The following is a 57,671-nucleotide window of genomic DNA, read 5'->3' as shown; positions in this document are numbered from 1 at the left end:
TCCTGCGCCGCAACCGATACCGCCTCAAAGCCGATATAGGCGAAGAACACCATTGCCGCACCACGCAGCACGCCCTCGAAGCCGTACTTGCCCGGGCCTTCGTTGGCGGGGATGAACGGGGTCCAGTTACTGGTGTCCACGTATTTCCAGCCGGCAATGATCACCAGGATGATCAGGCCGGTCTTGAGCACGACCATGGCCATGTTCATCGCCGAGGACTTGCTGATGCCCACGTAACACAGCCAGGTCAGCAGCAGCACCAGGATCGCGGCCGGCAGGTTGGCAATCGCCCCGGTGGGCTTGAGCTGTGCGTCCAGCGGCGCGTTGACCAGTGCGGCGGGCAGATGGATGTCGAAGTGGTTCAGGAAACTCAGAAAGTAGCCGGTCCAGCTGACCGCCACCGCAGACGCCGAGACGCCATATTCCAGCACCAGCATCCAGCCGATGAACCAGGCCGAGAGCTCACCGAAGGTGGCGTAGGTATAGGTGTAGGCGCTGCCGGAGACCGGCACCATCGAGGCGAATTCGGCATAGGCCAGTGCACAGAAGGCGCAGCAGATGGCTGCCAGCACGAAGGACAGCATGATCGCCGGGCCTGCGTGGTTGGCTGCGGCCTGGCCGGTGATGACGAAGATGCCGCCGCCGATGACCGCACCAATACCCAGTGCGGTCAGCCCCCACGGGCCGAGGGTGCGCCGCAGGCTCAAACCATTGGCCTCCTGGTGCGCGGCGTGCGGGTGTTTGGTGGCCCAGAGTTGCTTGAACATGTTTCGGGTCTTCGCTCGTCGGTGCGCGGCGGGCGCGCAAAAGAAAACCGGCGCGCGGGGCGCCGGTCGAGGTGTTGCTCAGGCGCTCTTGTTGAGCTTGCTGTTGCGGATGCCGTAGCCGAAATAGATGAACAGGCCCAGCACGGTCCAGCCGACGAACAGGTGCCAATGCACGACGAAGGCCTGCATGAACAGCGCCAGGCAGGCCAGCGCGCCCAGCGGACAGATCAGCCACGCGGCCGGCACCTTGAACGGGCGCACGATGTCCGGCTTGGTCCGGCGCAGCACCAGCACGCCGATGCAGACGGTGGCAAAGGCCAGCAGGGTGCCCATCGACACCAGCTCACCGAGCACGTTCAGCGGCACCAGACCGGCCAGGGCGGCGGCCAATACGCCGACTACGATGGTGCTGACATAAGGGGTGCGGAAGCGCGGGTGCACCTTGCCGAAGATCTTCGGCAGCAGGCCATCGCGCGAGATCGTATAGGCGATGCGCGACTGGCCCATCATCATCACCAGCACCACCGAGGACAGGCCGGCAATGGCGCCGATCTCGACCGCGGTCTTGAGCCAGGACAGGCTGGGATAGGCTTCCAGCGCGGTGGCCACCGGCTTGTCGGTACCCAGCAGGTTGTACGGCAGCATGCCGGTCAACACCGCACAGACGATGATGTAAACGAGGGTACAGACAGCCAGCGAACCGAGCAGGCCGATCGGCATGTTCTTCTGCGGGTCCTTGGTCTCGCCGGCGGCGGTGGAGACCGCATCGAAGCCGATATAGGCGAAGAACACGATGGTGGCAGCGCGGAACACGCCGCTCCAGCCGAACTCGCCGAACGTGCCGGTGTTCTGCGGGATGAACGGGTGCCAGTTGGCCGGGTCGATGTACTGGATGCCGAAGCCGACGAACAGGCAGATCACGGTGATCTTGATCGCCACGATCACGGCGTTGACCATGGTGGACTGGGTCACGCCGACATACAGCAGGCCGGTGATGGCGGCCACGATCAGCACCGCTGGCAGGTTGAACAGCTTGCCGGAATTGACGAACTCGCTGCCTGTCCAGGCCAGCGGTGCCGCCGACAAGGCGTCCGGGAAGGGCATGTGCAGCGTGGTGGTGATGAAGCTGATCAGGTAGGCCGACCAGCCAACCGCGACCGAAGCCGAGGCGAACAGGTATTCCAGTACCAGGCACCAGCCGATGAACCAGGCCATGCCTTCGCCCAGGGTGGCGTAGGAATAGGAGTAGGCGCTGCCGGAGACCGGCATCATTGCCGCGAACTCGGCGTAACACAGGCCGGCCAGGGCGCAGGCGATGCCGGCAAGGACGAAGGACAGCATCACTGCAGGACCGGCATGGTTGGCTGCGGCCTGTCCGGTCAGGACGAAGATGCCGGCGCCGATGACTGCGCCGATGCCCAGCAGGATCAGGTGCTTGGCGGTGAGGGTGCGTTTGAGTGTGGCTTCACCTTGCAGGCTGCCTTCGACAGGCTCACCTGCATCGACATGTGCGGCCGGTTCGACCGGCTTGACCCTCAACAGTGCTTTAAGCATTCCGCAAATTCCCGAGCTGTGTGTTGGCCCGAACGCGCTGGCGCGACGGGGCCGGTTGTATGGCGACGCAAGCTGAACGGTCGGCAACCACTCTACCTTGCCAAAGGTAGCGAAACTCGACAAGCGCAACTGCAACATCGACAGCGATAATGGCCGCCAGCTAGAAAGAATGGGATGTGCTTACAGTCATGCTTGCAGAAGATCTACAGTTGCGTCGGGCTTTTGAGGACTATTCCCAGCGGCACCCGGAACATGGAGAGGTGGCGCAGGCCTTCCTGGCCCTGCTTGACGAGGATGGGGTGGATCCGTTCACCCGGCAGCGCCTGACCGGCCATTTCACCGGCAGCGCCTGGCTGGTCAGTTGTGACGGTCAGCGCGCGCTGCTCACCCACCATCGCAAGCTGCAGCGTTGGCTGCAGCTGGGCGGGCATGCAGATGGCGACCACGACCTGGCGGCGGTGGCGCTGCGCGAGGCCGAGGAGGAATCGGGATTGCCGGGGCTGAGGCTGGCGTCGGCAGACATCTTCGACCTGGACCGTCACTGGATCCCCGAGCGCAAGGAGGTGCCAGGCCATTGGCACTATGACGTGCGTTATGTGGTCGTGGCTGGCGACAACGAAGCGTTTGTGGTCAGCGAGGAATCACTGGAGTTGGCCTGGCGGCCGGTAGCTGAGATCGCCGCCGACCAGGATGAGTCCATGCGGCGCATGGCAAACCGCTGGCTGCAGAGATAGATGCGACGCGCAGCGATATTGCTGGCAAGACACATTAGATTGCCGGGAAAGCAGATGGGTAGAGCCGAGCCGTGCTCGGCTGAGGCGTTACCGGGAAAGCTCCAGCCGAGCATGGCTCGGCACTACAGCTCCCTCCCTTTTGCGTAGCGAAGGGGAGGGTTGGGGAGGGGTTGCCTTTGCCGCTGTGACGTCGCTGGGAAAGCCTCTGCCGAGCATGGCTCGGCACTACGGAGGCGGGTCAGTACAGGATGCGGGTGCGCAGGGTGCCCTGGATGGCGGCCAGTTCTTCGCGGATGGCTGCGGCCTGTTCCTCGGTGGCACTGATGTCGATCACCACGTAGCCGACCTTGGGGTCGGTGCGTAGGAACTGGCCATCGATGTTGAGGTTGTGGCGCGAGAAGATCTCGTTGATCTTGGACAGCACGCCCGGCACGTTGCGGTGGATGTGCAGCAAGCGCAGGCTCTGCTCATGCTCGGGCAGGGTCACTTCGGGGAAGTTGACTGCCGACAGGGTCGAGCCGTTGTCGCTGTAGCGCACAAGCTTGGCCGCCACTTCCACGCCGATGTTCTCCTGCGCTTCCAGCGTGGAACCGCCGACATGCGGGGTCAGGATCACGTTGTCATGCGCGGTCAATGGCGATTCGAACAGGTCGCCATTTCCCTTCGGCTCGACCGGGAACACGTCCACCGCAGCGCCGCCAAGATGGCCAGAGCCCAGTGCTGCATCCAGCGCGGCGATATCGACCACGGTGCCGCGCGCTGCATTGATCAGGTGCGCGCCCTTTTTCATCTTGCCCAGCTGCTCGGCGCCGATCATCCACTGGGTGGAGCCGTTTTCCGGTACGTGCAGGGTGACCACGTCCGAGCGTGCCAGCAGGTCATCCAGGCTGATTGCCGGGTGTGCGTTGCCCAGCGATAGCTTGGTTTCGATGTCATGGAAGATCACGTGCATGCCCAGCGCCTCGGCAAGCACGCCGACCTGGGTGCCGATATGGCCATAGCCGATGATGCCCAGGGTCTTGCCGCGCACTTCGTGGCTGCCGGCAGCCGACTTGGACCAGCCGCCGCGGTGGCATTCGGCGTTCTTCTGCGGAATGCCGCGGGTCAGCATGATCGCCTCGGCAATCACCAGCTCGGCGACCGAGCGGGTGTTGGAGTAGGGCGCGTTGAATACCGGAATACCGGCCAGCTCGGCCGCTTCCAGGTCCACCTGGTTGGTGCCGATGCAGAAGCAGCCGACCGCGATCAGCCGCTTGGCGTGGGCCAGTACTTCGGCGCTGAGATGGGTGCGCGAGCGGATGCCGACGATGTGGGCTTCGGCGATGCGCGCCTTCAGTTCGTCCTCGGGCAGCGACTTGCTGTACAGCTCGATCTGCGAGTAACCGGCCGCCTTGAAGACGTCCACGGCGGTCTGGCTGACCCCCTCAAGCAACAAAACGCGGATGTCCTGCTTCGGGAACGAGGTCTTCTTGGGCGACATGTCGTGAACGGCGGCGAAGGTGGGTAGGCCGCCAACTATGCCAGAAGCAGCACGGCTTTTGTGCGCTGCGCAACGCGGCAAAGCCTTGATGACAAAAGGTTTCAGATGAAATCCAGATTGGCGGCGAGGTGCTGGCTGGGTGACTGGACGGCACGCGATGGGGCTGTCACGCTTGGCGGCTTTCACGTCGCCGAAACACCGTCATGACCGATCCGCGCCTGGAATCCCTGCTGCAGTCCTGCCCCGACCTGCGTTTGAAGACCGACGCCGGTGACCTGGAACACTACGGGCGCGATTGGACCCGGCGTTGGGCGCCGGCACCCTTGGCCATTGCCTTGCCGGGCAGCGTCGAAGAGGTGCAGGCGGTGGTTCGCTGGGCCAATGCGCACAAGGTGGCGGTAGTGCCGTCCGGTGGCCGTACCGGCCTTTCCGGTGGCGCGGTCGCCGCCAACGGCGAACTGGTGCTCAGCCTGGAGCGCATGAACAAGCCGCTGGGGTTTGATGCGGTCGACCGCACCCTGGTGGTGCAGGCCGGCATGCCATTGGAAGCGGTGCACAACACCGCCAAGGAGCATGGGCTGATCTATCCGGTGGACTTCGCCGCGCGGGGTTCCTGTTCGATCGGCGGCAACATCGCCACCAATGCTGGCGGCATCCGGGTGATCCGTTACGGCAATACCCGCGAATGGATTGCCGGGCTCAAGGTCGTTGCCGGCAATGGCGAGCTGTTGGAGCTCAACAAGGGCTTGATCAAGAACTCCAGCGGCTACGATTTCCGCCAGCTGATGATCGGCTCGGAAGGCACCCTGGGCATCGTGGTCGAGGCTACGTTGAAGCTCACCGATCCACCGCCGAGCACCAATGTGATGGTGCTCGCGCTGCCGTCCTTCGAAGTGCTGATGCAGGTGTTCTCGGCGTTCCGCGAGCGCCTGCAGCTGGAAGCCTTTGAATTTTTCACCGATCTGGCGGTCAAGCACGTCACCGCGCATGGCGCGCAGTATCCGTTCGAGCAGATCCACCCCTACTACGTGGTAACCGAATACGCCTCGGCCGATGAAGCTGGCGAAGCGGCCGCGCTGGCGGCGTTCGAATACTGCATGGAGCAGGGCTGGGTGCTGGATGGCGTGATCAGCACCAGCGAAGCCCAGGCCCAGCAACTATGGCGCCTGCGCGAGGGCATCACCGAATCGGTGGCGCGCTACAAGCCGTACAAGAACGACGTGTCGGTGCGCATTTCGGCAATGCCGGCCTTCCTGGCCGAAACCCAGGCGCTGATCAGCGGTGCCTATCCGCACTTCGAGGTGGTCTGGTTTGGCCATATCGGCGACGGCAATCTGCATATCAATGTGCTCAAGCCCGACGACACCAGCGATGCGGAGTTCCTCGGTCAATGCGAGCATGTGACCAAGCTGCTGGCGCAGGTGCTGCAGCGGTTTGACGGCAGTATTTCGGCTGAGCACGGCATCGGTCTGGTCAAGAAAGCCTATCTGGCCAGCACCCGCAGTGACGCCGAAGTGGCGTTGATGCGCGGGGTCAAGCGCGTGTTCGATCCCAATGGCCTGATGAACCCGGGCAAGGTGTTCGACCTGTAAGCCGAACACCGCTACTCTTTGCATCCTTAATTGTCCCGATGTTGACCTGCCGATGATCCGTTCGATCCTGTTCTGCGCATTGATTGCCCTGCCGATGTCGGCACTCGCCTCCAGTTTCGCAGGCACCTCGGCCGGCTCCGCCTCGGGCGCATCGTCCAATTCCTCGGGCAGCTCCTCGGGCGACGACAAGGTATTGCTGGATGCACGTGAAGACGCCGCCGGCTTTGTCGCCAGCAATGGCGCCATCCGTGGTGCCTGGCTGGAAGCGGCCTTGATCCAGCTGCGTGAGCGTGACGTCGCTGCGCGTGATGCCAGCGACATGGCCCTGGCCCGGAAGATCCTGGCGCTGTGATGCGTCGGCGCCGGCTGCCGCCTGCGCGGTGGCTGGCGCTGCTGGTACTGCTGGGCGTCATCGCTCCGCTGCAGGCGGCCTTGCGCGTCCAGGTGCAGGCACATACGCCGGCGCTGGATGTGGCGCAGCTGCAGGCCAGCCAGCAGTTGATTGAAGACGTGCTGGCGCGCATGCCTGCGGCCATCGTGGGTAGCTCCGCACAGACGCTGCAGCTGCGCTGGCGCGACGACCTGCCCGAGCATGTGCAGGGCAGGGCGCGGGGTAGCGAGCTTGGCCTGGACCGGCGCCTGCTTACACCTTTGCTTGCTGCCGACCCGGCCGAGCCGGCATGGCAGGCGGCCCGCGCGGCGCTGATCCATGAGCTGGCGCACGCATTGGACCGCTCGTCCGTGGGTGGTTGGTCAGCGCAGGCGCGATTCCTGGATCTGGCCGGTTGGCAGCGGCGGCCGCTATGGCCCGGTCGCGGGCACAACAACTTCAGCCTGCGCAGTCCTGATCGCTATGAACTGGACAGCCCGGCGGAGTTCTTCGCGGTGAACCTCGAGCACTATCTGCTGGATCCGGACTACGCGTGCCGGCGGCCGCTGCTGCACGCGTGGTTCGCACAGAATCTGGGCGCGCCCGCGCTGTTGGGTGCCGCGCAATGCCCACCAGCCCTGCCTTTCATGCAGGCCGGTGAGCAGGAGGGTCTGGCCGAACTGCTGGCGCTGGATCCGGCGCGGGTCTACCAGGTCGATTACCTGCTGGCCGAAGGCAACGAGAAGCTGATGAGCCGTTGGGGCCACAGCATGCTGCGGCTGGTGATCTGCGCCCCCGGCCGTGCGCCCGGGCCGGCCTGCCGGATGGACCTGCGCCATCACCTGGTGCTGTCGTTCCGGGCCTTTGTCGGTGATGTGCAGATATCCAGCTGGCGCGGGCTGACCGGCGCCTATCCCTCGCGCCTGTTCGTATTGCCGCTGAGCCAGGTGGTCGAGGAATACACCAAGGTCGAGTTGCGCGGGGTCTCTTCCACGCCGCTGCGGCTGCAGCGCGAGGAAATGGCAGGCCTGCTGCAGCAGGCGGCACGCCTGCACTGGGACTATGACGGGCGCTATTACTTCATCAGCAACAACTGTGCGGTGGAAACCGGCAAGCTGATCGGCGATGGCGCACCGCGGCTGGGTGCGGCGCAGCTGTTGTCGATCACCCCGACCGGCTTGCTGCAGACGCTGCGTGCCAAGGCGCTGGCCGAGCCGCCGCGCGAGCGCGCCGCCGCCGTGCGCGGCGGCTATTACTTCGAATCGGCTGCCGAGCACTACCGGCTGGTATTCGAGGTCGCGCGCACCGCCTTGCCGTTGCCGGCCGACAGCGTAAGCCAATGGTTTGCCCTGCCACCTACACAGCGCAGGGTCTGGATGCAGCAGGCCGACGAGCAGGTGCTGGCGGCGATGTTGCTGCTGGAACAGGCCGCGCGGCGGCAGGCCGAGGTGGCGGCCGGCGATGTGCTCAAGCGCAAGCTGCTGGCAGCGGGCAAGGCCTTGCCTGAACTGGACGATTTCCACGCGCTGATGGAGCGCGCAGCGGGCTTGCTGGCCCCCGGCAGTCTGTTGGCCGGCAGCCCGGGCTATGGCATCCCCAATGCGGATGAGCAGGCCCGGCTGCGGGCCGATACCGCTGCCGGCGCCGGCCCGGCGCAGCAGCAATGGCAGGCCTTGCGCGCTGCGGCGTTGGCGGCCCTGCCGCCGACCCAGCGCGACAACCTGACCGCCATTGAAGCCAACCTGCTGTACCTGCGGGAACGTCTGCGTTTAGGCTACGGTACGCAGCCAGGGGAGGCGGTAACGCTGGAACACCGGCGGTTGGTTCAGTTTTCGGGAGAGCAGGGTTGAGCAGTACAGAACAGGAACAGACGGCCGACGTGGCGGCATTGGCCGAAGATGTATTGAAGCTGCACTGCTGCGCCATCCTCCAGCTTGACTCCGACGGTCGCGTGCTCGGCGGCAATGCGGGCGTTGCAGCGGTGCTCGGCTATACGATTGAAGAGATCCGCGGGCAACCGTTCTCGCTGTTGTTCAGCGCCGCCGATGCCCAGCGCGGGGTTGCCGAGCAGGCAGTGGCGCGGACCCTGGAGCAGGGCATCGAGCAGCTCAGCCTGGCGATGGTACGCAGCGATGGTGTCCGCTTCCGCGCCTCGGCGATGCTGGAGCGGGTGTTCGACCCGGCGGGTTCACGCGTGCTGGTTCTCATCCGTGACATCACCGAGATATTCCAGACCCAGAAGCGTGTCCGCGAGGCGCAGGAAATCGCCCTGCGTGCGCAGCGTCTTGATGCGGTTGGCAAGCTCACCCTGGGCTTGTCGCATGACTTCAACAATCTGCTGTCGGTGATCGGCAACAGCCTGGACATGCTGTCGTTGCGGCGTTCGGGCGACGAAAGCGTGCGTCGAATCCTGGATATCGCCCACCGTGCGGTGGAGCGTGGCACCCAGTTGACGCGGCAGATGCTGGCCTTCGGGCGCGGGCAGACGCTGGTCCCGCAGCTGAGCCGGGTCGACGACCTGCTCACCGCCTCGCTGGAGCTGTATCGGCGCGTCTGCGGCGAGACCATCGAGCTGGAGATTGAGTTGGCGGCGGACCTGCCGCCGATTTCGGTGGATGTGGGTCAGCTGGAGGCAGCGCTGTTGAACCTGCTGAGCAATAGCCGCGATGCCATGCACGGTGTCGGCAAGGTGCTGGTGTGCGCGCGGCTGGAAACCATCATCGTGCCCTCGGGCGGCGGCGAGCGCGGCCCCTTCGTCAGCATCTGTGTGGGCGATAGCGGGCCGGGCATCCAGGCGGAGATCCAGGAAAGCGTGTTCGAGCCGTTCTTCACTACCAAGAGCGTGGGCGATGGCAGCGGCCTGGGTTTGAGCCAGGTCTATGGGTTCGCGGCACAGTCCGGTGGCACCGCGATGATCGGCACCTCACCGCTGGGTGGGGCCGCGGTATCGCTGTATTTCCCGGTAGCGGCCTGAAAGCAGGTCTGCTGGCCTGCAGCTTGTAGGAGCGGCGTAAGCCGCGAAGCAGGCGATGTTTCAGGCCATCTGGCGGCTGAAATCGGTAGGTGACAGGTCGGGGGCGAACAGCCGGCCAAGGTAGCCCTGGTAAGCGCAGCGCACCCGGGGGACGAGGGTAGTGGAGGACTTGACGTTGTATGCCGAGAGCCCCGGGTGGGCTTCGCTTGCCCGGGCTACACGGCAGGCAATGTTTCAGGTTCTGAAAGTCTTCAGCCGTTTCAGTTGGCCAGCTTCGCGGCTTACGCCGCTCCTACAGGGGCTGAAACATTTTCAGCTTCGCGGCTTATGCCGCTCCCACAACTTCAATTCCCACAACTTCAACAGCCCCCTCCCGCTTGCGTGGGAGGGGGTGATTGATCAGTCGGCGCGGCCGCCGAACTCACCAGTGGTGGTGTTCACCAGGATGCGTTCGCCGTTGACGATGTACTCCGGCACCATGATTTCCAGGCCGGTGCTGAGCTTGGCCGGCTTCGGTCGCTTGGTGGCGGTGCCGCCCTTCAGTTCCGGCGGGGTCTCCACCACTTCCAGGGTGACGTGCTGTGGCAGCTGGATGGCGACCGGCTGGTCGTCGATCACCTGCACGAAGATGCCGCTCAGGCCTTCGGTGATATAGCCGGCGTCATCGCCGATCACGTCCGCGTCCAGCGTATACGGGGTGTAGTCCTCGTCATCCATGAACACGAAGGCGTCGCCATCCATGTAGGAGAAGGTGGACTGCCGGCGCAGCAGCTCGACTTCGGGCAGGTTGTCATCGGCATCGAAGCTGGCATCGAGCTTGTTGCCGCCCGGCACGCTGTACATGATGAAGCGGAAGCGGACGTTGCCGCCGCGGCCCTGCGGTGAGCTGCGCTCAATGTCGCGGATCTGATACACGCCGTTGTTGTACTCGACGACGTTGCCTTTCTTGATGTCGTTGGCTTTCATGCTTGGAAAGTCTATTGGGGTAAACGGAGGCGGGCGCCGTGTGGGCGCCCGCGGATGGGTCACTTCGGTGCCAGACGCACGGCACCGTCGAGGCGAATAGTCTCACCGTTGAGGTAGGTATTGCCAATGATGTGACCGACCAGGCTGGCGAAATCGGCCGGCTGGCCCAGGCGCGACGGGAACGGGATGGACGCGGCCAGCGATTCCTGCACGTTCTGCGGCATGCCATCGACCATCGGCGTCCAGAACACGCCCGGGGCGATGGTCAGCACGCGGATGCCGAAGCGCGACAGCTCGCGCGCCATCGGCAGGGTCATGCCGACCACGCCGCCCTTGGAGGCGGAGTAGGCGGCCTGGCCGATCTGGCCTTCATAGGCAGCCACCGAGGCGGTGTTGATGATCACGCCGCGTTCGCCGTCGGCATTGGCCTCGTTGTGCTGCATCAGCTCGGCGCCGGCCTTGGCGACGTTGAAGCTGCCGACCAGGTTGACCATCACCGTGCTCTGGAAGTTGGCCAGCGGCATGGCCGCCTCACGGCCGAGCACGCGACCGGCGCCGAGGATGCCGGCGCAGTTCATCACCACGTTCAGGCCACCCAGGAATTCCTTGGCGGCGGCCAGGTTGGCGGCAACGCCGGCTTCATCGGTGACATTGGTGGTGAAGTAGCGGGCATTGTCGGCGCCCAGCTCGGCGACCGCTGCGGCGCCCTTTTCATCGTTGAGGTCGAACAGGGCGACCTTGCCACCATTGGCGACCAGGAACTGAGCGACGCCAAGGCCAAGGCCGGAGACGCCGCCGGTGATGACGGCACGAACGGAAGACAGCTGCATTGGAACAATCCTGCTGAGTGAGCCACCGATTCTAGCCGATGCCGATCGGCGCCAAGTTGGCGTGATCAGACCTGTGAGGCGGCAGGCCGGGACAGGGTGTCCGGTGCGCCAAGGCAGCCCGGGTAAGCGCAGCGCACCCGGGGAATTCGGGTATTCGAGGAATTGGCGTTTCTTGCCGAGAGCCCCGGGTGCGCTGCGCTTACCCGGGCTACACGGCACGTGGCCCGTCAGGCCCGCTCAGGTCATCTGCCGGCTGAAATCGGTAGGTGACAGGCCGGGGGCGAACAGGAAGCCTTGGCCAACCGGCACACCCAGCCCGAGCAGGAACTGCCGTTGCGCCTCCGACTCGATGCCCTCGGCAACCAGGCCCAGCCCAAGGCTGCGGGCGATGCCGCAGACCGCTTCGCAGACCGCCACATCGGAGGGGTTGTCGGGCACCCCGCTGATGAACAGCTGGCTGAGTTTGAGGCCGTGGATGGGCAGGGTGCGCAGGTAGTTGAGGGCGCTGTAACCCTCGCCGAAGTCGTCGATGGTCAGCACCACGCCCATGGCGCGCAGCTCGGCAAAGGTGCGCAGGGTGGCGGGGGCGTCCTCGATCAGGACCCGCTCGGTGAACTCCAGCTCCAGCGCGCTGCCCGGCAGCCCGTAATGGTCCAGCACCTCGCGTACCTGCCGGGCCAGACGGTCGCCGCTGAACTGGCGGTAGGAGACGTTGATCGCCACCCGCATCATGCCCAGGCCTTCGTTGTGCCATTGGCGGATCTGCCGGCAGGCCTGGTGCAGTACCCATTCGCCGATCCGCACGATGTCGCCGGTGTTCTCGGCATGACTGATGAAGATGTCCGGGCGCAGCTCGCCGAGCTGGCGATTGCGCCAGCGGATCAGGGCCTCGCAGGCGATGATCTGGCCGCTGCGCAGGTCCACCTGCGGCTGGTAGACCAGGCGGAACTCGTCGCGGTCCAGCGCCTTGCGCAGGCGCCGTTCAATCTGCAGGCGGTCACGCTGGCGCCGGGCCAGCTCCGGTGAGAACAGCTGCCAGCCATTGCGGTCGCGGCGCTTGCATTCGTACATGGCCAGATCGGCGTTCTGGATCAGCTGCTGCGGGCGCAGGCCATCCTGCGGCGCGCGGGCAATACCAATACTGGTGGTGACCGGGAACTCGTCCTTGCCGAACTGGAACGGCGGGATGAAGGCGCGGGTGATGGCTTCGGCCAGTTGTTCCGGGCGCCCGGGCAGGTCGCGCGCATCGCAGGTAACCACGAACTCATCGCCACCAAAACGCGCCAGCAGGCCTTCGGTGCCAATGGCATCGGCGATGCGGCGGGTGGCTTCGATCAGCAGCAGGTCGCCGGCGTTGTGGCCCAGTACGTCATTGACGGTCTTGAACCGGTCCAGGTCGATGTACAGCACTGCCACCCCGGCGTGGGAGGGATTGCTGAGCCGGGCTTCCAGGTCGGTGAGCGCAGCATCGCGGTTCATGATGCCGGTCAGTGGATCGGTACGGGCCTGGTTCTTGAGGGTCTGCTCGGCATGCTTGGGCTCAGTGATGTCCTGCAGGGTGCCGGCGATGCGGGTGGAGGCCAGGTCGCCAAGCTCGACCTCGCCGATCATCCGTATCCAGAAGCTGTGGCCGCTGGCGCGCTGGCCCTGCAGTTCCAGTTCGAAGCCGGTGCGCTGTTCGACCACGTGTTCCATGGCCTCGCGCAGTTGCTGCCGGGACAGGCTGTTCAAGCAGGCCAGCAGCTGCTCCAGGTCGATGGGCGGCAACTGCTGACCAAGGATGCGTTGGGCTTCACCGGTGAGGTACAGGTGCTGCTGGCCACGGTCCCATTCCCAGCCGCCGATATGCGCCAGCGACTGCGCGCGGTCGAACAGGGCGTGGTCGCGCTTGAGTTCGGTGATGTCACTGAACAATGAAAATACGTGGTCGGGCAGGTCGCAGCCGGCCGAGAACACCGGCACGGTGGTGATCGAGATCCAGATCATGCGGCCGTTTGGCCGGTGATACAGGCCGATGATGGTGCTGGGGATGGACTTGCCTTCGGCAAATGCGCGGGTCACCGGCCATTGCTCGGGCCGCAGCCGGCGCCCATGTTCGTCGACGCTGATCCATTCGTCGCCATGCAGCGGCACCCTGGCCGGCGCGGCACTGCCCAGATTGAAGATGCGGTGCGCTGCCGGATTGGCAGAGATGATGCCGAGGTGGCGGTCGAACAGCATCACCCCCTTGTCGATGGATTCCAGCAGCAGGCGGTAGCGGGTTTCGGCCTGCCAGCGCCGGCTCAGGTCGCGGGCGACCGCAACGATGCAATGCTCGCCATCATGTTCGAACGCGGCCGAGTGCACTTCCACCGGGAAGCGATTGCCGTTGCCGCGCATGTTGGTGACTTCCACCACATAGGTCTCGCCGCGGTTGAGGGTTTCCCATACTGGTTCGAGGTGATCGGCAGGCAGGTCGGGGTTGAGCAGCTCGATCGGCTGGCCAACGATCTCTTCGCGGGTGCGGCCATAGGCGCGTACGCCAGCGCTGTTTACGTCCAGCACCACCCCGGTTGCACTGAGGATGCTGACCGGGTCGGGCACCGCATCGAACAGCGCGGCATAGCGCCGTTGTGCTGCCCGCCGCTCGGCCATGGCCTCGGCCAGGGCGTCGCGGGCGGCCAGCAGGGCTTGTTGCAGGTTAAGAGGTAACGGTTGCTGCAGGGCCTGTTCCAAACCAGCCAGCGCGTCGACATGCGCGGCGCGGTGAGCGCCGTCGTCAGGGACTACATGCTGGCCGGATACGGTCATGACACTGTCAACGCCTTTCCTGTCTTGCTGCCTGTCTGCCGGCCCAGTCGTTCTGCGAGCCAGTTCCCTGTAGCGGCCAGCGCCGGCAGGTCCACGCCGGTGCTCATCCCCATGCCGTGCAACATGTACACCACGTCTTCGCTGGCGACATTACCACTTGCACCGCGCGCATAGGGGCAGCCGCCGGTACCGGCCACCGCGGCGTCGACCACCCGCACCCCTTCATCCAGGCAGGTGGCGATATTGGCCAGCGCCTGGCCATAGGTATCGTGGAAATGCACCGCCAATGCGGCCATCGGGACCTCGGCGGCCACCGCCTGCAGCATCGCCCGGGCCTTGTGCGGGGTGCCCACGCCAATGGTGTCGCCCAGTGATATCTCGTAACAGCCCATGGCATGCAGGCGGGTCGCCACGCGTACAACGTCGGCCAGCGGCACCTCGCCCTGGTAGGGGCAGCCCAACACGGTGGACACGTAACCCCGCACCCGCACGCCGTCCCGGTTTGCGCGGGCCAGGATGGGTTCGAAGCGCTGCAGCGATTCGTCGATGCCAGCATTGGTATTGGTGCGGTTGAACTGCTCGGAGGCGGCAGTGAATACCGCCACCTCGGTGGCGCCCACGGCCAAGGCGCGTTCATAGCCCTGCTCGTTGGGTACCAGTACCGGGTAGCTCACCCCCGGCTTCTTGTGGATGCCGGCAAATACCTCGGCGGCGTCAGCCAGCTGTGGCACCCACTTGGGGCTGACGAAGCTGGTGGCCTCGATGCTGCGCAGGCCGGTGGCCGACAGCCGGTCGATCAGCTCGATCTTGTCGGCGGTGGCGATCAGCTGTTTTTCATTCTGCAGGCCATCACGCGGGCCTACTTCGACGATGCGGACGAAATCGTTCATTGGAGCGGTCTTTGGCGGGGGAGGGGGTGGATCAGTGCGCGGCCCAGCGGGGGGCGCGCTTCTCAAGGAAGGCGGACAGGCCTTCGCGGCCTTCATCGGAGGCGCGCAGGGCGGCAATCAAGCCGGCATTGGCGCGGTCCAGGCCGTCGCGGTCACCGATGGCGGCATGTACTTCGCGTACCAGCACCTTGGCCGATGCGCTGGCTACCGGGCCGGCCTTGCCCAGCAGTTTGAGTTGGGCCTGCACGGCGGCATCCAGTGCGTCGGCAGCCACCACCTGATGGACCAGCCCGATCTGCTGGGCGGTGGCGGCATCGAAATGTTCGCCGGTAGCGAACCAGCGGCGTGCCTGGCGTGGGCCGATCGCGGCAATCACATAGGGGGAGATCACCGCCGGCAGCAGGCCCAGCCGGCTTTCGGTCAGGCCGAAGCGGGCCTCCTCGGCGGCAATGGCGATATCACAACAGGCCACCAGGCCGACGCCACCGCCAAAGCTGGCGCCGTGGACGCGGGCGATGGTCGGTTTGGGCAGTTCGTCCAGGGTGCGCATCAGTCGCGCCAAGGCCAGCGAGTCGATACGGTTCTCTTCCTGGCTGGCGCTGGCCATGGCGCGCATCCACTGCAGGTCGGCGCCGGCCGAGAACGAGGGGCCGGTACCGGCCAGTACCACCGCCCGTACCGCCGGGTCTGCGCCGAGGGAAGCAAGGGTTTCAGTCAACGCGCCGATCAAGGCGGCGTCGAAAGCGTTGTGCAGGTCCGGCCGGTTCATCGAAAGGGTCGCTACCGCGCCCTGGTGCTGCACGAGCAGTGCATCGCTCATAGGTAATGCCTGTTTTAACGGAAATCCGACGAATCATAGCGGTGCACGGGTGGGACGCCATGACGCAGCGCGGCGATGCTACAATCGATAATCATTCTTATCCACTCTACATAGGCGCCCATTCAGTGACGTTGTCAGATTTGCCCCTGCACGCTTCAGCGCGGGTGGAGAGCGTTCAGGACCTGCATGCAAATGACGCCATTGCACGGCGTCTGCGCGAGTTGGGTTTCGTCAATGGAGAAGAGGTGCGTCTGGTAGCGCGCGGCCCGGTGGGCGGTGAGCCGCTGCTGTACCAGGTGGGCTTTACCCGCTTCGCCCTGCGTCGCAGTGAAGCTGCGCGGGTCCAGGTGAGCGCAGAAGGAGCGCAGTCATGAGTACGGCAGTTGCACGGTTGGCCCTGGTAGGCAACCCGAACAGCGGCAAGACCGCGCTGTTCAACCAGTTGACCGGCAGCCGCCAGAAGGTGGCCAACTACAGCGGTGTCACCGTGGAACGCAAGGAAGGCCGCATGCGCGGACCCTCCGGGCAGGAATACGCGGTGTTGGACCTGCCCGGCGCTTACAGCCTGCAGCCGGCCAGCCTGGACGAGGCGATCACCCGTGACCTGTGCCGGGGCTTCTACCCCGGCGAAGCGGCACCCGATGCGCTGATCTGCGTCATCGACGCGACCAACCTGCGCCTGCATCTGCGTTTCGCGCTGGAAGTGCGTGAGCTGGGCAAGCCGATGGTGGTGGCCTTGAACATGGTCGATGCGGCGCGCAAACGCGGCATCGAAATCGACGTGCCGGCTCTGGAAAAGGCCTTGGGCGTGCCGGTGGTGGAAACCGTGGCGGTGCGTCACAACGGCGCACGCGCGCTGGTCGAGCGCATCGACGCACTGATGCCGCGTCTGGACGCCATGCCGGTGCACCCGGTTGAACCTGGCGCTGACTACCACGTGCAGGTGCGCGACATCCTGGCCTCGGCCGTGCGTATGCCGGCGCCGACCGCCAAGGTCGACGACGCGCTGGACCGTTGGCTGCTGCACCCGGTCTACGGCTTGCTGACCCTGGCCGTGGTCATGTTCCTGATCTTCCAGGCGGTGTATGCCTGGGCCACGCCACTGATGGATGGTATCGAGGCTGGTTTCGCCTGGCTGGGCCAGCTGGCCGCAGCCAAGCTGCCGGAAGGGCCGCTGAGCAGCCTGCTGGTGGACGGCATCATTGCCGGCGTCGGTGGTGTGCTGGTGTTCCTGCCGCAGATCCTGATCCTGTTCGCCTTCATTCTGGCCTTGGAAGAGTCCGGCTATCTGCCGCGCGCTGCTTTCCTGCTCGATCGGATGATGGCGGCGGCGGGTTTGTCGGGGCGCTCGTTCATCCCGCTGCTGTCCAGTTTCGCTTGTGCGGTACCGGGCATCATGTCGACCCGCTCGATTCAGGACCCGCGTGATCGCCTGGCCACTATCCTGGTGGCACCGCTGATGACCTGCTCGGCACGCCTGCCGGTCTATGCGCTGCTGATCGGCGCCTTCATCCCGGCCAAGACCGTGTGGGGCATGTTCAATCAGCAGGGCCTGGTGCTGTTCGCCCTGTACCTGGCCGGTATCATCAGTGCGCTGGTGATGTCGTGGACGATGAAGAAGTTCCGTCGCGACAAGAGCGAGCATCCCTTGATGCTGGAGCTGCCGTCCTATCGGCTGCCCAACCCGCGCGACCTGCTGGTAGGCCTGTACGAGCGCGCGATGATCTTCCTCAAGCGCGTCGGCGGCATCATCCTGTCGTTGACCATCCTGCTGTGGTTCCTGCTTTCGTATCCGGGTGCGCCGGAGAACGCGACCATGCCGGCCATTGATTACAGCTTTGCCGGCCAGATTGGTCATGCAATGGCGGTGATCTTCGCGCCGCTGGGCTTCAACTGGCAGATCTGCATTGCCTTGATTCCCGGCATGGGTGCGCGTGAGGTGGCGGTGTCCTCGCTGGCCACGATCTATGCGCTGTCCGCTGCCGATGACGATGCCGCCATCCAGGCGCTGACCCCGGTGATCAGTGATGGCTGGACGCTGGCGACCGGCCTGTCGCTGATGGTGTGGTTCATCTACGCGCCGATGTGCATTTCCACCCTGGCCACCATCAAGCGCGAGACCAACTCGTGGAAGCAGATGGCCTTTGCCACGGTGTACCTGTTTGGCGCGGCCTATCTGGCGGCGTTCGTCACCTACCAGGTGGCGGTGGCATTGGGAGCCGGCTGAGATGGACAGGAGCCTGTTGCTGCAATACCTGATCATCGCCGTGGCGGTGCTGGTCAGTGCCTGGGTGGTGCTGAAGAAACAGTTCCCGGGCGTATTGCGCAAGCTGCGTGGCGTGCTGGCCTTGTGGCTGGTGCGGCCGCAGCGCTCGCCGCGCCTGCAGGCCTGGGGGCGTCGCCTGGCGCCGCCGGCGGCCAGTAGCGGCGGTGCCTGTGGCGGTTGCAGCAGTTGCGGGCCCAGCGAGCCGAAACAACATTGAGTGATACGACGGCGCCGGGTTATCCCGGCGTTGTCGTATCTGCGGCATGCGCCAGTTGATCCGCCGTTGGTCGAGCCGGGATGGCAGTGCAGGGCAGGGGCGGGACGCCGGGTTTTTGGGTTGTGCCTGTCGATAGGCGCCGGCTGTACACTTCGACGATTGCAGGAAGCAACCAGGGGGTGTTGGCATGAAGTCGTTTATCGGAATTGTGGTGCTGGTCGTGGTGCTGGCGGTGTGTGCGTCGGTGTATCTGCGTGGTGGCAACAAGATCAATCGGGACCAGGTGCGCGCGCTGTACCAGCGTACTGACCTCGCCATTGCGGCAAGCGATGACAAGCCCTTGTGCGAGATGTTGTCAGAAGACTATGTGCAGACCACGGTGACCAAGACCGAAACCGCACAGGCCGAGGAGAGCCATGACCGCGCGCAGTCCTGCGCAGCGTTGGCGCAGAGCATGCAGCAGCTGCGTCAGCTGCGCGAAATGTTCGGCGGGCGCATGCCGCTGCGTTACGAACAGACGGTCGGTGATATCAGCATTGCCAGTGACGGCCGTTCGGCTGAGGTCGAGGTGTCGGCCATTGTTGAAATGGCGGGCATGCGCATGGTCAGCCGTGGTCGCGATACCGTCGAACGCAGGCGCTGGCGTACCTACCTGACCAGCAGCCGAGCGGTTACCCATGTCGGCCGCATGTAATGACGCGCGGCGCGCTTGTGCGCAGGGCGCTTGAGGCGTTAGCGTTCGGCCCATGAATACGACTCCCACCCGTTTGTTGATCCACGGTGCCTCCGGGCGCATGGGTCAGGCCCTGCTGCGTCTTGCGGCAGAAGATTCCTCGTTGCAGGTGGTTGCTGCCGTGGTGCGCAAACCGCCGATCCAGCGCGTGATCGACGGCATTCCGCATTTTGCCGCCAGTGAGCTGGCCGGCGCGCCGGCCTTTGACGTGGCGATCGATTTCAGTCTGCCAGAGGGGTTTGACCCGATTCTGGCGCTGTGTGCGGAGCGGGGTGTGGGCCTGGTCTCGGGCACTACCGGCATCAGTGACCAACAGCAGGCGGCGCTGACCGCTGCGGCAGCCAGGATTCCACTGGTTTGGGCGACCAATTTCAGCTTGGGCGTGGCGGTGCTGGCTGAGCTGGTGGAGCGGGCGGCGGCGGCGTTGCCGGGCTGGGACTGCGACATCGTCGAGTCGCACCATGTCCACAAGAAGGACGCGCCCTCGGGCACCGCGCTGACGCTGGGCGAATCGGCGCTGCACGGTGGCGCCGAGCCGCGCTACGCCAGCCTGCGTGCCGGCGACATCATCGGCGAGCATTTCGTGCAGTTCACCGGCCTGGGTGAGCGGGTGGAGCTGGTGCATCGGGCGACCAATCGCGACATTTTCGCGCGTGGCGCCCTGCATGCAGCCAAGCAGTTGCGCCAGCGCGCCCCGGGCCAGTACCGGGTGCGCGATCTGCTTGGAAACGTGATCGAGGCCTGAGAAAGCTGAATGTGCGGCATGATCCTTGTGTAAAAAGGATCCGTTTGCGCCTGAACAGCTGAAGGAAGGCGCACGGGGCGCTGGCGTTGGTGCCCCCTTGCCTTTACAATTCCGGCTCGCCGAAACACGTTAGCCGGACCGGTTCCCAGACCGCCGTCCGCGCTTTTTTGCAACCGGTTTTTGACCGTGAACGCAGGCGTGGCTTCGGAGTCCCCCGGTAGCCAAAGTGAGATTCCCGTGACCCAAGCCGCAATTCTCGTGCTCGAAGACGGCACCGTATTCGAGGGCGAATCCGTAGGCGCGCCCGGCCTATCCGTGGGTGAGGTGGTGTTCAACACCGCCATGACCGGTTATCAGGAAATGCTGACCGATCCGTCCTACGCCCGGCAGATGATCACCCTGACCTACCCGCATATCGGCAACACCGGTATGAACGACCAGGACAATGAAGCCGCCAAGGTATGGGCATCGGGCCTGATCGTGCGCGATGTGCCGCGCCGCCCGAGCAGCTGGCGCAACCAGGTGTCGCTGCAGGATTGGTTGATCCAGCGCGGCGTGGTGGCCATTTCCGGCATCGACACCCGCAAGCTGACCCGCATCCTGCGTGAGCGTGGCGCACAGAACGGCGCACTGATGGCCGGCCCCGACATCGACGTCGAGAAGGCACTGGAAGCGGCCCGCAAGTTCCCCGGCCTGAAGGGCATGGATCTGGCAAAGGTGGTCAGCACCGACAAGCCCTACAGCTGGGCTGACGGCCAGTTGGACCTGGACAGCAATGAATTCGCCCGCGCCGAACCGAAGTTCAAGGTTGTGGCCTACGACTTCGGCGTGAAGACCAACATCCTGCGCATGCTGGCCGAACGCGGCTGCGAGCTGACCGTGGTGCCGGCACAGACCCCGGCGGCCGAGGTGCTGGCGATGAATCCGGACGGCGTGTTCCTGTCCAACGGCCCGGGCGACCCGGAACCCTGCGACTACGCCATCAGCGCGATCAAGACCTTTGTCGAAAAGAAGCTGCCGACCTTCGGTATCTGCCTGGGCCACCAGCTGCTCGGCCTGGCCTCCGGTGCCAAGACCATGAAGATGGGCCATGGTCACCACGGTGCCAACCACCCGGTGCAGGACATCGACGACGGCCGGGTGATGATCACCTCGCAGAACCACGGCTTCGCCATCGACGAAAGCGTGCTGCCGGCCAATGTGCGGGTTACCCACCGCTCGCTGTTCGACCAGACCATCCAGGGTATTGCCCTGACCGATGCGCCAGCGTTCTCCTTCCAGGGTCACCCGGAAGCATCGCCAGGTCCGCGTGACGTCGCCCCGTTGTTTGACCGCTTCATCACCTTGATGGAAAAGGCCCAGGCCTGATGCCCAGGTTGGCAGCCGCCTCACGTTTCCGTCGCTGGCAGTGGCCGGTGATGGTTGCAGTGGTGCTGGCTGCCTATCCGACCTTCGTGCTTGCCAATGTCTACTGGAAGTTTTTCCAGGCCGATCTTCCCGGCGGACGTAACGGTCCTGCCGATGCCTATCGGCACAGTCTGGCCAGCGCCATCGTTGCGTTCACCTTGTCGCCGCGCTGCGTCGATTGGGTGACTGCAGTAATGGAAGACGACGGTCGGGGCAATGCAAGCCGGGCCATGGATGCCCACAACAACCGGATCGGCGCGCGCTTGGGCGCGGCCGCTCCCAGCTGGGCCGCGATGCAGCGCGACGTACGCGCCGCGGTCGAACACGGAGCGGTCAACGCCGCTTCAACCGATCAGATAACCTGGCTCGCCCCGATGGCGTGGCAGGAACGAATTTACTGAGGATTGTCATGCCAAAGCGCACCGACCTAAAAACCATCCTGATCATCGGCGCCGGCCCGATCGTCATCGGCCAAGCCTGTGAGTTCGACTACTCCGGCGCGCAGGCGTGCAAGGCGCTGCGTGACGAGGGTTACCGCGTGGTGTTGGTGAACTCCAACCCGGCCACCATCATGACCGACCCGGAGATGGCTGATGCCGTCTACATCGAGCCGATCAACTGGCAGATGGTCGAGAAGATCATCGAGAAGGAGCGCCCCGACGCGCTGCTGCCGACCATGGGCGGCCAGACCGCGCTGAACTGCGCGCTGGACCTGGCTGACAATGGCGTGCTGGAGAAGTACAACGTCGAACTGATCGGCGCCAAGCGCGAAGCGATCATGATGGCCGAAGACCGCGAGCTGTTCCGCGTGGCGATGGGTGAGATCGGTCTGGAATGCCCGACCGCCGCCGTTGCCCACACGCTGGAAGAAGCGCTGGAAATCCAGGCCCGCGTTGGCTACCCGACCATCATCCGTCCGTCCTTCACCCTGGGTGGCAGCGGCGGCGGCATCGCCTACAACCGCGAAGAGCTGATCGAGATCGTCGGCCGCGGCCTGGAACTGTCGCCGACCAGCGAAGTGCTGGTGGAAGAGTCGGTGCTGGGCTGGAAGGAATTCGAGATGGAAGTGGTCCGCGACACCGCGGACAACTGCATCATCGTCTGCTCGATCGAGAACCTCGACCCGATGGGCGTGCACACCGGTGACTCGATCACCGTGGCGCCGGCACAGACCCTGACTGACAAGGAATACCAGCGCCTGCGCGATGCCTCCATCGCCGTGCTGCGCAAGATCGGCGTGGACACCGGCGGCTCCAACGTGCAGTTCGGCATCAGCCCGACCACCGGCCGCGTGGTGGTGATCGAGATGAACCCGCGCGTGTCGCGTTCCTCGGCACTGGCCTCCAAGGCCACCGGCTTCCCGATCGCCAAGGTCGCCGCCAAGCTGGCCGTGGGTTACACCCTGGACGAATTGAAGAACGAAATCACCGGCGGCTTGACCCCGGCGTCGTTCGAGCCGTCGATCGATTACGTCGTCACCAAGATTCCGCGCTTTGCCTTCGAGAAGTTCCCGGCCGCCGACGCCCGCCTGACCACCCAGATGAAGTCGGTGGGCGAGGTGATGGCGATGGGCCGCACCTTCAAGGAATCGCTGCAGAAGGCCCTGCGTGGCCTGGAAACCGGCAAGGTCGGCCTCGACCCGACCGAGCTGGATCTGAACAACGAAGACGACATCGCCACCATGAAGCGCGAGCTCAAGGCCCCGGGCCCGGAGCGTCTGTTCTTCGTCGGTGATGCGTTCCGCAGCGGCCTGAGCGTCGAAGACATCTTCGCGATGTCGCATATCGACCCGTGGTTCCTCGACCAGATCGAGGAAATCATCGCCGACGAAAAGCAGGTGCATGCCGAAGGCATCGACTCGCTCAACGCTGCGCGCCTGCGCCAGCTCAAGCGCGCTGGTTTCTCCGATGCGCGCCTGGCCCAGCTGACCGGCACCAACGAAGCAGCCATCCGTGCGCTGCGCCGTGCACACAAGGTGCGCCCGGTCTACAAGCGCGTGGATTCCTGCGCCGGCGAGTTCGCCACCGGTACCGCCTACCTGTACTCCACCTACGAGGACGAGTGCGAGGCTGCGCCGAGCAACCGCGACAAGATCATGATCCTGGGTGGCGGCCCGAACCGCATCGGCCAGGGCATCGAGTTCGACTACTGCTGCGTGCATGCCGCGCTCGCCCTGCGCGAGGACGGCTATGAAACCATCATGGTCAACTGCAACCCGGAAACCGTCTCCACCGATTACGACACCTCCGACCGCCTGTACTTCGAGCCGCTGACGCTGGAAGACGTGTTGGAGATCGTCGAGCTGGAACAGCCCAAGGGCGTGATCGTGCAGTACGGCGGCCAGACCCCGCTGAAGCTGGCGCGCGCACTGGAAGCCAATGGCGTGCCGGTGATCGGCACCTCGCCGGATTCCATCGACCTGGCCGAAGACCGCGAGCGCTTCCAGCAGCTGGTCGACAAGCTCGGCCTGAAGCAGCCGCCGAACCGTATTGCCCGCAACGACCAGGAAGCCCTGCTGCTGGCCCGCGAAATCGGCTACCCGCTGGTGGTGCGCCCGAGCTATGTGCTCGGTGGCCGTGCAATGGAGATCGTCTACAGCGAATCCGACCTGGCCCGCTACGTGCGCGACGCGGTCAAGGTTTCGAACGATTCGCCGGTGCTGCTGGACCACTTCCTGGATGCGGCGGTTGAAGCCGACGTCGACATCATCTGCGACAAGGATGGCAACGTTCTGATCGGCGGCGTGATGGAGCACATCGAAGAAGCCGGCGTGCACTCCGGTGACTCGTCCTGCTCGCTGCCGCCGTACTCGCTGTCTGCCGAAACCCAGGCCGAACTGCGCCGCCAGGTCACTGAGCTGGCCAAGGCGTTGAAGGTTGTCGGCCTGATGAACACCCAGTTCGCGATCCAGGCCGATGCCGACGGCAACGACGTGATCTTCCTGCTGGAAGTGAACCCGCGTGCCTCGCGCACCGTGCCGTTCGTGTCCAAGGCCACCGGCATGGCGCTGGCCAAGATCGCCGCCCGCTGCATGGCCGGCAAGACCCTGGCCGAGCAGGGCGCGACCAAGGAAATCGTGCCGGGCTATTACTCGGTGAAGGAAGCCATCTTCCCGTTCGCCAAGTTCCAGGGCGTGGATCCGATCCTTGGGCCGGAGATGCGCTCCACCGGTGAGGTGATGGGCGTCGGCCGCACCTTCAGCGCCGCCTTCGCGCGTGCGCAGGAAGCCGGCAGCATCAAGACCCCGCCGGTCGGCAAGGTCTTCATCTCGGTGCGCGACGCTGACAAGCAACGCGTGATGCCGGCGGTGCAGGGCCTGGTCGAACGTGGCTACTCGCTGGTGGCCACCCGTGGCACCGCTGCCTGGTTGCAGCAGCACGGTTACACCTGCGATGTGGTCAACAAGGTGGTTGAAGGCCGTCCGCACATCGTGGACAGCATCAAGAATGGCGAGATCGTCTATATCGTCAACACGACCGAAGGTCGCGCGGCGATCAACGACTCGTTCTCGATCCGTCGCGAAGCACTGCAGAACCGCATCACCTACTCCACCACGGTTGCCGGCGCCAAGGCGCTGGTGCAGTCGCTGGAGTTCCGTGGTACCGGCCCGGTGTTGTCGCTGCAGGAACTGCACAAGGAGTTGAATGCATGAGAGCCCCAATCACGATGAAGGGCGCCAAGCGCCTGCGTGACGAGCTTGACCACCTGAAGTCGGAAAAGCGCCCCAAGGTCATCGCTGCCATCGCCGAAGCGCGCGAGCACGGCGACCTGAAGGAAAACGCCGAGTACCACGCCGCGCGCGAAGAGCAGAGCTTCATCGAAGGCCGCATCAAGCTGCTGGAAGGTGAGCTGTCGCATTCGGAAGTGATCGACATCAGCAAGCTCAACGCCGGCAGCAAGGTGGTATTCGGCGCGACGGTGACCTTGGCTGACGTCGAAAACGACGAAGAGAAGCGTTACCAGATCGTCGGTGACCTGGAAGCGGACATCAAGCTGGGCTTGATTGCCATTTCCTCGCCGGTGGCACGCGCCCTGATTGGCAAGAACGAGGGCGACGCGATCGCCATCGCCGCGCCGGCCGGCCAGCGCGAGTACGAAATCATCAGCGTCGAATACCTCGACTGACGATGGCCAAGGCCACACTGCTGCTGCCCGCACGCAGCCGCTTTCCGGCAGGCGAACTGCCGGCACAGGTGGCTACGGCCCTGGGCCGTGCCGAGCGCTCGCTCGGTGCGGCCGGTGAATCGGCGCAGCTGCGCCGTCACTTCAGCGTGCAGCCGGCCGACTGGTCGGCTGCTGCCGTGACCCGCCAGGCCGATGCCGGCGATGCCGCCGGGGGCTTCTGGCTACGTGCCGACCCGGCCAGTATCGTGCCGGACATGCAGGGCGCGCGCTTGATGGCCGCCGCCGAGACCCTGCGCCTGGAACAAGCCGACGTTGATGCCTTGCTGCCTGCATTGCAGCCGTTGTTCGCCGGTTTCGGTTACCAGCTGGATGCACCGACGCCGTCGCGCTGGTATCTACGCCTGCCCGAAGACACCCCGTTGCCGACGTTCGCCGAGCCCGATGTGGTGCTGGGCGACGATCTGTTCGCCCATCTGCCCGATGGTGAGAATGGGCGCCGCTGGCGTGGCTTGTTGACCGAGGCGCAGGTGGTGCTGCATCAGCACCCCTGGAACGAGCAGCGCGTGGCGCAAGGCCAACGCGCGGTGAATTCCCTGTGGTTCTGGGGCGCCGGCAGCCTTCCGCAGTCGGTGCATACCGCGCATGCGCAGGTGCGTAGCCGTGATGCCCTGGTACAGGGCTTGGCGGCCTTGGCCGGTGTACGACTGGGCGGTGAGCAGAGCGTCGACGCACTGGTTGATCTGCGCCAGCTGCGCTCGTTGCAGCAACTGGCCAACGATGCCATCACGCCATTGCTTGAGGCCCTGGCGCGTGGCGAACTCAGCGAACTGCAGCTCGATTTCGAGGATGGCACCGGCTACCGCCTCAGCCGCGGGCAGCGCTGGTGCTTCTGGAAGAAACCGATGGCGACGCTGGCCGATGAGTGAGAATTTGAAGGTCGTTCGCCGTGACACGGTTGCGAGCGACGGTTGGGGCGATGAAACCCTGCCGCTGTTGCGACGCATCTATGCCGCACGCGGTGCAATCACGCCCGAGCAGGCACAGCCGCGTCTGGCGCAGTTGCATGCGCCGGAGTTGTTGGGTGGCATGCAGGCCGCGGTTGGGTTGTTGGCCGATGCGATCGCCAATGACAAACGCATCCTGATCGTCGGCGATTTCGACTGTGACGGTGCCACAGCATGTGCGGTCGGCGTGCGTGGACTGCGCATGCTCGGTGCACGCGACGTGGTGCATGCGGTGCCGAACAGAGTGGTGCATGGCTACGGCCTGTCGCCATCGCTGGTGGAAGAGTTGGCGGTGTTGAAGCCGGATCTGCTGGTGACGGTGGATCACGGCATTGCCTGCCATGCGGGCGTGCGCGCCGCCAAGGCATTGGGCTGGCAGGTACTGGTTACCGACCATCACCTGCCCGGCGAACAGCTGCCACCGGCCGATGCGATTGTTGATCCGAACGTGGACGGCGATGCATTCCCGAGCAAGGCATTGGCTGGCGTGGGAGTGATCTTCTACGTGTTGATGGCGCTGCGCCGGCATATGCGTGAACAAGCGGCCTTTGCTGAGCAGCCTGAGCCCGATCTGCTGAGCTTGCTGGACCTGGTTGCGGTGGGCACCGTGGCCGATCTGGTGGCCCTGGACGACAACAACCGCGCCTTGGTATCCGCCGGTTTGCGCCGCCTGCGCGCGGGCAAGGCCAGTGTGGGTTTGCAGGCTTTGATCGAGGTGAGCGGCCGCGATGTGCGCAGGCTCAGTGCCAGTGACATCGGTTATGCGGTCGCGCCGCGGCTCAATGCCGCCGGTCGCCTGGAAGACATGGCGCTGGGCATCGAGCTGCTGCTGACCGAAGACCCGGCACAAGCGCGGCATATCGCCACCTTGCTGGAAGAGATCAACGCCGAACGCCGCGCCGTGCAGCAGATCATGACCGACGACGCCGAGAAGGCCGTCGCGCGTGCCTTGTTGGATGACGATATGCAGCGGCCGGTGGCAGCCTGCCTGTTCGATGCCGAATGGCATCCGGGTGTGGTTGGCCTGGTGGCTTCGAAGATGAAGGACCGCCTGCACCGGCCGGTGATTGCGTTTGCGCCGGCTGAGCCGGGTGGCGATGCATTGCGGGGTTCGGCGCGCTCGATCAGTGGTTTCCATATCCGTGATGCATTGGCGGCGATCAATGCCAATCATCCCGGTTTGATGGAAAAATTCGGCGGCCATGCAATGGCCGCCGGGCTCAGCCTGCCGCTGGCGAATCTGGATGCGTTCAAGCAGGCGTTCGTGCAGCAGGTACAACGCAGCCTGGACCCGGCCTTGCTGCAACAACAGTTGCTCAGCGATGGCGAGTTGTCGCCCGCCGAGCTGGACTTCCAGCACGCCGAAGCACTGCGCTTGGCGGGGCCCTGGGGGCAGGGCTTCGCCGAACCGCTGTTTGATGGTGAATTCGAGGTGCTTGAGTGGCGTGTGCTGAAGGAGCGCCACCTGAAGCTGGTGCTGCGCCAGCAGGGCAGCACCGCGCGGATCAACGCGATCCATTTCAGCGGCTGGACCGGCACGGCACCGGCGCAACACGTGCAGGTCGCTTACCGCCTGGTGAGTGATGACTACCGCGGTGGCAAGGCTATCCAGCTGATCGTCGAGCACTGCGCCTCCGTTTGACATGGGCGGCCGCGCGCACCGCCTGTAGTGCCGAGCCATGCTCGGCAGGGGACTCCCCGCAGATCCGTCGCCACGTTCTGGATTCCTGCTCCCGGGTGCGCTTCGCTTACCCGGGCTACATAGAGCCGCCTTCTACAGGTGCGCCTTCAATAGCGCGAGACCGATCTCGCCAGCTGGATTCCCCCGCGGCTTTGTGTGATCTACATCGCTAAAGACGGGTTTTGAATGTCCAGACAACAAACACGGATTGGAAGCCAGCGACACACAGGGTTTGCGCAGTTCACTGCATGTGCACGCCGTGATTGCGTTAGGGCCACGTGATGAAGCTCGTCCTCGACTAATACTTTCCTACGAATTCAGCCTTTGATCCCCCGATACGGGCGTCAGAAAACTGGCGCGTTTCATAAAGCGATGGCACAGTCGGGTTCTCGATACTGCATGGGACGACGGAACGCCCGATGTTCGCCGAATCACTTTCAGCAGCAGGCGGCTTGCAACGCCTGCATCAAGATCGCCGCCTGGTCCGTATTGAAACCGCACTTGCCCCGGAAACATTCCTGGTCAAACGTTTCAACGGCAACGAAGCGGTTTCCGCGCCATTCCTCTATCACATCGAGTTGTTGTCGACCCAGTCACGGCTGGAGTTGAAGCAGCTGGTTGGGCAGCCCTTGCGTCTGCTGCTCGGCGACGAATTTGGTGGCCGCAGTGTGCATGGCTACGTGCGCGAGTTTGCCAGCACCGGGCAACAGGCGCAGTTCAACAGCTACCGCGCCGAAGTTGCGCCCTGGTTCGCTTTCCTCGACTACACCAGCAATTGCCGCATCTTCCAGGACAAGAACGTTCTGGAGATCATCGAGGAGGTCTTTGCCGGCTACGAGCAACTGGCGCGCTACCGTTACGATCTCAATACCGGCAAGCTGCGGCCGCTGTCGTATTGCGTGCAGTACAACGAGTCGGATTTCGCCTTCGTCAGCCGCCTGCTGGAAGACGCGGGCCTGTATTACAGCTTCGTCCATGACGACGATGGGCATACGCTCGTCATCAGCGATGACTCCACGCTCAGTGTGGTGCACGGTGAGCCGGGCGCAGTTGCCTATGTGTCCGATCAGGGCACCTTGGCGCGTACCGGCCTGCACCGTTGGGGCGCACGACGCAGGGTAGGGCCGAGCGCGCAGACATTGCGCAGCTTCGACTTCAAACAGCCCAAGCAGCAGCTCGATGGCAACCAGGGCAATCAGGTGCCGATGGGTTTGTTGCCGCCATTGGAACAGTACCGCTACGACGGCGCGGCGCGTTTTGCCAATAGCCGTGTTGGTGAGGCTTTGGCGGCGGTACGCAATGAAGAAGTCAGTTGGCCAACCAAGTTGTTTGAATGTGCCGGCAACGCCGGTGAGTTGGAGGCGGGCGCCTGCTTCAGTCTAGATCGGCATCCGGATTTCATCGGCCGTGATGATGTGGACCGTGAATTCTTCGTGGTGTCGATGCAGCGCGAAGGACACAACAACTTCGCCAGCGATTTCTCCAGCGCCGAGTTGCCCAGCGTGGAGATGCAGGCGCAGGTATTGCGGCGGCGCATTCCGTTCCGTCCCTTGCGGCAGACCCCTTGGCCGCGCATGCCGGGGCCGCAGACGGCTACTGTTGTTGGTCCGCCAGGTGAAGAACTGCACGCCGATGCCTATGGCCGGGTGAAGGTGCAGTTCCACTGGGACCGCAAGCTGGATCGGCGCGAAAACGCCTCGTGCTGGATCCGCAGCGCCAGCCCCTGGGCCGGTGCCGACATGGGTGGCGTGTCGCCGCCGCGTATCGGCCAAGAGGTGATCGTCGACTTCCTCGATGGTGACCCGGACCGGCCGATCATCACCGGCCGCGTCTACAACGAACAGAACATGCCGCCCTTCGGCATGGAAGTCAGCGGTCTGAAATCGAAGACGGTGAAGGGCGCGGGTTGGAACGAAGTGACCATGCACGACGGCGCCGGCGGCGAGCTGCTGAACATGCGCGCGCAGCGCGACATGGTCACCACCGTGCTCAACGACCAGACCGCGAGCATCCTCAACAACAAAACCACAAGTGTGACGGTTGACCATGGCATGACCGTGGGCGGCAACCAGACCATCGGCGTCACCGGCAATCGTGGGATTACTGTCACCGGCACCGATACCTCCACCGTGACCGGAACGCGCACCACCGATGTCACCGGCGCGGTGGCCGAGACGTATCACACCGGTCAGACCAAGACCATTCTTGCTGCCGGTTATACCGAAACCATCACCGGCCCGTTCACTACCACGTTGACCGGTAACTACATCAGCCAGCGCACCGGCACGTGGAAGCAGACCATCACCTCGACTTCGTCGGAGCAGGTGCAGGGGAAGGTAACCGAGGAATATCTTGCCGGGCGCGAGACCACCATCACCGGCCTGGACAAGCGCGGCGTGACCGGCGCGGTCGAGGATGCCAACAAGGGTTCACGCACCATCGGCGTGGAGGGGGCGTTCGAGCAGGGCGTTACTGAAACCCACTCGCAGTTCTCCACTGGCGAGATGACCTTGGCGTCTGCGGCGAAGTTGATTGCAGCTGTGGGTGAATCCTCGGCCATTGAAATCACCGCAGGCGAAATCAAGATCAGCGCCGGCGGTTCGGAAGTGGTGATCAACGCCAGCGGAGTCTCGGTCAACGGCAGCGAGATCAAACTCAACTGCTAAGCAGAACGGAGATTCAGCATGCAGGACACCCCCATGTTGCGCGGCCTCGCTACCTTGCGCGAGGCTTGGCTGCAGGCAAGTTCCGATCCCTCCCGGCGACTGCTGATATGGCGCCTGCCGGCAAATGCCAGTCGTCTGTTGGCGGCCTTCTTCGAGATGCAGCGGCATGATGAAGGCCGTGATACGCCGGATTATTTCCTGCGTATCGACACCCGCTACGAGCTTGGTTTCCGCTACAGCCGGCAGATCAAGCAGGATCTGCTGGAGCGCTACCTCGGCAGCCAGGATGAACTGCGCGAGCAGGGCGTAACGCTGGGCTGGCGTGGCCCCAACGAAACCCATCCGGACTCCGCGGCAGGTGTGATCGAGGTACTGGAGAGCTTCGCCGAACATCACGGCGCGCATCTGCGCTTGATGGCGGCGGTGCTGGAGCCCGAGCGCTATTTTCCCGGCGATGGCTTTGAGCGTTGGGTCTCGGCCGCATTGAACGCTGGCCCGAACGCGAATTTGCGCTTGGTATTGGTAGACACCCAGGAAGATCCACGCTGGCAGCCCTTGTTGGAAAAACACGCAGGCGTAGCTGCGTTGATTGGTGCAGACGTCGACATGTTCGGCATTGCGCGCGACACCGCGGCGCAATCCACGGGGCGTGGACCAGAAGTGTTGTACCGGCAGCTGCTGGCCGACCTGATGTTGCTGATCGAGCGTGGCAGCCCTGCGCAGGTGGTGACACGTGCCGAACGTGCGCAGGCCCTTGCCACACGCAATGGTTGGCACGACCAGCAGTCGGTGGTGCAGATGATGGTGGCCGGTGCCTGGCTCAAGCACGGTGACCACGCGCAGGCGATCACTGCCTACCGCGGTGCACGCACTGCGGCTGAGAGCGCAAGGCTGGGCGGAAACGCTGCCGGTGCTGATCTGGTGATGCAGAGCTGGTTTGGCGAAGCGGGTTGCTGGTTGACCGCCAAACAGCCCGAGCGCGCCGCGCAGACCTATCTGCAGGCATCGGCTTCGGCAGCGGCCATCCCGCACCCCATGTTCCAGTTGGAGGGGCAACGCATGGCCGGTTGGTGCCAGCTGCAGGCAGGCAACCGGGAAGTGGCACGCACGCAGTTGCTGGAAGCCATTCGCATTGCCAAGCCCTTGTCGCCGGCGGACCGCAAAACCACAACGCTGCCGCAGGCGCTGTGGGATCTGCTGTTGTTGCAGGACGCACGTCGTTGCCAGAAGTTGCAGGACGTCGCGGCGGAGTATGTGCAAGCCAGCACGCGCGTATTCGGTGATGCTGAGAGCAGCGCCACGGCGCTGGGGCCGCGGCCTGCACGATCGGCGCTCGATGCCGTCGAGCGGCAGTTGGATGCCGCGCTGGAGCAGGGCTTCCACCGCGCGCAGCAGGAGCGCGAGCGGCTGATCCAGGCCGGCGACGAGTTCTTCCGCAAGATCGTCGCCGTGGGCCGCGATTTTCTCGATCCAGGTTGGAACGGCATTCCGGCCATTGAGCATCCCCTGGATCATGAGATCCCGGTATGGAGCGAGCCTCCAGCGATGCAGCCCTTGCCGGACCCCTCCGAGCTGCTGCAGGCAGCAAGCGCGGCGCGCACTACATCCCCAACAACGGCAGGAGCAGCACTGGCATGACGCCAAGCAGGAAAACAGCGGTGATGGCTGTGGCCATCGTGATTGGAATCATTGTGGTGGCCTGGATCAGTGCCGACTATCGCGATGAGGTCAAAGCCTTTCTGCGTGCGCTGTTGCGCGCCATCTAAGCAACAAGGAGTGTTGCCATGAGCATCGCTGCCAAGCATCTTGATCCGCAGTTGGGTATCGATATCCATATGTACGCGGTGCCGCCCAGTCCGCTGCCCACGCCGCATATCGGGCTGGTGCTGGATCCATTCGACTACATCCCGTTCATCGGCTCGACGATCAAGGTCAATGGCGTGCATCGCGCCACCGCCGGTACCGGCGGCCTGGATGTGCATATTCCCTTGGGCGTGTGGGCGCCACCGCTGGCCGCGCCGATGGGCCCACAGTTCGACGGCGAAGAGATATTCATGGGCAGCCGCACGGTATCAGCCGATGGCGAGCCGTTCTCGCGCTTAGCCATGCCGGTGCTGGATTGCAACCTGGCCGGCATGATCAACCCGTTCCGGGTGAAAAAACCCAAGAAGCCGTTGCGGGCAATGTCGCTGCCGACCGGTTTGAATGTCGCCATTCCCACCAATGTAACGGTGGGTGGCCCTCCGACGATTTCGTGGACGGCGATGGCGTTCCGTGCGGCCTTCGCCGGCCTGGGGAAACTGCGCAAGAGCAAATTCTTCCAGGGCAAGATGGATGCCTTCAAGGCGTGGCGGCAAGGCAAGTGGGGTCACCTGCCGCCGGGCACACTCAAGTGCAAAATCCTGCGCGCCGAGCCGGTGGATACCCGTGACGGCAGCGTGGTGGTCAGCCACCAGGACTTCGAAATTCCCGGCCGCCTGCCGTTTGTATGGCAACGCAGTTACAGCTCCGCGCAAGCCGAGCGCGGCGGCGCCTGTGGCATGGGATGGCAGACGCCTGCCGACATCAAGCTGGAGGTGCTGGCCGATGGTTCGGTATGGATGTCCGGGCCGGGGCAGGTCGCCTTTTTCCCCGAGCTGCCGCCGGTTGACGGTGAAGCGGCGGCGATACTGGACTTCGTCGATGGTGCACGCCTGCTGCGACAACGCGGGCAATTGCGGGTGCGCTTCAAGGGCGGGTTGCAGTATGTGTTCGGCAGCGATCTGCCGGCAGGGATCGCGCCGTTGCCGGCACATGGAAGCCTGGCCTTGCAGTGCATCGAAGATGCCAGCGGTAACTATTGGCGCTTTGAGCGCAACGACGGCCACTTGGTACGTATCGTTGAAAGTGGTGTCGATGGCCTGCAAGGGCGTTTCATCGATGTGGATGCGCGGCACGGCCGCATTGAGCGCATGGCTATGCACGACCCGGCAACCGGGCTTGTGCACCCCTTGGTGAGCTACCGCTACAGCAATGAAGGCGATCTTGTTGCTGCGATGGATGCGTTCGGCGCTGCGCGCACGTTTGCCTATGCGCAGCACCGATTGGTGCAGCATACGGACCGGGTTGGCCTGTCGTTCTATTACGCTTTTGATGCGCAGGGGCGGGTAGTGCACTCCTGGGGCGACGGTGGCCTGTACGACTACCACTTCGAGTACGACACGCTGCTGCGCGAGACCCGCGTGATCGATTCGCTGGGCCACCTGAGCGTGATCAAGTTCGACGAGAACCAGCTGCCGCTGTGCGAGATTGATCCGCTCGACGGCGTCACCTTCTTTGAGTACGACGACTTCGGCCGCACGGTGGCGGTAACCGACCCGGAGGGGCTGCGTACCGGTTTTGCGTATGACGCGCAAGGCAATCTGTGCTGCCTGACGCGGGCAGACGGCAGCAGCTTGCAGATGGAGTACGACGACCACGACAACATGGTCGCGCTGCGCTCACCGGATGGCGCCACCTGGCAGCAGGCCTATGACGGGCGCGGATTGATGGTCGTGCAGACCGATCCACTGGCGGCAAGCACGCGTTATGACTATGACGCCTGCGGGCAATTGCTCGCGCAGACCAATGCGCGGCAGGCAGTCACGCAGCTGCGCTACGACCGTCACGGTCTTGTCGCAGCGGTGATCGATGCGCTGGGGCATGAGAGTCGCTATGAGCAGGATGCGCTGGGCAATCTGCTGCGGCAGGTAGATCCGCTGGGCCAGGTCAGTCGCTATGAATACGATCCCAAGGGTCGCTTGCTGGCAACGGTGACGCCCGATGGTGCAGGCGTGCGCTGTGAGTACGACGCGGAAGATCAGCTTGTCCGCTACACCGACGAAGCTGGCGCGCAGACCCGGCTGGAATATGTCGGCATTGGCCAGATCGGCCGCCGCCTGCAGGCCGATGGCCATGCGGTTGAATACCGCTATGACAGCGAAGAGCAGCTGATCGCCGTCATCAATCAGCGCGGTGAAACCTATCAGCTGCTGCGTGATCCGCTTGGTCGCATCGTCGAGGAAGTTGACTATTGGGGCCAGGCACGACGCTATGGCTATGACGCAGCCGGGCGCTTGACCACCACGGTCGATCCGCTCGGCCAGAAGGTGGCTTTCAACACCGACAAGATGGGGCGAATCACCCGCAAGACCTTGCCGGACGTGCGCCATCCCGGGCAGCAACTGCAGGAGCACTTTGTTTACGACAAGCTCGGTCAGTTGGTGGAAATGCGCAATCCATCGCGTACGGTCAAACGTCGCTACGACCCGGTCGGGCAATTGTTGGAAGAGCTGCAGGATGGCTTCCGCGTCGGTTACGGCTACGACGAGGTGGGCAACCGGGTGTCACGAGAGACCTCTGCAGGCAATCACCTGGCCATCGGTTACGACCTGCGTGATCAGGCGGTGTCGATAGCGATCAACGATGAGTCTCCCATTCTGATGCAGCGCGATGCACTGGGGCGGACCACGCAGGAAACCCTGAGTCCGCATCTGCAGCGCAACTTCAGCTATGACAGCCGCAACCTGCTGACCTCGCAATCGATCCTGAAGGACGCCGCGCCGCTGTTTGAAACCCGCTACGACTATGATCGCAGCGGCAACCTGACCCGACGCAGTGACAGCGGCCAGGGCGTGGACGAATACCGCTACGACGCCATTGGTCGGCTGCTGCAGCACACCGACCCGAAGGGCAAGATAGAACGCTTCTTCAATGACCCAGCGGGCGACCGCCTGCGCACCGAGATCAAGCAGGTGCAGGCACGCAAGGTGGTGGGCGGCGACAACGATGAGCTGGTCACCTGGACGCGCGAAGGTACCTATCAAGGCGTGCACTACGTCTTTGACCGGGCAGGCGACCTGATACGCAAAGGCGCACCGCACGGCGACGCTCCTGATGATCTGACCCTGATCTGGGATGCTAATCATCGCTTGGCGGAAAGCCGGCGAAATGGGCAAACCACGCACTACGGCTACGACCCGCTAGGCCGAAGAGTGTTCAAGCGCAACCCGACGCAGACGACGTGGTTCTTCTGGGACGGCGATGCGTTGCTGGGTGAAGTGCAGCAGGCGAATGACGCTGATGAAGCGGCGCCGGTTTGGGTGGGGAATGTTGCGAACTTGGTTGAGGTCAAGGCGCGGCAAAAAAAGTTGGCGGCGTTGTATGACGGGCTGCGGGAGTACGTATACAAGGATGAGAGCTATGTTCCCTTTGTCGCAATCCACAGTTTTTGTTTAGCTTGTTATCAGAGTGTTGAACGGTCTCATGGGCTACAAGGGAAGAATGTGCGCTTGAATGCCTGCGAGGAAGCGCCGGCCATACATGGGAGCGGGCAAGTTAACTTTGCAGCACAGAATGGCCTAGCTGGTCTTGGCTCGCTTGGTTCGATAACGCTCGGAACGACGGTCGCTCCTAGAGATCGGCAGGCCTTCGAAGGAAGTGAAGTGGTGGGCTTTACTGGCGGTGCGCAGGTCGCAGAGGTCGAGGGGAATAAGTTCGGGAACCTATTAGAAATATCGATGGAGGCTGAGCGTCGACTGCTCTTCTTCTCGAACGATGTGAATGGGTGTCCGATTCATCTAGTTGACGCATTGGGAAGGAATGTTTGGAGTAACAATGGTCAACGCGTCGCGGAATCGCTTGTCGAAGTCTCCATTAGGCTTCAAGGACAGTACCAAGATGAGGAGACTGGCCTGCGATATAATCGGTTCAGGTATTTCGATTGTTTTATTGAGTCGTTTGTCACGCAAGATCCGCTGGGCTTGGCGCCAAGCGAAAACGTATACGATTTCGCTCCAAATATTTTTACTTTCTGCGATCCGCTTGGGCTGCAGAAAATTAATGGTCAAACAGCTGGAGGGATGTCTCGCACAACGCCCACGTGGAGGGCCCGTTATGGGCCAAGCTCGATGCGCGAGCACCATCTCATACCCCAAGCGATGATGAAAAATGGTGATTTCATGGATCAGTTGCGTGCAATCGGAATCAAGGATCCAGCCGATTACGTTCATCGGCAGATATCAATAATTCCGCACGCGACACACGCTGCTTTGCACGATAATGGATGGAATCGTCAATGGGAGAGTTGGATCGCTTCGAACCCGAATTTCAGTCGTCGGGAGCTACAGTCGTTTATTGGATCACAGATGAAACGACATAATGTTCCCCGATCATCCCGCAATTTCGCAGGCAGATACGGATGCAGGAAGTGAATAATCAAATTTCGAACAATGTCAATAAGGCGTTAATTCTTTTGGACCGAGGTGATGTGGAGCGCGCAAAAGAATGCCTGCAGAAGGCGATCTCGGAAGCAAGAGAAAGGTCTGATTCTGTAGGTGAGGTGAGGGCGTCGGTTATTTTGGCTGACGTTCTTATTGATACTGGTGCTGTGGGGAGCTATGAGCTTCTTGAGCACGCGATGCGGATTGAGCTTGACGATGAAGAGCGCGAGGTGCTCGGCGTAGAGTTGTCGCGTGCGGCGGAAATTATGCAATTTCGCGCTGGGAGCTAGGTGAGTTGCGTCGTTCGGATTGCGACATCAAGAATGTTCGCTGATTGATGCTGGCAGTCGCCCTCCAACGTTTACTGACACTGAGGGGCTGCTTGGCTATAGCTGTGGAGCCTGCTGCAGTTCCAACGTGTAGATCACGCTGTCTTCGATGCGCCCATCGACGGCGAAGGCGATGGATAGCTGGTCCGGCGCAAGATCGGTGCGGTGAGTGAAGCACGTGGCTACACCTTTGGTGCAACTGAAATCCCAAGCTTGACCACCTGCAGTTCGCAGATCGCGCACCGTCGTTCGGTTCGTGATCACCAGCCCTTGCAAGGACAGCGGCTGACTGATGACGCTTAGTGGTTCCAGCTCGGTGCCGGGCGCAGCGACTTCAAAGCCAGCAGCTTCGCGGTCCATATGGTTCAGGACAATGGTGACGACGCTGGCATTGGGGCTTTTGCCGTTGTCGGGATAGACACGGATGCCAAGCTTGTCCCAAACCAGTACGGTAAGGCCGGGGCTTGGCTGGGTGCTTCGATAGTCTTGGCCCAGCGCTTGTATCCATTCGCTCATCGGTGCGCCGAGATTCAAGGCGTTGCCTTGATAGATCAAACCAGTGGGCGTGGTTTGGATCACAGGTCCTGCGCTGGCAGCTGCGGCGGTAGTTGCTGCCGCGGGAGGCTGAGAACGGGAAGATCTCGCATCGCAGCCGACGAGTGCGATACCAAGCATGGCGGCTGTGAGTAGACGTCTGCTGACTTCTTGCCGCGTCACTTAGCCTTGTTCTCCTTGCTGAAAATGTCTTTGTAGACGTGTGCGATGTTGACCCGGCTGTCGGTCGCTGAGGCAACTATGCGCATGCGCCTGGCAAGAACTTTGGTGGTGAACGACAGCCTGGTCTGGGTGAGCCCTGTTCAATAAGTAGATCCGTGTTTGATCGCCGTCCAGACGTTGTCCAGGTGTGCCCGAAGCGGCGTCGATGCTTTGGCTACGTTCGGATCATCACGGCGTTCGCCACCGAATGGTGGGTCGCCTTCAATCTCCACGAGTGAGTCGCCGTTCACTACAAAGTGTTGCTGATCACCTTGGCGTACATCGATACGCAGGTGCTGGGAGTCGATGCCACCGCCGCAGAAACTGTGGCTGGCGAAAGTCAGCTCTGCGCGGCCATCTTCATCCAGGTCTGTTGCCTGCGTCTGCTCCAGGAAATAGTCGGCTTCCAGATCAAGGCCTTCGCATGAGGTGGGCTGCTCAACCTGCCAGCGCGAGGTCCATGGCACGTCAGGGGTAGTGCGAATAAACTGTTCCGCAATCAAGGTAATACGGTCGACGGACTCTTCAGTGGCGTCCTCTTTCAGTGTTTCCTCACTGCGTGAAAGCAGAAGTAGTCCGTGACCATCCTTGTCGTCGAATGCGAGCTGCTTTACAAGCGTGCCTTCGAACATGCTCTTCAGTTGGTCTAGAGGAAGATCGGGGCGCACCTGCACGTTAGCCATGCGCTCCGGCTCCACCGCAGCTATTACCTTTGCTTGTGAGACTTCGGCTGTGTCAAATGACGTGGGTGAACTACAGCCTGATGTGGCGAATACCGATAGAAGCGCCACTGCCAACGCGAACAGAGCTGTGTCAGCGCGTATTGCCCCCGGCTTTTTTGGCGACGACGATGCCGAGGGCGGTGTTGAGATCAGCAGCAGCCAGTTCATCGAGCTTGGATTCCTTTAGTTCCTTCTGAGCGAAGGGCAGATAGCTTGTCGGTACGTAATAGCGCAGGGTCGCAGGGTTGAATCGGACGAAGTTGATCTGATCGCTTTGGTTCCCGCCCAGTAGAACAGGCCGCTCGCGCTCTATCGAATAGACGAAGCCGACGTGCGAAGTTCCTACCAGACCTATAGCGCCATACACGGGTTCGGCGATCTGGCTGAAATTGATGGTATCCGCGGCGAAGGACCGCGCACGGTATGGGTGCGGCGAAGAAATGGGATAACCCGCGCTGCGTAGGCACCAGTTCACGAACGAGGCGCACCAAGCGTTGGAGCTACCTGCCAGACTAGTGAATTGCCGACCGTAGCCAAGTTCGGAATGGAAGTTCACAGTCTGGCTGATCATGGCTTCTTTCTTTCCCGCCCACTTGCTCGCCTGGGTGTAGGCGTGTTCGATCCACGGCGAAGTGTTGTACCAGAAGTACTTTCCAGATGTGCCGGTGTTGGAGTTGGTCGATAGCTTTGTTGTCGATGCGATAAGGGTACCCGACAGTGCAGCCTTCCTTTGCCTGGATCTCGGTCACACATTGGTCTGCAATGAGGCGTTTCGCGCAGCGTGTGAAGAGGCTGGCTTGAGAGGCATGGCTTTCGAAGATATTGAGGCGTACACGAAGCGTGACTTCTGGGACTAAGGCTATGGATGCTTGCTGCCTTTGATTCGCCGCCTGCTTTGTGGATGTGCTCAGGATCTATCAAGAGGAGGGAGGACGTGCAGGTGTTTTCCCCGGCAGGTCGCTGTCGCCGCTCTGCTGTAGGGTATTGAATTCCCATACGACCTTTGTCGGCACGGCAGAGCGAGTTTGTTGCATTGCTCGGCTTGCCACGCCAAGCGTGTTCTCTGAATGCTGCTGGCAGCCGCTCTCTAGTGCTTGCTGACGCGGGGGTCTGCGTGGTTATCGCTGTGCAGCCTGCTGCAGCTCCACCGTGTAGATCACGCTGTCTTCGATGCGGCCATCGACGGCGAAGGCGATGGATAGCTGGTCCGGCGCAAGATCGGTGCGGTGGGTGAAGCAGGTGGCAACACCTTTGGTGCAGCTGAAATCCCAGGCATCACCGCCGGCTGCGCGCAGGTCACGTACCGTTGTGCTGTTGGTGATCGGCAACCCCTGCAAGGACAGCGATTGGTCGTAGGTGCGCAGGGGCTCCAGCTCAGTGCCGGGCGCAGCTACTTCAAAGCCAGCCGCTTCGTTGTCCATATGGTTAAGCACGATGGTGACGATGCCGGCGTTGGGGTTCTTGGCGTTGTCGGGGTATACACGAATGCCAAGCTTGTCCCATACCAGAACCGTTAGGCTGGGATTGGGTTGGGTGCTTCGATGGTCGGCGCCAAGCACTGCTACCCATTCGCTCATTGGCGCGCCAAGATTCAATACCTTGCCTTGGTAGATCAGGCCGGTAGGCGTTGCCTCGAGGACGGGCTTCTCTTTGACGGCCGCATCGGCGGCCGCAGCCGACGCCGACTCTGCCCGTGATGAGCTGACATCGCAGCCGATCAGCATCATCCCGAACAGCGTTGCCGCCAATAGACATTTGTTCACTTCTTGCCGCTCCCTTTGACCTGGTTCTTCTCGCCGAAGAGATCTTCATAGAACTTGGTGATGTAATCCCAGCTGTCGGTGCCATAGCGGCCGACACGGCGAATGCCCTCCAGTGCGTCCTTGCCATGCTCTTCGTGCAGGTGCTCGATCTCGGTGGCCGACGCGGCCCTGCGGATGTTGGCGGCGTGGTCCTTGGCCCAGGCCGATACATGCGGGCATTGCCAGCTGCTGTCGTAGGGGTGGACCAGGTAGTCCTGCGCGATCTTCACCGGATCGCATTGCCCGTTTCCATTCCAGCGGGCAAGCATTGCCTTGCCCACCTCGGTCACCGCTTGCTGCGCAAGTTTGGCCGCGAGCGTATGCAGCGGATGGACGTCGTGATCCTTTGCCAGCTGCGAATGGCTGGGGTCGGTTGAGCCGCTCTTGTTCGGGTCGGAATCGAACATGGTCTGGGCATCGTCGACGCTGTTGCCGATCAGCAGAAGCAATTGCTGATAGACAAGGTTGTAACTGTTCAGCACCAGACGCATCGGGGCCGAAGCGATCCAGCCTGCGCGTTCCAGATACTCGTGGCCCGGTATGCTGAGCATACCGTCGCGCAGCTTCAGGAAGTTCTGGAAGCCGGTGTAATAGCGTTGATCGCTCTGCTCGGACAGCAGGACGAGCATGATCTTCTCGCTGTCCGAGCGCTCGCCCGGCTTGCTGGCTTTGAATTCCCAGCTCTCTACGCTGAACAGCTTATGGGCGATGGGCTCGGCCAGGCTGGCAATCACATCGGTAGAGCCGAACATGCCGGTCACTACCGGGTACTTGTGTTTGCAATCGGCAGCCGAGGTCCACAGAAGAACATTGTTGTGCCCTATCTTGCGCAGGCTCAGCTCGCAGAAATTGGAGTGGGCGAAATAGTCTTCCAGCACATGCAGCGCGGAGCCGAAGTGGCGCATGCCGTCGGCAGTACGTCCCAGCGAAATCGCCTGCTTCAGCTCCGATGCCATGAAGGCGCTGGACCTGGCGATGTAGCGCTTCATGGATGTCGCGTTGTCCACGCCGAGCAATGGGCTGTTGGCGGTGACCCAGGGTTCGAAATCCTTGTCGACGGTCTTCGGGTCGGCGGGATCTGGCTTTATGTTCTTTGGGTTGTCGATGTGCTCGCTGGGGCGATAGACACCCAGGCGCGCCGGGGTGACTTCGTAGTGGGCTTTATCGCGATAGCGCAGTTCATGGAACTCGCCGCCGGCCAGAATGTCGACAATCTTGGTTAGTGCCTCGCGCGAGATGTACTTGCCCAGATCCTTGGGCATGTTCGGCGGGCGGACAATCTTTGGATCGAGCAGCTGGGAATAGTCACGCAACCAGTTGCCGAAGTAGATGGCGGCAAGATCGCTGCGGCTGAAACCCACCCTGCTAAGAACAGCTTCGATCGAGCGGTGCCCGAATGACTGGCCAGGGTTCTTGGCGTGGTTCTGTCCATCGCCGGCGCTGAATCCTTCGTAGCGCCCGTCCTGAGTCTTGTTGCTCTCCTGGGCAACCGGGCCTTGTTGGCGCAGTGCCGCTTGCACCTCGGCGTAATTGACCTTCAGCGGCCCGCTGAAGTCCGGCGAGGTGTAGTTGGCGTAGGTTGTCTCGTGCGTGCCTTCCAGATCGAAGAGGGCAAAGCGGTAAGCCATGCCTGTGCCTTCTTCCTGGGCGCTGTCGGTAGCGATGGTCGGCTTGCCGTCGGCGCTTTTCTCGGCCAGGTCGTTGCGCAGGACGTTGTCGACGTGATGGCCAAACTCGTGCAAAAGGACGGCGAGCAGCTCACGCGAGGCTTCAATCGAGGTTGAAGCCTGGTCGGCGGCTGAGGCGTGCACACGGATCAGGCGCTTGGCATTGTCGTAGTCGGCAGGATATGGTCCGCCCTCCAACACCTGATGATCGGGCGGCGGGAAGCTGCCGCTCTTCAGCGCTTCCTGCAGCTTCATATAGGTTCTTGCAGGCACGTCGAAGCCGAATGTGGGGGCCATCATCATCACGAATTCGATGGGCGTCGACTTCTCTGCGGCGCTACGCAACTGGTCGTAGGCGAAGGTGCTGTCTATCTTGCGCGCCGGATCAGGCTTGATCTTGAACGCGGGCAGCGGTGGCAGCTTGGGTGAGGAACTGTTGCCAGCCATGAACGGATGTTCGCCGGCCTTGACCTTGAACTCGCCCGGGCAGCTGAAGGTGATATCACCGCCTTCCAGGGTGATTGCACTGCTGCCTGCCTGCAGCACGATCTTGCTCTTGGCCAGTACATCAATGCGCGCATCGGTGGCGGTGACGGTAATGGCCTGGTCGGCCAGCAGTTCCAGTTCACCGTCGTTGGCCTGCAGGCTGACCGGGCCGTTGGCGGCAATCAGGCGTACCGGGCCGCCCTGCGCGAACAGCGAAACCTGGCCGCCGGATACCGCGGCAATGGTTTCGCCGCTGCTGGCGTGCAGGTCCTGCTGTACGGTCAGTTGCAGGTTCTGCCCGGCGAAAGCGATCGCGCTTGCCGGCGTGGTCCAGGCAATGTGATTCGGGGCTTCGGCCAGCAGCACCGGTTTGGCGAAGCGCTCAACCGGCTGATCGCCAGGTGTGCGGCCATCGCTGGGCTTGAACTGGGATTGGCCGTTGACCACCGCCTGGAAGCGACCGTCCGCGGCCGGGTCGATCTGCTGCCGCAATTGACCGGTCTGCTGCCACGCCTTGAGGCCGGGCACCTGCTGTTGCTGCAGGGTCTGTTGCATCTGCTCCAGGCTGCGCTCAGCACCCTTGAGCTGTGCAACCACCTCGGCATTGTCCATCACCGTGGAGGTGGCACGTTCCTGTGTACTGGCTGACAACAGCAGACCTTCGGCCGCGTGCACATTGCTCCAGCCCTGGGTGGCAAGTTCGAAGCCTTCGCCGCGTAGCGCGCCGCGTGCGGTGTCCTGATGCTGGATCAGGTAGCCCAGCTCGAGGCGGCTATCAGCCAATGAACTGTGCAGGCGCGTGCGCAGCTGGCCAGGCGTGTCGTCGATTACCCATTGCTGGGTGCCACTGCCGTCGTGGGCCTGTGTATGCAGGCCGCTGAGCACACCGGGGTGCTTGGCATCTTCATCGATGCCGCCACCAAATGGCGGCGCGACATTGCCGTTGTAGAGCTGGCCAGTGATGCGTGGTTGATCGATGTCACCGTGCAGGAACTCCACCAGCACTTCGCTGCCGATGCGCGGCAAGAAGGCGGTTCCCCAGTTGGGGCCTGCCACCCATTCGGCGACCGATACCCAACTGCCGCTGGTGTGATCACCTGGCGCATGCCCGGCCTGCGCGCTGCCGGTTTCGCTCAAGCCGCCGGGATTCGGCGTGCTGCCGCGCTGCCAGCCAAACTGGACGCGAACCTGATGCTCACGGTTGGGGCTGAGTGCGGCGTCGGCCACGCCGACTACGCGTGCCGTCTGCGGGCCGTGCAGGGCAGGGCGGTCGTGCGGTAGCGCGCGGACGGGAACGCTCGCATCTGTAGTCAGAAACTGGTTGCGATAGCTGCCGCGTTCCAGCTCGCTGTTGCCAAGCAGTTCGGCGATGCCGCTGTCGAGGTTGTTGACCGCCGCGTGGGCGACTACCAGGATCTGGAACTGGGCGCCTTCGTGCTGTGGGTGCTGGCTCAGCGTGAAGCGCGTGCCTGCGGACATGCGTCGTTCGCTGCTGCTGCCATTGTGAAGCAGCTGTGCGACCTGCAGCGCATCCAATCGCGCCTGTGCTTCGTTCTGCGCCCAGCTGGAGTCGTTGAAGCGGCCGGCGCGTGGTTGTACGTAGACTTCCAGTGGCGGAACGTCACCGCCGTCCGCGCTCGCCTGCGCGGCGATGGCGTTGAGCTTGTCGCTGTGCCAGCTGGCGACCGTGCTGTTGTTGGGGACCAGCTGGCGCTGCTCAGCGAAGCGGGTGATGCCATCGCTGGATTCGCTGGCGGCAATGCGATGGAAGCGGATGTTGCCGATGTCGGGCAGCTCGGCCTGCGGTTCAAACACCACCAAGGTGTGTGCGCCGTCACCGTCCTGGGCCTGCTCGATGCGCCAGGCAAGGCCGCTTTCGGCGAGCAGCCGACTGACGAATTCCCAGTCAGTCTCACGGTATTGGGTGGTGACCTCGCGTTGCGGCAGCGCAGCTTCAATATCGAAGCGATAGTCCGCCTGCGGGTAGTCATCAAAGACCTGCGTGCAGATAGCGCGTATATCCAGATCCTGGAAGATCACTGCATTGCGGCGCAGGCGCAGCAGTGCGGTCCAGGGTTCCAGTGCAAGCTGATAACGCGCCAGGCCGCCATCACTGCCCAACTGCGCAACATCGGTACACAAGCCATGCCATTGCCGATGGCTGCCATCGGCAAGCTGCAGTTGCAGCGTCAGCGGCTGCTCCAGCCAGCTGTCGGTCTGCAGGTAGGCATCCGTGCAGAGACAGTCGATCTGCAGCCGCATGTCGCCGCACAGGGCCTCCTGGCCCTCGAAGCGCTCAACCACCAGGCCCTCATGTGGGGCCTGTAGCTTGATCAGGCGGTCTTGATGTGAAAGCGCCGCGAGTGCGACAGACAACGAGGAGCTCGGGACGTCCATATCGACAGGCTCATGGCAAGGTGATCGTGATGTGCGCAGTGCGTTCGGGCATCTGCACGACGTTGTTGTAGGCAGCCAGTTGCTGGCGGGTATCGTGGCCCATGTAGGTGCGAAGGCCGATGAAGGCCAGCACGCCGAAGCAGCCAACCACCGCAGCCGGCAACCACAACGGAATTACCCGGCGTAGCTGGTTGCGGATGTTGTCTGGCGGCAGCGCGTGGGGCGCGAAGCCATGCCGCTTGCCTTTCAGGTAGACGATTTCGTCGCCCAGGCGCGCGGTCAGGTAGCCCAGCTTTTCGGTGCCTTCGAGGCGGTACTTGCCCTCGAATCCCATCAGCAAGCAGTAATGGTAAACCTCCAGCGACGGCAGTCGCGGTGCACCCTGACGGCGCAGCTCTTCAAGCTTGTCGAAGAAGTGTTCGCCAGCCAGGTGCTCGCCGAACATGCGCAGCTGCAGTGGATTGCGTTCCCACACCTCGTGCAATGCCGACGGCTGCGAGAGGATGGCCTCATCAACGGCTGCGCAGAAGGCGTACTTGGATGCGTAGACATCTTCAGCGGCAATGCCAAGGCGCATCGCGTTGCGTTCGACGCTGTCGAGGAACTTCTGCACCGTCTGCACGAAACCTTCGGCATCGTTGGGCAGCTGCCCGCGCTTGAGCAGCAACAACAAGTAGAAGCCATCTGCCATCAGATCTTGCAGGCTTTGCGGCGCTGCGGAGATCTGTGCGTTGTTGGCCATGGCTGCGTTGCCGGTCAGTGACGGCATCGGGCCCGGGGTCGGAGGCAGGTGTGAGTTCATCAGGTGGTCACCGCAACGAGTTCGAGCTTGAGATCAGCAATGCCGGAGGGGACATAGATCATCAGCGACTGCGATTTGAGCATGCGTTCATACAAAGCACCGCGTGCATCCAACTCGAAATAGTGGCTGCCGGGACGGACCGGAATTGCAGCCGGCACCTGCGCCGCGTGGGTGAGCTTCACGCCTGGCAGCGCGGAAAGCACGCATTTCTCCACGTCGTCGGGTGCGCCGATCTTGAAACGGATAGGCACCGTCTGGATCAGCTCCTGCGCCGGCATGGAGGCCGAAACGGAGAGGTAGAACGAGGCTTCGCCATCGATGCGCTGCGAATCCAGCCGGCCCAGATGGTAGGACGGCTTGATCTCGTTCAATGCGATCTTGAAGTAGCGCGTGGAGATAACGGTTTCCAGCAGCGCACGCACGATTTCCAGCAGCTTGCGGAACGAAGCCTCCGGTTGATCGTGGCGATACACCGGCAGGTCGTTGAGCTGGTACGTGTTGGAGAAGGTGAGCAGGGCGCCGGCCATGCGCAGCAATTCCTGGTGCAGGCGCTCGGGGTGCAGCTGCGGGTGATGCAGCAGATGGGCGAGGGCGCTGAACGATGAATTGATGGTGTGCAGCAGCCAGAACGATGCGATATCGCCCGAGCGGAATTCAATGATGTTCTGCGAAGTTTGCCGGTGCAGCCCGTACAGCGCATCCACTTTGGCTTGCAGCGCGTCCAGTACGGCGCGCAACTCGCGATGCAGGAACGGCGATGCCTGCAACTGCGCGCAGGGTGGGATGAATTCATCGTCCAGTTCGAAGCCACCGCTGGATGTTCTGCGCACGCGTGCAACCGGCACGGTGGCGTAGGCATCCTTGGGTTGGTCATCGGTAAGCAGCTTCACTGCTTTGCTGAGATATGCCAATTCAGCTTCGGCGGCATCGGTGAACAAATCATCCGAAACCCGATTGGCCTGGCGATAACGCGCAAGCACGCTGCCTTCAGCATCTGCGCAATTGCGACCGTCATCACGCAATAGCGGTAATGCCAGATACACGATTGTTGCCTGTACCCCGGGTGGCAGATCCTGCAGAGATACGGCATCGGGCAAGCTGTCGTGCACCGGCGCGTCGTAGCTCTCGCCGTCTGGAAAAACCGCAGACAGATCGAGCGGGCGCAAGGTGCCACCGGCCAATGCATGCGGGTCAAAGCGCACACGCCGCGCGCCCCATGCATAGGGGTGCAAAGTCTGCGACAGATCCTGCAGGCGCGCCTCGTGATAGGCGTCTTGACGCTGGAAGTGCTGCGGGCGAAGGAACAATCCTTCACCCCATAAAACCTTCGACATCCTGCTTACGTAAGCCACATTTCAATCCTTGGAAATTCCGTTGGCGCGTTGCATCGAGCGTGGCGCTCAAGTCACATAATCGCTGCGCTGGCAGCCGATGTGAAAACTCCATTCACATCCTGTTTGCCACCGCCTCATGCGGTTTCAACGCGAAAGATACTAGCGCATGCTTGGCTGGCAATGTTGAAGAGGCTGCGAAAACCACGGCCCGATCAACGTGCTCCGGCGCAGCGGACCGACGCCAGGCTGCCCGAGTCGCCGGATATGCGGCTGCTCAGCGCGGCGCTGTCGGTAGTCAATGCGCAGGCATGCACGCCAAGGGTTATGCCGTCATTGGGAAGATTCTTGGTGCGTGCATCAAAGGCCATGCGCCAGCGCCCTTCAGCTGGTGAGCGGAACAGTGCGACCACGCCGATGACAGCGGTGCCATCACTAAGTTGTTCGGACAATTGCTGGCGTACACCCGGTGTCAGGACCACTTCATTGACCGATAGCAGGTCCGCGCCTAGGGCTGCTTGTTCCCCGGCCTGATCAAGGAAGGCATTGAAGGGCGCCTGTTCAAAACGTTGCCCGCTGCGCAGGTGGTAGATCTTCAATACCGCAGCGCTCGCACGCTTGTCATTGCCGGCATTGAGATTTGTCCCTGCGTAGATATTGAGCGGAATTACAGGAGGTTTCTCAGGCTTGGCTTCACGCAGCCCAACGGCTTGCAGTGTACTGTCCACGGCCTTGCCCAGCTTGCTGCCCGAAGCACAGCCGCCTAATGCGATGGTAGTAAGAAGGGAAAAAGTTGTGACTGAAACAACACGCAGAAGTTTGCTCATGTACGCATTCATTTAGTGATGGGCGCCATAAAAACAGCGGACGAATGACTACATCTGGATGCAAGTGCAGCACGCCGATGTGAAGGAAATGTTCAGAGCAAACAAATCGCGATTTCGAAAATGACTATACCGGCGCGCATTCCCGAATGTACACTGCCGCCGCTGGGACTGGATTCCCGCGAGTTGTATCGGCGGAAATGCGGCTCCCTTTAGGAACTTATTTCGACGAAGGAATCACTATGGATGTGAAGATGTTTGGGGCGGCAGCGTGTCGTTCGATGTTGGCGGTAGCGTTGCTGGCGGGGTTGGGGGCTTGTGCATCCACACCAAAGAAAGCGGCGGAAGTTCCTTTCGATGTAACGCTGGCAAATGCCGAGGCGCAGGTCTCGACGGCAGGTGCCGATGCTGCGATCAGTGCCTTTGAAGTCGCCGCCAAAGCAGACCCCACGCGTAAAGAACCCTGGGTGCGCATTGCCCAGTTGCAGTTCGATCAGGCCCGCTATGCGCGTGCCATTGTTGCGGCCGAAGAAGTGCTGCAACGCGATCCCGATGACCTTGTTGCCGATGGCGTACTGACCGTCGCAGGCTTCCGTATTGCCAACGAATCGCTGCAGCGCCTGAGTGGGCGCGGTGCATTGGCCTCTGAAACCGCACAGCGTGAAGCGCAGACCTTGGTCACCACGCTGCGTTCCACCATGGGCGACGCGATCCTGGAGACGGGCAAGCCGAAGCCGCAGCGTGCAACGCGACCGGCGGCACGTTCGACGGCAGCTGGTCGTCGCGCTGCGCCGCCTGCAGGTGCGCAGCCGCCACCGGCGCGCCCGGCACGTGACAACGGCGCCGATCCTTTCCAGAACATTGGCAACTAAGCCGGATCAACAGGACCAGTCAGGAGACACCCATGGCCAAGAAGGACAGCGTTCAAAAGCGGTTGCAGAAGATCCGGCCGCCGCGCGTGCAGCTTACCTATGACGTAGAGAAGGGCGACGCGATCGAGCAGAAAGAGCTGCCGTTTGTGGTTGGTGTAATGGGTGACTTCAGCGGCACGCCGGAGAATCCGCTGCCCAAGGTCAAGGACCGCAAGTTCGTCAACGTCGATCTGGACAATTTCGACGAAGTGATGGAAGCGGCCGGCCCACGCGCGGTATACCGCGTGCCCAACAAGGTCAGCGAGAGCGGTGGCGAGTTCGGCGTCGAGTTGAAGTTCAACTCGATTGAAGACTTCCGCCCGGAGTCAGTGGTGCAGCAGATCGATCCATTGCGTCGTCTGCTTGAGTCGCGCACCAAGCTGGCCGATCTACGCAACAAGCTGGCGGGCAATGAAAAGCTCGAAGACCTGTTGACCGATGTGCTCAACAACACCGAGCAGCTGAAGAAGCTCGGCGCGGCAAAGGAGGAGTAAGCGATGGCAGCTGAAGCCACACAACTGTCCGCGCCTGCCGCGGCTACCGAAGAAATCGACCTGCTTGATCAGATCGTCGAGAAGAGCAAGGTTGCCAAGTCGCGCACCGAGCACGAGCGTGCCAAGGACATCATCTCCGCGTTGGCGCAGGAGGTCATGGACGGCACCGTGGTGGTGTCCGACAATCTCAACCTGACCCTGGATGCGCGTATCGCCGAGATTGACCGGATCATTTCCGAGCAGCTCAGCGCGGTGATGCATGCCCCGGAATTCCAGCAGCTGGAAGGCAGCTGGCGCGGCCTGCACTACCTGTGCTCGCAGACCTCCACCGGTCCGAACATGAAGATCAAGGTCTTCAATTCGCCGAAGAAGGATCTGGTCAAGGATTTCAAATCGGCCATCGATTTCGACCAGAGCGCGTTGTTCAAGAAGGTCTATGAAGAAGAGTTCGGCACCTTCGGTGGTGCGCCGTTCGGTGCACTGATCGGCGACTACTTCCTCGGCCGCCAGCCGGAAGACATGTACTTCATCGAGCAGATGTCGCACGTGGCCGCTGCCGCGCATGCGCCGTTCCTGTCCGCTGCCAGCGAAGGCATGTTCGGCCTGGAGTCGTTCACCGACCTGGGCAAGCCGCGTGACCTGGCCAAGGTGTTCGACACGGTCGAGTACGCCAAGTGGAAGTCGTTCCGCGAGAGCGAGGACAGCCGCTATGTGGGCCTCACGCTGCCGCGTTTCCTCGGCCGCCTGCCGTACAACCCCAAGGACGGCACCACCGTCGAGGGCTTCAACTTCGTTGAAGAGATCGAAGCGGCAGACCATAGCAAGTTCCTGTGGTGCAACACCGCCTATGCGGCCGGTGCACGCCTGACCCAGGCATTTGAAAGCTATGGCTGGTGCGCGGCGATCCGCGGCGTGGAAGGCGGCGGCCTGGTCGAAGACCTGCCGACCCACACCTTCCGTACCGATGACGGCGAAGTGGCGCTGAAGTGCCCCACCGAAGTGGCTATCACCGACCGTCGTGAAAAAGAACTCAGTGACCTCGGCTTCATGCCGCTGGTGCACTGCAAGAACACCGACTATGCCGCCTTCTTTGGTGCGCAGTCGGCACAGAAGCCGAAGAAGTACAACACCGATTCGGCCAATGCCAACGCGATCCTGTCTGCGCAGCTGCAGTACATTTTCGCGGTTTCGCGTATCGCTCACTATCTGAAGGCGATGATGCGCGAAAAGATCGGCAGCTTCGCATCCGCGGGCAACGTCGAGGAATTCCTGAACCGGTGGATCGCCCAGTACGTATTGTTGGACGACAACGCCAGCCAGGAAGCCAAGGCGCAGTTCCCGTTGCGTGAAGCGTCTGTGCAAGTTTCGGAAGTGCCGGGTAAGCCCGGTGTCTACCGCGCGGTGGCCTTTATCAGGCCGCATTTCCAGCTCGATGAGCTGTCTGTTTCGTTGCGTCTGGTTGCCGAATTGCCGGCTTCCGCGAAGAAGTCGTAACGTTTTGCTGTTGCTGTAGCGTCAGATAGGGACTTCGGTCCCTATCTCGCGGTGGCGCACATTTCTAGAGGGCGAAGCCCCCCTCAACCGCCGAGCCCCCGCTTGGCAAACAATCTCACGGAAGAACGGAATTTAGGAGACCAGATATGCAACATGCTTTTCTTTCCATTGACACCATCAAGGGTGAGTCGCACGACGACAAGCACAAGGATTGGATCGAGATCCAGTCCTTCTCGCAGGATCTGCTGCAGCCGCGCTCGGCCACTGCCTCCACCTCTGGTGGTACCACGGCAGCCCGTGTGAATCTGTCGCCGATCGAAATCATCAAGTCGATCGACCTCGCTTCCACGGCCCTTAACCAGGCCGCCGCAAACGGCACCACCTTCCCGAAGGCTCGCGTTGAATTCATGCGCGCTGACAAGGACGGCAACGCGATCAATTACTACCTGGTCGAGCTGCTGAACGTGCTGGTACACCGCGTCACCACCACGGTTGACAAGGAAGGTATGCCGCAGGAAGTGGTTCAGTTGAGCTTTGGTGCCATCAAGTGGACTTACCAGCAGCAGAAGCCGGAAGGCGGTGTTGGTGGCAAGACCGTGGCGCAGTGGAGCGCAACCAAGAACATCCCGAACTACACCGTTTGATGATGTGTTCTGCGATGGCGCGTCAAGCGCCATCGCAGTCTCAATCCCGGCATGGCCAGGAAAGGCCCTGCAGTTGCATCGCTGCCTTTACGCACGGATGCCCAGCTACCGGAAACAACGATGAAGGGACTCGAACCCAGCCTGTTGGAAAAGCTGTTTGACGATAACCCGCGCAGCGCGGGCGCCGGGCCGATATTCAAGTCCGTATCGCTGGAGCAGTACAAGGAATCCATCGCCCGCGACCTGGAGGGGCTACTGAACTCGCGCGCCGCATTCCAGGAAAGCGATATGGCGGAGTTCCCGAACTGCCGCCAGTCCCTGTTGACCTACGGGCTTGCCGACTTCTCGGCGATGAGCCTGGCCAATGCCTATGACCGTTCCGCCATCTGCCGCTCGCTGGAGCAGGCGGTTGGCCGCCACGAGCGCCGTTTGAAGAACGTCAGCGTGCAGCTTGATGCAGGCAATCAGTTCGCCGGCGGGCTGCACTTCACCATCCATGCGCTGCTGGATCTTGAGCCCGCACGTGAGCCGGTGAGTTTCGATGCAATGTTGCAGCCCTCGACGCTGCAGTACCAGGTCACCCGCGCCCGGCGCACTCAACAGGCGCTCTGATGCAGGATCTGCTGCCCTTCTACGAGCGTGAACTTGCCTACCTGCGCCGTTATGGCCGCGAGTTCGCCGAACGTTACCCCAAGATTGCCGGCCGCCTGCAGCTCTCCGCTGATGGCAGCCAGGACCCGCACGTCGAGCGTTTGATCGAGGCGTTCGCGCTGTTGACGGCACGCGTGTCCAAACGCATCGATGATGACTACCCCGAATTCACCGATGCGCTGCTGGACGTGTTGTATCCGCACTATCTGCGGCCGTTCCCGTCGTGCGCCATCGCCTATTTCGACATGGACGGTGTTGCCTCCAAGCTGAGTGCGCCGGTGCGAATCCCGCGCGGCACCTCGCTGCAGAGCCGGGCGGTGCGCGGCGTTCCCTGCGATTTCCGCACCAGCTACGACGTGGTGTTGGCGCCGATCAGCATTTCTACGGTCGCCTACCGTGCTGTGGCCGATGCACCCATGGCGACGGCTTTGCCGACTGGCAGCGGCGCGCAGATCTCGCTAGGTTTCCAGTTGTTGTCCGATCAGCTTGGCTTTGGCCAACTGGGCACCGACAAGCTGCGGCTGTTCCTGGATGGCGAGCCCTCGGTGCGCGCCGCTTTGCGCGATGCACTGCTGCTGGGGGTGAAGGCTGCCTATGTTGAATCCGATGGTGACGGCCGCTGGCGCCGACTGGATGCAGCGCCGATCACGCCGGTAGGGTTCGCTGACAATGAGGCGCTGATAGATTTCCCGGCGCGCTCGCATCCGGCCTATCGTCTGTTGACCGAGCTGTTTGCCTATCCGGAGAAATTCGGCTTCGTCGACCTTGACCTGACTGCTGCCAGCGCAGGCGCCAGTCGCCGTTTCACCTTGCACCTGATCCTGCATGCCGGTCAGCAGGAGCGCAGCAACGCGATGGTGCTGGAGGATATCGGCACGCATAACGTGCGGCTTGGCTGCACTCCCATCGTCAATCTGTTCAAGATCAACGGCGAGCCCATCCGGGTAACCCATCGCACCGTGAACTACCCGGTGCTTGCCGATGCGCGGCGCGCCTTCGCCTACGAAGTGCATTCCATCGATTCGGTGCACCGCATCCGGCAGACGCCGCAGGGCGAGGCGATCCACGAGTTCCGTCCGTTCTATTCGCTGCATCATGGCGAAGATCCGGATCGGACCGGGCAGTACTGGGTTGCTCGCCACGATGAAGACATCGCACGGCAGAGCCCGGGTTTCGAGATGGAGATCAGCTTTGTCGATCTCTCGTTCAATCCGGTGCTGCCGCAGACCGATACCGTCAGCCTGGAACTGACCTGCAGCAACCGCGATCTACCGCATCAGCTCGCCCACGGTGTGGCCGGTGGCGACCTGAGCATCGAAGGCGGCAGCCCCGCACGCGCAATTACCCTGCTGCGCAAGCCGACCCGGCCGCTGCGCTTCCGTCATGGGCGCAGCGCGCAATGGCGTTTGATCTCGCATCTTTCGCTGAACCAGCTGTCGCTGAGCGGTAGCGGCTTGGCTGCGTTGAAGGAAATGCTGCGGCTGTACGACATGTCCGGCAGCAATGTTTCCGCGCGCCAGGTGGACGGCATTCTCGCGCTGGAGCAGGTGCCTGCCACCACCTGGATGTCCGGGCGCCAGTTCGCATCGGTGGTGCGTGGCCTGGAAATTCGTTTGACCATCAATGAGGCCCACTTTGTCGGCACCGGCGTGGCTGCATTCGCGCAGGTGATGGATCACTTCTTCGCACTGTATGTGCATGCCAACAGTTTCACCCGACTGGTGCTGATTTCCGGCGACAGCGGGGAGGAGATCGTCCGATGCCAAGCGCGCAGCGGCGAATCGATCCTGGCGTAGCCCAGCAGCTGCTGGCAGAGCCGCACCGCTTCGAGTTCTTCCAGGCGGTGCGGCTGCTTGAGCAGGTATTCGAGCGGCAGGGCGTGAAGTCGGGCCAGGCGATTCCGATGCGGGTGCGCTTCCGCAACAACCTTTCGCTGGGCTTCCCGGCGACCGAGTTGTCGGCCGATGGCGAGGTGTACTCGCTGGCCGGTGATCGCCTGCAGGAGCGCGATGCCATCGAGCAGGCACTGGCCAGCGAAACCCTGGGCGAGGTTCACCTGACGCCGCAATTCATGGGTCTGCTGGGTACGGCCGGTGCGCTGCCGCTGCATTACACCGAGACCTTGCAGATCCGCGAGTTGTACGAGCGCGATCGCACTGCACGCGCCTTCCTGGATATCTTCTCGACACGTGCGGTGGCGCTGCACTACGCGGCGTGGAAAAAGCACCGGTTGGCGCTGCAGTACGAGCTGGACCGCCGCGAACGCTTCCTGCCTTTGGTGCTGTCGTTGCTCGGCATGGGCATGCACGAGTTGCGCGACCGCTTGCACGATGGCGAAGGCGATATTTTCGATCAGGCCGTGGCCTATTATGCCGGCGCCATCCGTCAGCGGCCGGTGTCGGCGGCCTTGATGCAACGCGTGCTGTCCGATTACTTCCAGGTGCCACTTGATGTCGAACAGTTTGTGGGTGCCTGGTATCGGGTGCCGGCGGGGCAGGCGACGCGGCTTGGCCAGGCAAACGCCGTTCTGGGCGCTAGCGCGCTGGCCGGTGGCCGCGTATGGCAGCGCGACCTGCGCCTGCGCCTGCGTATTGGTCCGCTTTCAAAGAAGGCGTTTGATGATTTCCTGCCCGGTGGCAACGCGGCCTTGGCGTTGGCCAAGTGGCTGTCGCTGCTGACCGGCGGGACGCTGGAGTACGAAGTGCGGCTGGTATTGCGCGCAGAGGATGTCCAAGGCAGCGCACTGGGAAATGGTGCGCGCCTGGGATGGGACAGCTATATGTGCACTCGCGGCCAGACCGATGCGCGCGACGACACCACCTATGGCATCCACACATTGCAATGACAACGCGCCGCCGGTGGCAACGCCGACGGTAATTGAACGGTTTCAGCAGGGAGTGCGTGGTTCCGCATGAGCATCAACCTCAAAACACTTATCAGCAAGTTGGACGACACCTGCCGCCAGGCGACCCAGCGCGCAGCCAATCTGTGCATGGCGCGCGGCAACTACGAGGTGGATCTGGAGCATCTGTTCCTGGCCCTGCTCGAGCAGCCCAAGAGCGACTTCGTGCTGATTGCCCAGCGCAGCGGCATTTCGCCGGAGTCGCTGGAGCGCGACCTCAGTGACGAGATCAGCCAGTTCAAGACCGGCAATACCCGCACCCCGGTGTTTTCCCAGCACCTGCCGGCCTTGTTCGAGCATGCCTGGTTGATTGCCTCGCTGGATTCGGAAACCACCCGCATCCGTAGTGGCCACCTGCTGCTGGCGTTGCTGACCGAGCCGGATCTGTCGCAGCTGGCCTATCGCGGTTCCAAGTTGTTCGTGCGCTTCAAGCGCGAGGAGCTCAAGCACGATTTCGCCAAGCTGACCGAAGGCTCGCAGGAAGCGCAGACGGTGCGCTTCGCCGACGCTTCGGCTACGGGCGAAGGTGGTGGCGAGGATGCAGATGCGGTGCCGGGCGAGGCCAAGGGCGGTCTGTCGAAGACGCCAGCGCTGGACCAGTTCACCACCAATCTCACCCAGCGTGCACGCGACGGCAAGATCGATCCGGTGATCGGTCGTGATGGCGAGATCCGTCAGGTGATCGACATCCTGATGCGCCGCCGCCAGAACAATCCCATCCTCACCGGTGAGGCCGGCGTCGGTAAAACCGCCGTTGTCGAAGGCTTGGCGCGTCGCATTGCCGAAAAGGATGTGCCCGAAGTGCTGCAGGGCGTGGAGCTGCACACCCTGGACATGGGCTTACTGCAGGCCGGTGCCAGCGTCAAGGGCGAGTTCGAGAACCGCCTGAAGAACGTGATCGACGAGGTGAAGAAGAGCCCGCACCCGATCATCCTGTTCATCGACGAAGCCCACACCATGATTGGCGCCGGCGGTACCGCCGGCCAGAACGATGCCGCCAACCTGCTCAAGCCAGCATTGGCGCGCGGCGAGCTGCGCACCATCGCCGCAACCACCTGGAGCGAGTACAAGAAGTACTTTGAAAAGGACGCCGCCCTGGCGCGCCGCTTCCAGGTAGTGAAGGTGGAAGAGCCCAGCGAAGTGCTGGCCGCCGCGATGTTGCGTGGCATGGTCAGCCTGATGGAAGCGCACTTCGGCATCCGCGTGCTCGACGAAGCAGTGACGGAGGCCGTGCGCCTGTCGCACCGCTACATCAGCGGCCGGCAGCTGCCGGACAAGGCTGTCAGCGTACTGGATACCGCCTGTGCCAAGGTCGCCCTTGGGCAGAGCGCGACTCCGGCCATCATCGAAGACACCCGTAAGCATCTGGATCGGCTCGAGGCCGAACTGGCCGCGCTGCAGCGCGAGACTGCCGGCGGCAGCACCCAGCACGAAGAGCGTCTGGCCGAACTGAAGGCGCAGCAGCTTGAAGCACAGGCAGTGCTGGCCAGCAACGAGCAGCGCTTGAGCGTTGAGCGCGAGCTGGCGGGGCGTGTCGCTGCCCTGCGCCAGCAGTTGGAGCAGGGCGTGGCGGGCGAGGGCGATGCGGAAGCAGCTGCGGAAGGGCAGGCAGACGTCGCTGTGGCCAAGGTTGCCGGCAAACGCGGCAAGGCCGCTCGCGAGCTGTCACCGCAGCATGCAGAGCTTGCGAAGCTGCAGGCCGAACTGCGCGATTTGCAGGGCGAGACGCCGATGGTGCCGTTGCAGGTGGATGGTACCGTGGTCGCTGAGATTGTGTCGGCGTGGACCGGTGTGCCGCTGGGCCGCATGGTCAAGGATGAAATCCGCACCATCCGCTCGCTTGGCACGCTGCTGGAAGAACGTGTCATCGGCCAGGACCACGCACTCGACGCCATCGCCCAGCGCGTACGTACTGCAACCGCCAAGTTGGAAGACCCGAACAAGCCGCGTGGTGTGTTCATGTTCGTTGGGCCATCGGGCGTGGGCAAGACCGAGACCGCGTTGGCGCTGGCCGACATCCTCTATGGCGGTGAGCGGAAGCTGATCACCATCAATATGAGCGAGTACCAGGAAGCGCATAGCGTGTCCGGCCTGAAGGGCTCACCCCCGGGTTACGTGGGCTACGGTGAAGGTGGCGTGCTGACCGAAGCTGTACGCCGCAATCCTTACAGCGTGGTGTTGCTGGATGAAGTTGAGAAGGCGCACCCGGATGTTCTGGAAATGTTCTTCCAGGTGTTCGACAAGGGCGTGATGGATGACGCTGAAGGCCGCGAGATTGATTTCCGCAATACCTTGATCATCCTCACGTCCAACATCGGCTCCTCGCAGATCATGCAGTCCTGCCTGAACAAGCCGGCCGAGGAGATCCCCGCTGCGGACGCGCTTGCCGAAGCGCTGCGCCCGATCCTGATGCGCAGCTTCAAGCCTGCCTTCCTTGGCCGCTTGAAGGTAGTGCCTTACTACCCGATCAGCGACGACGTGCTGGTGCGCATCATCACCCTCAAACTCGGCCGTATACGTGACCGCGTCAGTGCCAACCACAAGGCAGCTTTCAGCTGGGACGAAGGCCTGGTTGAAGCCGTGCTTGCGCGCTGCACCGAAGTGGATTC

Annotated in this window: 45 protein-coding genes (2 of these 45 cut by a window edge); 29 read left to right on the top strand and 16 right to left on the bottom strand. The window is 62.8% G+C overall.

Features of this window, described 5'->3' with window-relative positions:
* Together ABB27_RS10495 and ABB27_RS10490 are read right to left on the bottom strand one after the other, a co-directional pair.
* On the bottom strand, window positions 1–767 hold the 5' portion of the coding sequence (locus ABB27_RS10495; protein ID WP_057628653.1) for an amino acid permease. Its footprint begins 679 nt before the window's first position; only the first 767 of its 1,446 coding nucleotides appear in the window; the start codon lies at window positions 765–767; its stop codon lies beyond the left edge, outside the window.
* A 78-nt stretch (window positions 768–845) separates the two neighbouring features.
* A complete protein-coding gene (locus ABB27_RS10490) occupies window positions 846–2,321 on the bottom strand; it encodes an amino acid permease (protein WP_057628652.1) in 1,476 nt (491 codons plus the stop codon).
* A gap of 188 nt (window positions 2,322–2,509) precedes the next feature.
* Between ABB27_RS10490 and ABB27_RS10485 the strand changes: the two genes are divergently transcribed.
* Window positions 2,510–3,055, top strand: a complete 546-nt coding sequence (locus tag ABB27_RS10485; RefSeq protein WP_057628651.1) for an NUDIX hydrolase — start codon at window positions 2,510–2,512, stop codon at window positions 3,053–3,055.
* A 238-nt stretch (window positions 3,056–3,293) separates the two neighbouring features.
* On the opposite strand, the gene serA is transcribed toward ABB27_RS10485, so the two are convergent.
* A complete protein-coding gene (gene serA / locus ABB27_RS10480; protein WP_057628650.1) occupies window positions 3,294–4,535 on the bottom strand; it encodes a phosphoglycerate dehydrogenase in 1,242 nt (413 codons plus the stop codon).
* Window positions 4,536–4,738: 203 nt separating this feature from the next.
* Between serA and ABB27_RS10475 the strand changes: the two genes are divergently transcribed.
* Genes ABB27_RS10475 through ABB27_RS10460 form a run of 4 tightly spaced genes read left to right on the top strand, consistent with a single transcriptional unit; the run spans window position 4,739 to window position 9,471 of the window.
* Window positions 4,739–6,127: an FAD-binding oxidoreductase gene (locus ABB27_RS10475; RefSeq protein WP_057628649.1), complete on the top strand. Its 1,389-nt coding sequence runs from the start codon at window positions 4,739–4,741 to the stop codon at window positions 6,125–6,127.
* Window positions 6,128–6,179: 52 nt separating this feature from the next.
* Window positions 6,180–6,479, top strand: a complete 300-nt coding sequence (locus ABB27_RS10470) for a DUF2388 domain-containing protein (protein ID WP_057628648.1) — start codon at window positions 6,180–6,182, stop codon at window positions 6,477–6,479.
* Window positions 6,479–8,347 carry a DUF7844 domain-containing protein gene (locus tag ABB27_RS10465; protein ID WP_057628647.1) on the top strand — a complete coding sequence of 623 codons (1,869 nt, stop codon included), beginning with the start codon at window positions 6,479–6,481 and terminating at the stop codon, window positions 8,345–8,347. The genes ABB27_RS10470 and ABB27_RS10465 overlap by 1 nt, the downstream gene beginning before the upstream one ends.
* A complete protein-coding gene (locus ABB27_RS10460; RefSeq protein WP_057628646.1) occupies window positions 8,344–9,471 on the top strand; it encodes a two-component system sensor histidine kinase NtrB in 1,128 nt (375 codons plus the stop codon). The genes ABB27_RS10465 and ABB27_RS10460 overlap by 4 nt, the downstream gene beginning before the upstream one ends.
* A gap of 399 nt (window positions 9,472–9,870) precedes the next feature.
* Here the strand turns inward: ABB27_RS10460 and yeiP are convergent, their stop codons facing one another.
* From yeiP to ABB27_RS10435, 5 genes are all read right to left on the bottom strand, one after another.
* A complete protein-coding gene (yeiP, locus tag ABB27_RS10455) occupies window positions 9,871–10,437 on the bottom strand; it encodes an elongation factor P-like protein YeiP (RefSeq protein WP_057628645.1) in 567 nt (188 codons plus the stop codon).
* A 59-nt stretch (window positions 10,438–10,496) separates the two neighbouring features.
* A complete protein-coding gene (locus tag ABB27_RS10450) occupies window positions 10,497–11,267 on the bottom strand; it encodes an SDR family NAD(P)-dependent oxidoreductase (RefSeq protein ID WP_057628644.1) in 771 nt (256 codons plus the stop codon).
* Window positions 11,268–11,504: 237 nt separating this feature from the next.
* Complete coding sequence (locus ABB27_RS10445; RefSeq protein ID WP_057628643.1) at window positions 11,505–14,057, bottom strand: sensor domain-containing protein; 2,553 nt, start codon at window positions 14,055–14,057, stop codon at window positions 11,505–11,507.
* Window positions 14,054–14,947, bottom strand: coding sequence for a hydroxymethylglutaryl-CoA lyase (locus ABB27_RS10440; RefSeq protein ID WP_057628642.1), 894 nt, complete (start codon window positions 14,945–14,947; stop codon window positions 14,054–14,056). Before ABB27_RS10440 ends, ABB27_RS10445 begins: the two co-directional genes overlap by 4 nt.
* Before the next feature lie 31 nt (window positions 14,948–14,978).
* Window positions 14,979–15,767, bottom strand: a complete 789-nt coding sequence (locus ABB27_RS10435) for an enoyl-CoA hydratase-related protein (RefSeq protein ID WP_057628641.1) — start codon at window positions 15,765–15,767, stop codon at window positions 14,979–14,981.
* A 125-nt stretch (window positions 15,768–15,892) separates the two neighbouring features.
* Between ABB27_RS10435 and ABB27_RS10430 the strand changes: the two genes are divergently transcribed.
* From ABB27_RS10430 to ABB27_RS10360, 16 genes are all read left to right on the top strand, one after another.
* Entirely contained in the window at window positions 15,893–16,141 is a 249-nt protein-coding gene (locus ABB27_RS10430; protein ID WP_057628640.1) for a FeoA family protein, read from the top strand.
* Window positions 16,138–17,994: a ferrous iron transport protein B gene (feoB, locus tag ABB27_RS10425; RefSeq protein WP_057628639.1), complete on the top strand. Its 1,857-nt coding sequence runs from the start codon at window positions 16,138–16,140 to the stop codon at window positions 17,992–17,994. The genes ABB27_RS10430 and feoB overlap by 4 nt, the downstream gene beginning before the upstream one ends.
* Before the next feature lies 1 nt (window position 17,995).
* The gene (locus ABB27_RS10420) at window positions 17,996–18,250 is read left to right on the top strand and encodes a DUF6587 family protein (protein ID WP_057628638.1); all 255 of its coding nucleotides are present in this window, start codon (window positions 17,996–17,998) and stop codon (window positions 18,248–18,250) included.
* A gap of 187 nt (window positions 18,251–18,437) precedes the next feature.
* The gene (locus ABB27_RS10415; protein WP_057628637.1) at window positions 18,438–18,944 is read left to right on the top strand and encodes a hypothetical protein; all 507 of its coding nucleotides are present in this window, start codon (window positions 18,438–18,440) and stop codon (window positions 18,942–18,944) included.
* A 52-nt stretch (window positions 18,945–18,996) separates the two neighbouring features.
* Complete coding sequence (gene dapB, locus ABB27_RS10410; protein ID WP_057628636.1) at window positions 18,997–19,728, top strand: 4-hydroxy-tetrahydrodipicolinate reductase; 732 nt, start codon at window positions 18,997–18,999, stop codon at window positions 19,726–19,728.
* Between the two features lie 237 nt (window positions 19,729–19,965).
* Window positions 19,966–21,096: a glutamine-hydrolyzing carbamoyl-phosphate synthase small subunit gene (gene carA, locus ABB27_RS10405; protein ID WP_057628635.1), complete on the top strand. Its 1,131-nt coding sequence runs from the start codon at window positions 19,966–19,968 to the stop codon at window positions 21,094–21,096.
* 50 nt (window positions 21,097–21,146) lie between these two features.
* Window positions 21,147–21,536: a DUF6973 domain-containing protein gene (locus tag ABB27_RS10400; RefSeq protein ID WP_425477531.1), complete on the top strand. Its 390-nt coding sequence runs from the start codon at window positions 21,147–21,149 to the stop codon at window positions 21,534–21,536.
* A gap of 8 nt (window positions 21,537–21,544) precedes the next feature.
* Window positions 21,545–24,787, top strand: coding sequence for a carbamoyl-phosphate synthase large subunit (gene carB / locus ABB27_RS10395; RefSeq protein WP_057628633.1), 3,243 nt, complete (start codon window positions 21,545–21,547; stop codon window positions 24,785–24,787).
* A gap of 8 nt (window positions 24,788–24,795) precedes the next feature.
* Window positions 24,796–25,260: a transcription elongation factor GreA gene (greA, locus tag ABB27_RS10390; protein ID WP_484600299.1), complete on the top strand. Its 465-nt coding sequence runs from the start codon at window positions 24,796–24,798 to the stop codon at window positions 25,258–25,260.
* A 2-nt stretch (window positions 25,261–25,262) separates the two neighbouring features.
* The gene (locus tag ABB27_RS10385) at window positions 25,263–26,186 is read left to right on the top strand and encodes a hypothetical protein (protein ID WP_057628631.1); all 924 of its coding nucleotides are present in this window, start codon (window positions 25,263–25,265) and stop codon (window positions 26,184–26,186) included.
* Window positions 26,179–27,906 carry a single-stranded-DNA-specific exonuclease RecJ gene (recJ, locus tag ABB27_RS10380; protein WP_057628630.1) on the top strand — a complete coding sequence of 576 codons (1,728 nt, stop codon included), beginning with the start codon at window positions 26,179–26,181 and terminating at the stop codon, window positions 27,904–27,906. The genes ABB27_RS10385 and recJ overlap by 8 nt, the downstream gene beginning before the upstream one ends.
* Window positions 27,907–28,364: 458 nt before the next feature.
* Window positions 28,365–30,611 (top strand): type VI secretion system Vgr family protein, encoded by a 2,247-nt coding sequence (locus tag ABB27_RS10375; protein WP_057628629.1) that lies wholly within the window; start codon window positions 28,365–28,367, stop codon window positions 30,609–30,611.
* An 18-nt stretch (window positions 30,612–30,629) separates the two neighbouring features.
* The gene (locus tag ABB27_RS10370) at window positions 30,630–32,249 is read left to right on the top strand and encodes a hypothetical protein (RefSeq protein WP_057628628.1); all 1,620 of its coding nucleotides are present in this window, start codon (window positions 30,630–30,632) and stop codon (window positions 32,247–32,249) included.
* Window positions 32,246–32,377, top strand: coding sequence for a hypothetical protein (locus ABB27_RS20435; protein WP_275452865.1), 132 nt, complete (start codon window positions 32,246–32,248; stop codon window positions 32,375–32,377). Before ABB27_RS10370 ends, ABB27_RS20435 begins: the two co-directional genes overlap by 4 nt.
* An 18-nt stretch (window positions 32,378–32,395) precedes the next feature.
* Window positions 32,396–36,841: a DUF6531 domain-containing protein gene (locus ABB27_RS10365; RefSeq protein WP_083491252.1), complete on the top strand. Its 4,446-nt coding sequence runs from the start codon at window positions 32,396–32,398 to the stop codon at window positions 36,839–36,841.
* Window positions 36,838–37,140, top strand: a complete 303-nt coding sequence (locus ABB27_RS10360; RefSeq protein WP_152984532.1) for a hypothetical protein — start codon at window positions 36,838–36,840, stop codon at window positions 37,138–37,140. The genes ABB27_RS10365 and ABB27_RS10360 overlap by 4 nt, the downstream gene beginning before the upstream one ends.
* 96 nt (window positions 37,141–37,236) lie before the next feature.
* Here the strand turns inward: ABB27_RS10360 and ABB27_RS10355 are convergent, their stop codons facing one another.
* From ABB27_RS10355 to tssJ, 8 genes are all read right to left on the bottom strand, one after another.
* Window positions 37,237–37,854 (bottom strand): DUF7738 domain-containing protein, encoded by a 618-nt coding sequence (locus tag ABB27_RS10355; protein ID WP_152984531.1) that lies wholly within the window; start codon window positions 37,852–37,854, stop codon window positions 37,237–37,239.
* A gap of 182 nt (window positions 37,855–38,036) precedes the next feature.
* Window positions 38,037–38,825: a M949_RS01915 family surface polysaccharide biosynthesis protein gene (locus tag ABB27_RS10350; RefSeq protein ID WP_152984530.1), complete on the bottom strand. Its 789-nt coding sequence runs from the start codon at window positions 38,823–38,825 to the stop codon at window positions 38,037–38,039.
* Window positions 38,749–39,228, bottom strand: coding sequence for a C40 family peptidase (locus tag ABB27_RS10345; protein WP_057628624.1), 480 nt, complete (start codon window positions 39,226–39,228; stop codon window positions 38,749–38,751). The genes ABB27_RS10350 and ABB27_RS10345 overlap by 77 nt, the downstream gene beginning before the upstream one ends.
* Before the next feature lie 547 nt (window positions 39,229–39,775).
* Window positions 39,776–40,420 carry a DUF7738 domain-containing protein gene (locus ABB27_RS10335; protein ID WP_152984529.1) on the bottom strand — a complete coding sequence of 215 codons (645 nt, stop codon included), beginning with the start codon at window positions 40,418–40,420 and terminating at the stop codon, window positions 39,776–39,778.
* Window positions 40,417–45,009: a type VI secretion system tip protein TssI/VgrG gene (gene tssI, locus ABB27_RS19950; protein WP_083491251.1), complete on the bottom strand. Its 4,593-nt coding sequence runs from the start codon at window positions 45,007–45,009 to the stop codon at window positions 40,417–40,419. Before tssI ends, ABB27_RS10335 begins: the two co-directional genes overlap by 4 nt.
* A gap of 10 nt (window positions 45,010–45,019) precedes the next feature.
* A complete protein-coding gene (gene icmH, locus ABB27_RS10325) occupies window positions 45,020–45,811 on the bottom strand; it encodes a type IVB secretion system protein IcmH/DotU (protein WP_057628621.1) in 792 nt (263 codons plus the stop codon).
* A complete protein-coding gene (gene tssK / locus ABB27_RS10320; RefSeq protein WP_057628620.1) occupies window positions 45,811–47,145 on the bottom strand; it encodes a type VI secretion system baseplate subunit TssK in 1,335 nt (444 codons plus the stop codon). Before tssK ends, icmH begins: the two co-directional genes overlap by 1 nt.
* A gap of 212 nt (window positions 47,146–47,357) precedes the next feature.
* On the bottom strand, window positions 47,358–47,969 hold the full coding sequence (gene tssJ / locus ABB27_RS10315; RefSeq protein WP_057628619.1) for a type VI secretion system lipoprotein TssJ: 612 nt from the start codon (window positions 47,967–47,969) through the stop codon (window positions 47,358–47,360).
* A 239-nt stretch (window positions 47,970–48,208) separates the two neighbouring features.
* On the opposite strand from tssJ, the gene ABB27_RS10310 reads away from it, so the two are divergent.
* The 8 genes from ABB27_RS10310 to tssH all read left to right on the top strand — a co-directional run.
* Window positions 48,209–48,838: a tetratricopeptide repeat protein gene (locus ABB27_RS10310; RefSeq protein ID WP_152984528.1), complete on the top strand. Its 630-nt coding sequence runs from the start codon at window positions 48,209–48,211 to the stop codon at window positions 48,836–48,838.
* 32 nt (window positions 48,839–48,870) lie between these two features.
* Window positions 48,871–49,371 carry a type VI secretion system contractile sheath small subunit gene (gene tssB / locus ABB27_RS10305; protein ID WP_057628618.1) on the top strand — a complete coding sequence of 167 codons (501 nt, stop codon included), beginning with the start codon at window positions 48,871–48,873 and terminating at the stop codon, window positions 49,369–49,371.
* 3 nt (window positions 49,372–49,374) lie between these two features.
* Entirely contained in the window at window positions 49,375–50,865 is a 1,491-nt protein-coding gene (gene tssC / locus ABB27_RS10300) for a type VI secretion system contractile sheath large subunit (RefSeq protein WP_057628617.1), read from the top strand.
* A gap of 146 nt (window positions 50,866–51,011) precedes the next feature.
* Window positions 51,012–51,509 (top strand): Hcp family type VI secretion system effector, encoded by a 498-nt coding sequence (locus ABB27_RS10295; RefSeq protein ID WP_057628616.1) that lies wholly within the window; start codon window positions 51,012–51,014, stop codon window positions 51,507–51,509.
* 120 nt (window positions 51,510–51,629) lie between these two features.
* Window positions 51,630–52,121, top strand: coding sequence for a type VI secretion system baseplate subunit TssE (gene tssE / locus ABB27_RS10290; RefSeq protein WP_057628615.1), 492 nt, complete (start codon window positions 51,630–51,632; stop codon window positions 52,119–52,121).
* Window positions 52,121–53,956 carry a type VI secretion system baseplate subunit TssF gene (tssF, locus tag ABB27_RS10285; RefSeq protein WP_057628614.1) on the top strand — a complete coding sequence of 612 codons (1,836 nt, stop codon included), beginning with the start codon at window positions 52,121–52,123 and terminating at the stop codon, window positions 53,954–53,956. Before tssE ends, tssF begins: the two co-directional genes overlap by 1 nt.
* Window positions 53,920–55,005 (top strand): type VI secretion system baseplate subunit TssG, encoded by a 1,086-nt coding sequence (gene tssG / locus ABB27_RS10280; RefSeq protein ID WP_057628613.1) that lies wholly within the window; start codon window positions 53,920–53,922, stop codon window positions 55,003–55,005. Before tssF ends, tssG begins: the two co-directional genes overlap by 37 nt.
* Before the next feature lie 66 nt (window positions 55,006–55,071).
* Window positions 55,072–57,671: the 5' portion of a type VI secretion system ATPase TssH gene (gene tssH, locus ABB27_RS10275; RefSeq protein ID WP_057628612.1), read on the top strand. 151 nt of this gene lie beyond the right edge of the window; the window shows 2,600 of its 2,751 coding nt (coding positions 1–2,600); its start codon is at window positions 55,072–55,074; its stop codon lies beyond the right edge, outside the window.

The organism is Stenotrophomonas terrae (assembly GCF_001431465.1).
GTDB lineage: Bacteria > Pseudomonadota > Gammaproteobacteria > Xanthomonadales > Xanthomonadaceae > Stenotrophomonas > Stenotrophomonas terrae.
The sequence above is the reverse complement of the archived record's forward strand: the minus strand, read 5'-3'. Positions and strand labels throughout refer to the sequence as shown.

What these genes read in the sequence shown, in the direction of transcription:
- ABB27_RS10415 (WP_057628637.1), top strand. Translation starts at nt 18,438, where the DNA reads ATGAAGTCGTTTATCGGAATTGTGGTGCTGGTCGTGGTGCTGGCGGTG.
- ABB27_RS10295 (WP_057628616.1), top strand. Translation starts at nt 51,012, where the DNA reads ATGCAACATGCTTTTCTTTCCATTGACACCATCAAGGGTGAGTCGCAC.
- ABB27_RS10420 (WP_057628638.1), top strand. Translation starts at nt 17,996, where the DNA reads ATGGACAGGAGCCTGTTGCTGCAATACCTGATCATCGCCGTGGCGGTG.
- recJ (WP_057628630.1), top strand. Translation starts at nt 26,179, where the DNA reads ATGAGTGAGAATTTGAAGGTCGTTCGCCGTGACACGGTTGCGAGCGAC.
- ABB27_RS10310 (WP_152984528.1), top strand. Translation starts at nt 48,209, where the DNA reads ATGGATGTGAAGATGTTTGGGGCGGCAGCGTGTCGTTCGATGTTGGCG.
- ABB27_RS10365 (WP_083491252.1), top strand. Translation starts at nt 32,396, where the DNA reads ATGAGCATCGCTGCCAAGCATCTTGATCCGCAGTTGGGTATCGATATC.
- ABB27_RS10490 (WP_057628652.1), bottom strand. Translation starts at nt 2,321, where the DNA reads ATGCTTAAAGCACTGTTGAGGGTCAAGCCGGTCGAACCGGCCGCACAT.
- ABB27_RS20435 (WP_275452865.1), top strand. Translation starts at nt 32,246, where the DNA reads ATGACGCCAAGCAGGAAAACAGCGGTGATGGCTGTGGCCATCGTGATT.
- tssG (WP_057628613.1), top strand. Translation starts at nt 53,920, where the DNA reads ATGCCAAGCGCGCAGCGGCGAATCGATCCTGGCGTAGCCCAGCAGCTG.
- ABB27_RS10350 (WP_152984530.1), bottom strand. Translation starts at nt 38,825, where the DNA reads ATGAACTGGCTGCTGCTGATCTCAACACCGCCCTCGGCATCGTCGTCG.
- ABB27_RS10370 (WP_057628628.1), top strand. Translation starts at nt 30,630, where the DNA reads ATGCAGGACACCCCCATGTTGCGCGGCCTCGCTACCTTGCGCGAGGCT.
- ABB27_RS10440 (WP_057628642.1), bottom strand. Translation starts at nt 14,947, where the DNA reads ATGAACGATTTCGTCCGCATCGTCGAAGTAGGCCCGCGTGATGGCCTG.
- tssE (WP_057628615.1), top strand. Translation starts at nt 51,630, where the DNA reads ATGAAGGGACTCGAACCCAGCCTGTTGGAAAAGCTGTTTGACGATAAC.
- ABB27_RS10435 (WP_057628641.1), bottom strand. Translation starts at nt 15,767, where the DNA reads ATGAGCGATGCACTGCTCGTGCAGCACCAGGGCGCGGTAGCGACCCTT.
- tssF (WP_057628614.1), top strand. Translation starts at nt 52,121, where the DNA reads ATGCAGGATCTGCTGCCCTTCTACGAGCGTGAACTTGCCTACCTGCGC.
- tssK (WP_057628620.1), bottom strand. Translation starts at nt 47,145, where the DNA reads ATGTCGAAGGTTTTATGGGGTGAAGGATTGTTCCTTCGCCCGCAGCAC.
- yeiP (WP_057628645.1), bottom strand. Translation starts at nt 10,437, where the DNA reads ATGAAAGCCAACGACATCAAGAAAGGCAACGTCGTCGAGTACAACAAC.
- ABB27_RS10450 (WP_057628644.1), bottom strand. Translation starts at nt 11,267, where the DNA reads ATGCAGCTGTCTTCCGTTCGTGCCGTCATCACCGGCGGCGTCTCCGGC.
- ABB27_RS10485 (WP_057628651.1), top strand. Translation starts at nt 2,510, where the DNA reads ATGCTTGCAGAAGATCTACAGTTGCGTCGGGCTTTTGAGGACTATTCC.
- tssJ (WP_057628619.1), bottom strand. Translation starts at nt 47,969, where the DNA reads ATGAGCAAACTTCTGCGTGTTGTTTCAGTCACAACTTTTTCCCTTCTT.
- tssC (WP_057628617.1), top strand. Translation starts at nt 49,375, where the DNA reads ATGGCAGCTGAAGCCACACAACTGTCCGCGCCTGCCGCGGCTACCGAA.
- ABB27_RS10475 (WP_057628649.1), top strand. Translation starts at nt 4,739, where the DNA reads ATGACCGATCCGCGCCTGGAATCCCTGCTGCAGTCCTGCCCCGACCTG.
- ABB27_RS10465 (WP_057628647.1), top strand. Translation starts at nt 6,479, where the DNA reads ATGCGTCGGCGCCGGCTGCCGCCTGCGCGGTGGCTGGCGCTGCTGGTA.
- feoB (WP_057628639.1), top strand. Translation starts at nt 16,138, where the DNA reads ATGAGTACGGCAGTTGCACGGTTGGCCCTGGTAGGCAACCCGAACAGC.
- ABB27_RS10355 (WP_152984531.1), bottom strand. Translation starts at nt 37,854, where the DNA reads ATGCTTGGTATCGCACTCGTCGGCTGCGATGCGAGATCTTCCCGTTCT.
- ABB27_RS10470 (WP_057628648.1), top strand. Translation starts at nt 6,180, where the DNA reads ATGATCCGTTCGATCCTGTTCTGCGCATTGATTGCCCTGCCGATGTCG.
- carB (WP_057628633.1), top strand. Translation starts at nt 21,545, where the DNA reads ATGCCAAAGCGCACCGACCTAAAAACCATCCTGATCATCGGCGCCGGC.
- dapB (WP_057628636.1), top strand. Translation starts at nt 18,997, where the DNA reads ATGAATACGACTCCCACCCGTTTGTTGATCCACGGTGCCTCCGGGCGC.
- serA (WP_057628650.1), bottom strand. Translation starts at nt 4,535, where the DNA reads ATGTCGCCCAAGAAGACCTCGTTCCCGAAGCAGGACATCCGCGTTTTG.
- ABB27_RS10445 (WP_057628643.1), bottom strand. Translation starts at nt 14,057, where the DNA reads ATGACCGTATCCGGCCAGCATGTAGTCCCTGACGACGGCGCTCACCGC.
- tssB (WP_057628618.1), top strand. Translation starts at nt 48,871, where the DNA reads ATGGCCAAGAAGGACAGCGTTCAAAAGCGGTTGCAGAAGATCCGGCCG.
- ABB27_RS10375 (WP_057628629.1), top strand. Translation starts at nt 28,365, where the DNA reads ATGTTCGCCGAATCACTTTCAGCAGCAGGCGGCTTGCAACGCCTGCAT.
- ABB27_RS10385 (WP_057628631.1), top strand. Translation starts at nt 25,263, where the DNA reads ATGGCCAAGGCCACACTGCTGCTGCCCGCACGCAGCCGCTTTCCGGCA.
- icmH (WP_057628621.1), bottom strand. Translation starts at nt 45,811, where the DNA reads ATGAACTCACACCTGCCTCCGACCCCGGGCCCGATGCCGTCACTGACC.
- tssI (WP_083491251.1), bottom strand. Translation starts at nt 45,009, where the DNA reads ATGGACGTCCCGAGCTCCTCGTTGTCTGTCGCACTCGCGGCGCTTTCA.
- ABB27_RS10345 (WP_057628624.1), bottom strand. Translation starts at nt 39,228, where the DNA reads ATGATCAGCCAGACTGTGAACTTCCATTCCGAACTTGGCTACGGTCGG.
- ABB27_RS10400 (WP_425477531.1), top strand. Translation starts at nt 21,147, where the DNA reads ATGGTTGCAGTGGTGCTGGCTGCCTATCCGACCTTCGTGCTTGCCAAT.